This is a genomic window from Cellulosimicrobium sp. SH8 (assembly GCF_025818875.1).
Classification (GTDB): domain Bacteria; phylum Actinomycetota; class Actinomycetes; order Actinomycetales; family Cellulomonadaceae; genus Cellulosimicrobium; species Cellulosimicrobium cellulans_D.
Window position 1 is genome coordinate 515,451 of record NZ_JAMXMH010000001.1, and the last position, 57,671, is coordinate 573,121.

The 57,671-nt window shown below is 73.9% G+C and carries 48 protein-coding genes and 1 pseudogene (2 of these 49 cut by a window edge); 27 read left to right on the forward strand and 22 right to left on the reverse strand.

Features of this window, described 5'->3' with window-relative positions; translation table 11 throughout:
* A protein-coding gene (locus NF338_RS02230; protein ID WP_264029280.1) for a hypothetical protein crosses the window boundary here: on the reverse strand, positions 1–355 show its 5' portion. Its footprint begins 869 nt before the window's first position; the window shows 355 of its 1,224 coding nt (coding positions 1–355); its start codon is at positions 353–355; its stop codon lies off the left edge, out of view.
* 139 nt (positions 356–494) lie between these two features.
* Here NF338_RS02230 and NF338_RS02235 point away from each other — a divergent pair, with 139 nt between their 5' ends.
* The 6 genes from NF338_RS02235 to NF338_RS02260 all read left to right on the forward strand — a co-directional run bounded on the left by NF338_RS02235 (position 495) and on the right by NF338_RS02260 (position 11,739).
* Positions 495–1,142: an RNA polymerase sigma factor gene (locus NF338_RS02235; RefSeq protein ID WP_264029281.1), complete on the forward strand. Its 648-nt coding sequence runs from the start codon at positions 495–497 to the stop codon at positions 1,140–1,142.
* Entirely contained in the window at positions 1,139–2,254 is a 1,116-nt protein-coding gene (locus NF338_RS02240; RefSeq protein ID WP_264029282.1) for a hypothetical protein, read from the forward strand. Before NF338_RS02235 ends, NF338_RS02240 begins: the two co-directional genes overlap by 4 nt.
* A gap of 115 nt (positions 2,255–2,369) precedes the next feature.
* Positions 2,370–3,236 carry an alpha/beta fold hydrolase gene (locus NF338_RS02245; RefSeq protein WP_167551087.1) on the forward strand — a complete coding sequence of 289 codons (867 nt, stop codon included), beginning with the start codon at positions 2,370–2,372 and terminating at the stop codon, positions 3,234–3,236.
* 572 nt (positions 3,237–3,808) lie between these two features.
* Positions 3,809–4,975, forward strand: a complete 1,167-nt coding sequence (locus NF338_RS02250) for a multicopper oxidase domain-containing protein (RefSeq protein WP_264029283.1) — start codon at positions 3,809–3,811, stop codon at positions 4,973–4,975.
* Positions 4,976–5,171: 196 nt separating this feature from the next.
* Positions 5,172–9,104, forward strand: a complete 3,933-nt coding sequence (locus NF338_RS02255; protein WP_264029284.1) for a ThuA domain-containing protein — start codon at positions 5,172–5,174, stop codon at positions 9,102–9,104.
* A 169-nt stretch (positions 9,105–9,273) separates the two neighbouring features.
* Positions 9,274–11,739, forward strand: coding sequence for an OmpL47-type beta-barrel domain-containing protein (locus NF338_RS02260; RefSeq protein WP_264029285.1), 2,466 nt, complete (start codon positions 9,274–9,276; stop codon positions 11,737–11,739).
* A gap of 204 nt (positions 11,740–11,943) precedes the next feature.
* Here NF338_RS02260 and NF338_RS02265 read toward each other — a convergent pair whose 3' ends face one another.
* On the reverse strand, positions 11,944–12,573 hold the full coding sequence (locus NF338_RS02265; protein WP_264029286.1) for a glycosyltransferase: 630 nt from the start codon (positions 12,571–12,573) through the stop codon (positions 11,944–11,946).
* Between the two features lie 134 nt (positions 12,574–12,707).
* Between NF338_RS02265 and NF338_RS02270 the strand changes: the two genes are divergently transcribed.
* Entirely contained in the window at positions 12,708–13,229 is a 522-nt protein-coding gene (locus tag NF338_RS02270; RefSeq protein ID WP_264029385.1) for a hypothetical protein, read from the forward strand.
* Positions 13,230–13,404: 175 nt separating this feature from the next.
* Positions 13,405–13,668 (forward strand): annotated as a pseudogene (locus NF338_RS02275) (nuclease-related domain-containing protein); the annotation flags it as partial.
* Between the two features lie 285 nt (positions 13,669–13,953).
* On the opposite strand, the gene NF338_RS02280 reads toward NF338_RS02275, so the two are convergent.
* Entirely contained in the window at positions 13,954–14,676 is a 723-nt protein-coding gene (locus NF338_RS02280; protein WP_264029287.1) for a hypothetical protein, read from the reverse strand.
* Positions 14,677–14,782: 106 nt separating this feature from the next.
* On the opposite strand from NF338_RS02280, the gene NF338_RS02285 reads away from it, so the two are divergent.
* The gene (locus tag NF338_RS02285; RefSeq protein WP_264029288.1) at positions 14,783–15,073 is read left to right on the forward strand and encodes an ATP-binding domain-containing protein; all 291 of its coding nucleotides are present in this window, start codon (positions 14,783–14,785) and stop codon (positions 15,071–15,073) included.
* Here the strand turns inward: NF338_RS02285 and NF338_RS02290 are convergent.
* Positions 15,042–15,761, reverse strand: a complete 720-nt coding sequence (locus NF338_RS02290) for a DUF6308 family protein (protein ID WP_264029290.1) — start codon at positions 15,759–15,761, stop codon at positions 15,042–15,044. The genes NF338_RS02285 and NF338_RS02290 overlap by 32 nt on opposite strands.
* Before the next feature lie 114 nt (positions 15,762–15,875).
* Here NF338_RS02290 and NF338_RS02295 point away from each other — a divergent pair, with 114 nt between their 5' ends.
* Both NF338_RS02295 and NF338_RS02300 read left to right on the forward strand, forming a co-directional pair.
* A complete protein-coding gene (locus NF338_RS02295; protein ID WP_264029291.1) occupies positions 15,876–16,262 on the forward strand; it encodes a hypothetical protein in 387 nt (128 codons plus the stop codon).
* A 46-nt stretch (positions 16,263–16,308) separates the two neighbouring features.
* Positions 16,309–17,391 (forward strand): hypothetical protein, encoded by a 1,083-nt coding sequence (locus tag NF338_RS02300; RefSeq protein ID WP_264029292.1) that lies wholly within the window; start codon positions 16,309–16,311, stop codon positions 17,389–17,391.
* A gap of 46 nt (positions 17,392–17,437) precedes the next feature.
* On the opposite strand, the gene NF338_RS02305 is transcribed toward NF338_RS02300, so the two are convergent.
* The 5 genes from NF338_RS02305 to NF338_RS02325 all read right to left on the reverse strand — a co-directional run bounded on the left by NF338_RS02305 (position 17,438) and on the right by NF338_RS02325 (position 23,622).
* On the reverse strand, positions 17,438–17,971 hold the full coding sequence (locus tag NF338_RS02305) for a hypothetical protein (protein WP_264029293.1): 534 nt from the start codon (positions 17,969–17,971) through the stop codon (positions 17,438–17,440).
* Positions 17,972–18,173: 202 nt separating this feature from the next.
* Positions 18,174–19,874, reverse strand: coding sequence for a TMCO4 family protein (locus tag NF338_RS02310; RefSeq protein WP_264029294.1), 1,701 nt, complete (start codon positions 19,872–19,874; stop codon positions 18,174–18,176).
* A 158-nt stretch (positions 19,875–20,032) separates the two neighbouring features.
* On the reverse strand, positions 20,033–21,340 hold the full coding sequence (locus tag NF338_RS02315) for an FAD-dependent monooxygenase (protein ID WP_264029295.1): 1,308 nt from the start codon (positions 21,338–21,340) through the stop codon (positions 20,033–20,035).
* Between the two features lie 96 nt (positions 21,341–21,436).
* A complete protein-coding gene (locus tag NF338_RS02320; RefSeq protein WP_264029296.1) occupies positions 21,437–22,081 on the reverse strand; it encodes a response regulator transcription factor in 645 nt (214 codons plus the stop codon).
* A 53-nt stretch (positions 22,082–22,134) separates the two neighbouring features.
* On the reverse strand, positions 22,135–23,622 hold the full coding sequence (locus NF338_RS02325; RefSeq protein WP_264029297.1) for a sensor histidine kinase: 1,488 nt from the start codon (positions 23,620–23,622) through the stop codon (positions 22,135–22,137).
* A 191-nt stretch (positions 23,623–23,813) separates the two neighbouring features.
* On the opposite strand from NF338_RS02325, the gene NF338_RS02330 reads away from it, so the two are divergent.
* Positions 23,814–24,635 (forward strand): DUF4352 domain-containing protein, encoded by an 822-nt coding sequence (locus NF338_RS02330; protein WP_264029298.1) that lies wholly within the window; start codon positions 23,814–23,816, stop codon positions 24,633–24,635.
* A 319-nt stretch (positions 24,636–24,954) separates the two neighbouring features.
* On the forward strand, positions 24,955–27,132 hold the full coding sequence (locus NF338_RS02335) for a family 43 glycosylhydrolase (RefSeq protein WP_264029299.1): 2,178 nt from the start codon (positions 24,955–24,957) through the stop codon (positions 27,130–27,132).
* Between the two features lie 143 nt (positions 27,133–27,275).
* Here NF338_RS02335 and NF338_RS02340 read toward each other — a convergent pair whose 3' ends face one another.
* From NF338_RS02340 to NF338_RS02355, 4 genes are all read right to left on the reverse strand, one after another.
* A complete protein-coding gene (locus tag NF338_RS02340) occupies positions 27,276–28,361 on the reverse strand; it encodes a J domain-containing protein (protein ID WP_264029300.1) in 1,086 nt (361 codons plus the stop codon).
* Positions 28,358–29,194, reverse strand: a complete 837-nt coding sequence (locus NF338_RS02345) for a hypothetical protein (protein ID WP_264029301.1) — start codon at positions 29,192–29,194, stop codon at positions 28,358–28,360. Before NF338_RS02345 ends, NF338_RS02340 begins: the two co-directional genes overlap by 4 nt.
* Before the next feature lie 120 nt (positions 29,195–29,314).
* The gene (locus NF338_RS02350) at positions 29,315–30,193 is read right to left on the reverse strand and encodes a hypothetical protein (RefSeq protein ID WP_264029302.1); all 879 of its coding nucleotides are present in this window, start codon (positions 30,191–30,193) and stop codon (positions 29,315–29,317) included.
* On the reverse strand, positions 30,190–30,771 hold the full coding sequence (locus NF338_RS02355; protein WP_264029303.1) for a DUF6318 family protein: 582 nt from the start codon (positions 30,769–30,771) through the stop codon (positions 30,190–30,192). The genes NF338_RS02350 and NF338_RS02355 overlap by 4 nt, the downstream gene beginning before the upstream one ends.
* Before the next feature lie 383 nt (positions 30,772–31,154).
* Here NF338_RS02355 and NF338_RS02360 point away from each other — a divergent pair, with 383 nt between their 5' ends.
* The 4 genes from NF338_RS02360 to NF338_RS02375 all read left to right on the forward strand — a co-directional run bounded on the left by NF338_RS02360 (position 31,155) and on the right by NF338_RS02375 (position 35,381).
* Positions 31,155–32,147, forward strand: coding sequence for a carbohydrate ABC transporter permease (locus tag NF338_RS02360; protein WP_412845904.1), 993 nt, complete (start codon positions 31,155–31,157; stop codon positions 32,145–32,147).
* Entirely contained in the window at positions 32,144–33,052 is a 909-nt protein-coding gene (locus NF338_RS02365; RefSeq protein ID WP_264029304.1) for a carbohydrate ABC transporter permease, read from the forward strand. The genes NF338_RS02360 and NF338_RS02365 overlap by 4 nt, the downstream gene beginning before the upstream one ends.
* Before the next feature lie 155 nt (positions 33,053–33,207).
* Positions 33,208–34,599, forward strand: coding sequence for an ABC transporter substrate-binding protein (locus NF338_RS02370; RefSeq protein WP_264029305.1), 1,392 nt, complete (start codon positions 33,208–33,210; stop codon positions 34,597–34,599).
* Positions 34,596–35,381, forward strand: coding sequence for a glycerophosphodiester phosphodiesterase (locus NF338_RS02375; RefSeq protein ID WP_264029306.1), 786 nt, complete (start codon positions 34,596–34,598; stop codon positions 35,379–35,381). The genes NF338_RS02370 and NF338_RS02375 overlap by 4 nt, the downstream gene beginning before the upstream one ends.
* A gap of 68 nt (positions 35,382–35,449) precedes the next feature.
* On the opposite strand, the gene NF338_RS02380 is transcribed toward NF338_RS02375, so the two are convergent.
* Entirely contained in the window at positions 35,450–36,019 is a 570-nt protein-coding gene (locus tag NF338_RS02380; protein ID WP_264029307.1) for a dihydrofolate reductase family protein, read from the reverse strand.
* Positions 36,020–36,137: 118 nt separating this feature from the next.
* Positions 36,138–37,070: a ribonuclease Z gene (locus tag NF338_RS02385; RefSeq protein ID WP_264029308.1), complete on the reverse strand. Its 933-nt coding sequence runs from the start codon at positions 37,068–37,070 to the stop codon at positions 36,138–36,140.
* A gap of 90 nt (positions 37,071–37,160) precedes the next feature.
* On the opposite strand from NF338_RS02385, the gene NF338_RS02390 reads away from it, so the two are divergent.
* The 7 genes from NF338_RS02390 (at position 37,161) to NF338_RS02420 (ending at position 46,415) form a co-directional block, all read left to right on the forward strand.
* Positions 37,161–37,850, forward strand: coding sequence for a histidine phosphatase family protein (locus tag NF338_RS02390; protein WP_264029309.1), 690 nt, complete (start codon positions 37,161–37,163; stop codon positions 37,848–37,850).
* A 64-nt stretch (positions 37,851–37,914) separates the two neighbouring features.
* A complete protein-coding gene (gene kynA, locus NF338_RS02395) occupies positions 37,915–38,784 on the forward strand; it encodes a tryptophan 2,3-dioxygenase (RefSeq protein ID WP_264029310.1) in 870 nt (289 codons plus the stop codon).
* The gene (locus NF338_RS02400) at positions 38,781–39,929 is read left to right on the forward strand and encodes an amidohydrolase (protein ID WP_264029312.1); all 1,149 of its coding nucleotides are present in this window, start codon (positions 38,781–38,783) and stop codon (positions 39,927–39,929) included. The genes kynA and NF338_RS02400 overlap by 4 nt, the downstream gene beginning before the upstream one ends.
* A complete protein-coding gene (locus tag NF338_RS02405) occupies positions 39,926–41,170 on the forward strand; it encodes a kynureninase (RefSeq protein WP_264029313.1) in 1,245 nt (414 codons plus the stop codon). The genes NF338_RS02400 and NF338_RS02405 overlap by 4 nt, the downstream gene beginning before the upstream one ends.
* Entirely contained in the window at positions 41,167–42,054 is an 888-nt protein-coding gene (locus NF338_RS02410) for a PaaX family transcriptional regulator C-terminal domain-containing protein (RefSeq protein ID WP_264029314.1), read from the forward strand. The genes NF338_RS02405 and NF338_RS02410 overlap by 4 nt, the downstream gene beginning before the upstream one ends.
* A gap of 285 nt (positions 42,055–42,339) precedes the next feature.
* On the forward strand, positions 42,340–44,016 hold the full coding sequence (locus tag NF338_RS02415) for a collagen-binding domain-containing protein (protein ID WP_264029315.1): 1,677 nt from the start codon (positions 42,340–42,342) through the stop codon (positions 44,014–44,016).
* A 236-nt stretch (positions 44,017–44,252) separates the two neighbouring features.
* On the forward strand, positions 44,253–46,415 hold the full coding sequence (locus NF338_RS02420; RefSeq protein WP_264029316.1) for a fibronectin type III domain-containing protein: 2,163 nt from the start codon (positions 44,253–44,255) through the stop codon (positions 46,413–46,415).
* A gap of 70 nt (positions 46,416–46,485) precedes the next feature.
* Here the strand turns inward: NF338_RS02420 and NF338_RS02425 are convergent, their stop codons facing one another.
* Positions 46,486–47,862 (reverse strand): ADP-ribosylglycohydrolase family protein, encoded by a 1,377-nt coding sequence (locus NF338_RS02425; protein ID WP_264029317.1) that lies wholly within the window; start codon positions 47,860–47,862, stop codon positions 46,486–46,488.
* Positions 47,863–47,888: 26 nt separating this feature from the next.
* Here NF338_RS02425 and NF338_RS02430 point away from each other — a divergent pair, with 26 nt between their 5' ends.
* The gene (locus NF338_RS02430; protein WP_264029318.1) at positions 47,889–48,377 is read left to right on the forward strand and encodes a heme-degrading domain-containing protein; all 489 of its coding nucleotides are present in this window, start codon (positions 47,889–47,891) and stop codon (positions 48,375–48,377) included.
* Positions 48,378–48,380: 3 nt separating this feature from the next.
* Here NF338_RS02430 and NF338_RS02435 read toward each other — a convergent pair whose 3' ends face one another.
* From NF338_RS02435 to NF338_RS02460, 6 genes are all read right to left on the reverse strand, one after another.
* Complete coding sequence (locus NF338_RS02435) at positions 48,381–49,526, reverse strand: OmpA family protein (protein ID WP_264029319.1); 1,146 nt, start codon at positions 49,524–49,526, stop codon at positions 48,381–48,383.
* A 5-nt stretch (positions 49,527–49,531) separates the two neighbouring features.
* Positions 49,532–50,119, reverse strand: coding sequence for a hypothetical protein (locus NF338_RS02440; RefSeq protein WP_264029320.1), 588 nt, complete (start codon positions 50,117–50,119; stop codon positions 49,532–49,534).
* 188 nt (positions 50,120–50,307) lie between these two features.
* Positions 50,308–50,832 carry an Hsp20/alpha crystallin family protein gene (locus NF338_RS02445; RefSeq protein ID WP_264029321.1) on the reverse strand — a complete coding sequence of 175 codons (525 nt, stop codon included), beginning with the start codon at positions 50,830–50,832 and terminating at the stop codon, positions 50,308–50,310.
* 152 nt (positions 50,833–50,984) lie between these two features.
* Entirely contained in the window at positions 50,985–52,319 is a 1,335-nt protein-coding gene (locus NF338_RS02450) for a right-handed parallel beta-helix repeat-containing protein (protein ID WP_264029322.1), read from the reverse strand.
* Positions 52,320–52,469: 150 nt separating this feature from the next.
* Positions 52,470–53,471 carry a hypothetical protein gene (locus NF338_RS02455; protein ID WP_264029323.1) on the reverse strand — a complete coding sequence of 334 codons (1,002 nt, stop codon included), beginning with the start codon at positions 53,469–53,471 and terminating at the stop codon, positions 52,470–52,472.
* 131 nt (positions 53,472–53,602) lie between these two features.
* The gene (locus tag NF338_RS02460; protein WP_264029324.1) at positions 53,603–54,904 is read right to left on the reverse strand and encodes an exonuclease domain-containing protein; all 1,302 of its coding nucleotides are present in this window, start codon (positions 54,902–54,904) and stop codon (positions 53,603–53,605) included.
* Positions 54,905–55,112: 208 nt separating this feature from the next.
* Here NF338_RS02460 and NF338_RS02465 point away from each other — a divergent pair, with 208 nt between their 5' ends.
* Positions 55,113–56,894 carry a M20/M25/M40 family metallo-hydrolase gene (locus NF338_RS02465; protein ID WP_264029326.1) on the forward strand — a complete coding sequence of 594 codons (1,782 nt, stop codon included), beginning with the start codon at positions 55,113–55,115 and terminating at the stop codon, positions 56,892–56,894.
* Positions 56,895–57,077: 183 nt separating this feature from the next.
* A protein-coding gene (locus NF338_RS02470; protein ID WP_264029327.1) for a hypothetical protein crosses the window boundary here: on the forward strand, positions 57,078–57,671 show its 5' portion. It continues 588 nt past the right edge of the window; the window shows 594 of its 1,182 coding nt (coding positions 1–594); its start codon is at positions 57,078–57,080; the stop codon falls past the right edge of the window.

The window sequence follows — 57,671 nt, forward strand, 5'->3', positions numbered from 1 at the left end:
GCGTGACCCCGGCGAACCAGGCGGCCGTCGCGGCGAGCGCCGACGCGGCGACGACGGCGAACCAGACGCCGAGGAACGTCGCCCAGCGGCCCGTGCCCGACGGCAGGCGCCGCAGCACGAGCTGGGTGCCGGCGGCGACGAGCGCCCCCGCCAGCGCCGCCGTGAGGAGCGTGCTCCCGGAGACGGGCCCACCCCCCGCACCGGTCGGGTGCGGGAGCAGCGCGCGGAGGAGGGTGCCGGGCACGGCGAGCGACGTCCCGGACAACCAGTCCGCGAGGCGTCCCGTGACCACCCAGAGGACCGCGGTGAGCGTTCCGGCGACGACGACGGCGGGGACGGTCCTCGATGACGGCATCCTGCGAGGGTAGTGGCACGGCGCGCCTGGCCGCACCGACCGGTTCGTCCCGGGCTGTCATCCTGGGCGGCCTGCCGGACATCCCCTTCCGGAGCGTCGCGAGGTGCGGCGTCGAGGACGACGACAGGAGCGAGGACTGATGTCCCCACCCCCCGACGAGGCGGAGGCGCGGGCGCGTCTCGACCGCCTCTACCGCGACCATGCGCGGTCCGTGTACCGGTGCGCGGCGACGCGGCTGTCCCCGCAGGACGCGGAGGACGTCGTGTGCGAGGTGTTCGTGGTGGCCTGGCGCCGGATCACGGAGGTGCCGCCGTACGAGCTCGCGTGGCTCCTGCGGGTCACGCGCAACGTCATGGCGAACCACCTGCGCGCGGGCTCGCGCCGGGCGGCGCTCGTGCGCCGCGTCACGGGCGTCGCCGCGCCGAGCGTGCCCGACCACGCGGGGGACGTCGTCGGGCAGGACGCCGCCGAGCGGCTGCTCGCCCTCCTGCCCGCGCGCGACCAGGAGGTCCTCCGGCTCCTCGTGCTCGAGGACCTGTCGGTCCCCGAGCTCGCCGAGGCCCTCGGGTGCCGCCCCAACACCGCGTCCGTGCGCGTGCGGCGCGCCAAGGAGCGCCTCGCGCGCCTGTACGCCGAGCTCGACCGGTCCGCGGCCGCGCCGAGCCGGACCCCGGGCCGGTCCGCGCCGCGGCCCCTGGCCGCGCCGTCGTACGCCGCCGCGACGGCGGCCACGGCGGCCGCCACCGCCACCGCCGTTGACTCACCCCGAGAAGGGACGACCCCGTGAACGACCCGATCCACCGCCTGCGTACCGAGAGCACCCGCCCGGACGCGGACGTCCCGCTCGACGCCGTCCTCGCCACGATCCACGCCCGGACGGCGGGCGAGCGACCCGGGGCGCTGAGCCGGCGGCGCCGGACCGTGCGCACGGCGGCGGTCGGTGTCGTGGGCGCCGGCGTCGTCGTCGCGGGCGCGCTCGCCCTGCCCGGCCTCGTCCCGGGGTCCGGACCCGACGCCGTGCCCGAGCCCGTGGCCGCGCCGTCGCCGACCACGGAGGTGCGCGACGGCGTCGTCGGCGAGGACCCGGACACCGACGGCACCGTGGTGGCCGCCGTCGCGTACGTCGAGCGGGCGCGCACGGCCGTCCAGGACGTCGACCTCTCGACCCTGGTGCTCGAGGTCGGGTCGACGTTCGGCGTCCAGCACCCGGGCGAGCCCGCGCTCGACACGTCCGCGACGCGGGAGTTCACGGCCGGCGACGGGAGCGCGACCCGCTGGCTCTCCGAGCAGGACTTCGTCGCGTCGGTCGGCACCAGCACGGTGGGCGTCGAGGAGGTCAAGCACGCCGACCCGGCCGGCCTGGAGGGGCAGATGACCTACTGGTGGGTGAGCCCCGCGGCCGGTGTCTACACGCGGTTCACGCTGCCGGTCGAGAACTGGGACGACATCCAGGAGGGCACCATCCGGGAACAGCTCACCACGCAGATGACGGACCTCGCCGCGCAGATGGACGCGATCCAGGCGCTCGCCGAGCAGCCGGACGTCGTCACGGGCGGCCCTGAGGGACGGACGGTCGGCGGTCGTCCGGCGACGTGCTTCGAGCTCTCCGGTCCCGGGTCCGCGGCACCGGCGAGCGAGACGTCGATGTGGGTCGGGGGCGAGCCGGGCACCGTCGACTGGACGCGGGCCGCGTGCTTCGACGACGAGACGCACCTGCCGCTGTCGGACGAGCGGACCGAGCACTACTACGTCGACGGCGCCACCGAGACCAGCCTCCTGGTCACGACGTCGGAGTACACCTGGCACCCGCGGGACGCCGCGTCGCTCGCACTGCTCGAGCCGTCGGTCGCGGGCCTGCGCGAGGTGTCGAAGGACGAGTACGTGCGCCTGACGAGCTGACGTGCGACGGCCGGCCCGGGCGGCCGGCCGTCGCCGATGAGTTCCGGTCGCCGTCGTCGTCTGAACGCTCGGGACCCGCGGTGCACGGCCGCGGGCGGACGACATGGAGGACGCCATGAGCGAGCGCAAGACCTACACCCTGGACGTGCCCGGTGCCGTCGTGGCGTACGACGTCTGGACGCCGGAGACGGCGGGCGACCGGCGGCCCGTCGTCGTCATGGGCTCGCCCATGGCGGCGTCCGGGTTCGAGCAGCTCGCCGGGCTGCTCGACGACCGGGTGGTCGTCACGTACGACCCGCGCGGCACCGAGCGCAGCACGCTCGCGCCGGACGGCGAGGTCTCGGTCGAGGCGCACGCCGACGACCTGCACGCGGTCGTGACGGCGGTCGGGCTGGGGCCGGTGGACGTGTTCGGGTCGAGCGGGGGAGGTGTGGTCGGGCTGTCGTGGGTCGAGCGGTACCCGGGGGACGTGCGGACGTTCGTCTCGCACGAGCCGCCGATCACGCCGCTGCTCGAGGACGCCGCGCTCGCGACCACGGTCCAGGCGGACATCGTCGAGACGTACGGCCGGGAGGGGTTCGGCCCGGCGATGGCGAAGTTCGTCGCGCTCGTGAGCCACGTGGGCCCGCTGCCGGCCGACTACCTCGGCCGGCCGGCGCCCGACCCGGCGATGTTCGGCTTCCCCACGGCCGACGACGGGTCGCGCGACGACCTGCTCCTCGGCAAGAACCTCGCGACGATGCCGTCCTGGGCTCCCGACGGCGCGGTGCTGCGAGCGTCGGGGACGCGGGTCGTGCCCGCCGTGAGCGCGCAGGGCGAGGGCACGCTGGCGTGGCGCGGCGGCGCCGCCCTGGCCGCGCTGCTCGGGGTGGACGCGGTGACGTTCCCCGGGGACCACGGCGGCTTCATGGTCAGCGAGTGGTCGCCGCACAACGACCCGGCGGCGTTCGCCGCCGCGCTGCGCGAGGTGCTCGACGCCTGACCTGCGCGCGTCGCGCACGCGCTGAGCGACCCCCGAGCACGGGGTGGTCGACCGCCTCTCCGAGACCCGGTCGCCCGCCCCGTGCTCGGCGATTCTCCGGCCGACGCCGCGGACAAGTGTCGACTGACCGGGGACTTTTGCTTGTTGTCGACACAACTTTCGCCTACCTGTTGACATCGGCCCCTGACTGCGGTGTCATAAACCTCGTTGCCCCTGGAACCGACCAGGGGACCGGACGTCGGGCAGGGGAGCGCGGCGTCCGGACCGACAGCCGACGGCGCGCACCGACGCGTGCCCCGGCGGGACCATGGCGGTCCCGGACCTCGCCCCACGGTCGGTCTCCCACCGGTCGCAGGTCGAGCCCCGCACGACCGAGCACCTGACTCGACCCTCTGCGACGCGGGACACCCCCGCACGACCCAGTCCTGCCCACAGTGCACCCCCCACAGCACCACCCGGGGAACCTCCGCGCGCCCACGTGGCGCCGGTCAGCGTGACGGCGAGCGCCGGCACGCCGGTCCGGCGCGCCCGCGAGCCGCCCGGACGACCCCGTACGCCCGGAAGGAGTCCCCATGCCCGACCCGACGACCGAGACCGAGACGCCCGCGAGGCCGCTCTCGCGACGGGCGCTTCTCGCGGGGGCAGGCGTCGTCGCCGCGAGCCCCGCGGCCGCCCTGCTGCTGGGCGCCGGAGGCAGCGTCGCCGCAGCACCCCCGGCCGCCGCCGCGACGACGAGCGGAACGGCGGCCGCCGGGGCGGTCGTCGCCGCCGCCGGAGACGTCCGCAAGATCACGATGTACGCCGAGCGGATCTCCGACACGCTCGTCGGCTACGGCCTCGAGCGCGGCAAGGCCACGGTGCCCGGCCCGATCCTCGAGATGTGGGAGGGCGAGACCCTCGAGATCACGCTCGTCAACACGACGGACAAGCGCCTGTCGATCCACCCGCACGGCGTGAACTACGACGTCAACAGCGACGGCAGCGCCTTCAACAACTCGTTCAACGAGCCGGGCGAGACGCGGACCTACACCTGGTCGACCGTCAAGATGGCGCGCGACCGCGGCATCTGGATGCCGGGCAGCGCGGGCTACTGGCACTACCACGACCACGCGTGGGGCGACCACGGCACGCAGGGCCTCGCCGCCGGGCTCTACGGTGCGCTCGTCGTGCGCCGGGTCGGGGACGTGCTGCCGCAGAAGCAGTTCACGATGGTCTTCAACGACATGACGATCAACAACAAGGTCGCCCCCGCCACCCCGATGTTCGAGGCGAAGCTCGGCGAGCGCGTCGAGTTCATCTGCATCGGGCACGGGAACCAGCTCCACACCTTCCACCTGCACGCGCACCGCTGGGCGAACAACCGGACCGGCCTGCTCGCGGACCAGTACGACCCGAGCCAGGTCGTGGACAACCGGGACCTCAACCCGGGCGACGCGTTCGGCTTCCAGGTCGTCGCCGGTCTGGGCGTCGGCCCGGGTGCGTGGATGTACCACTGCCACGTCCAGTTCCACTCCGACGGCGGGATGGCCGGCATCTTCCTCGTGCGCAACGCCGACGGCTCCATGCCGCCGGGGGCGCAGGACTCCATCGACCGCTTCCAGGGTCACGGCAGCCACACCATGTCGGCGCCGTCCGGAGGGAGCGCCACGACCGACGGCGCGGCGGCCACCACCGGTGGTGCCGCGGCCGGAGGGACCGGGCCGGCCGTCGTCGACCTCACGGGCCACGCCGGCCACTGACCGGCCACCGAGCTGTCGGCTGATCCAGCACCGACGGGCCGCGGGCTCGCCCCGCACCAGCACCACCTCGCACCAGCACGACCCGCTCCCGGCCCGGCCGGGAGCGCCGCACCGATGACGAAGGAGTTGGAGAGTGCTGTCCAGACGATCGACATCCCCCACGAGGGGACGCTCCCGACCAGGAGCACTACTGGCCATGACCGTGGGCCTCACGAGCGTGGCGCTCGTCGCGAGCGCCGCCGTGATCCCGGCGTCCGCCCAGCCCGTCGCCACGGCGCCGAGCAGCGCCGTCGCCTCGAGCGGGGCGCTCGCCACGGCTCCGGTCGCGACCGCCGCGGCCACGACCGCCGTGCGCGTGCTCGTGTTCCACGGCGCGCCCGACGAGCAGACCGACCCGGTCGTCGCCGCGACCGCGGCGCTGACCGAGCTGGGTGCCGCGAACGGGTTCGACGTCGAGGCGACGTCCGACCCCGCGATGCTCAGCGAGGCGACGCTCGGCGAGTACCGCGGCGTCGTCATGCTCTCCTCGGAGGGCATCGAGCTGAGCGGCGAGCAGGAGGCCGCGCTCCAGGCGTACATCAACAAGGGCGGCGGCTTCCTCGGCGTGCGTGACGCCGCGCGCGCCCAGTCCGCGTCGAAGTGGTTCGAGGGCCTCGTCGGCGCCCGGATCCAGGGCGCGACGATGGTGTCGGAGAAGGTCGCCGAGGCGACCGGCACCGGCCGCAGCCCGGCCGCCGAGACGCCGGCCAAGGCCGTCGACGGCGACCCCAACACCAAGTGGCTGACGTTCGCGCGCACGGGCCAGCTCACGCTGCGCATGGAGCAGCCCGTCGCGCTCGTGAAGTACGGCATCACGTCGGCGAACGACTCCGCGGGCCGCGACCCGAAGAACTGGAAGCTCCAGGGCTCGACCGACGGTCAGACCTGGGTCGACCTCGACACGCGCACCGACGAGGACTTCCCGCAGCGCTTCCAGCCGCGCACGTTCGACGTCGGGAGCGAGACCGAGTACGGCTGGTACCGGCTGGACGTCACCGCGAACTCGGGCGACGCCGAGATCCAGCTCGCGGAGCTCTCCATCTTCGGCCCCGACTCCGTCGAGCAGCCCGACCCGGAGATCCCGCTCGAGGAGCGCACGGTCGACCTGGTCGACCGCCAGCACCCCGCGACGGCGGACCTCCCGCTCACGTGGGACCGCGAGGACCGGTGGCTCGACTGGGCCGACGACCCGACCGGTGACGTGCACACGGTCGCGACGCTCGAGCCCGGCCCCGAGGCCGGCCCGACGACCAACCCGTTCCAGCCCCTCTCCTGGTGCCGCGACTACGACGGCGGCCGCTCGTTCTTCACCGGCATGGGCGGCACGCCCGAGAGCTGGCAGGACGCGACGTTCCGCGAGCACCTGCTCGGTGCGCTCCAGTGGACGACGGGCGTCGTGCGCGGCGACTGCCAGGCCACGATCGCGTCGAACTACAAGGCCGAGCGCCTGTCGAAGGTGAACACCGCGGGCACGCTCGACCAGAACGGCGAGCAGCACGGCCTGACGATCGCGCCCGACGGCACGGTCTTCTACATCGGCCGCGGCGCCTGCACCACCGGCCCGATCGCGTCGTGGAGCGACCCGAACGTGGGCCTCGGCTGCGGCACGATCCACCAGTGGGACCCGGAGACCGGCACCGCGAAGCTGCTCACGACGCTCGACGTCATGGGCAACCGCGGCAGCGGCGACGAGCTCGTGAAGAACGAGGAGGGGCTGCTCGGCATCGTGCCGGACCCCGACTTCGCGACGAACCACTGGCTGTACGTGTACTGGATGCCGCACGACAACATCGACCGTGAGCGGCGCGTGGGCTACCGCACGGTCTCGCGGTTCACCTACGACCCCGCGACCCCGACGATCGACCAGAGCACGCGGGTCGACCTGCTCGAGTGGGAGACGCAGATCCACAGCTGCTGCCACGCGGGCGGCGGCATGGCGTTCGACAACGAGGGCAACCTCTACGTCGGCTCGGGCGACAACAACTCGTCCGGCGGCTCGAGCGGGTACTCCGGCAACAACTGGACGCAGGAGTACGCGGGCCTGAGCTTCCAGGACGCACGCCGCACGGCGGGCAACACGAACGACCTCAACGGCAAGATCCTGCGGATCCACCCTGAGGACGACGGCACGTACACGATCCCGGACGACAACCTGTTCCCGGTGGGCGAGTACCCCGCGGACAAGACGCGCCCCGAGATCTACGTCATGGGCGTGCGCAACATCTCGCGCCTGCAGATCGACCCCGACACGAACTGGTTGACCGCGGCCTGGGTGGGCCCGGACGCCGGCAGCCCGAGCCCCGAGCTCGGCCCGGCCAAGTACGAGACCGCGACGATCATCACGTCCGCGGGCAACCAGGGCTGGCCGTACTGCATGGGCAACAAGCAGCCGTACCGCGACCGGAGCAACGAGGACGCGAGCGTCCTCGCCGGCTGGTACGACTGCGACAACCTGAAGAACACGTCGCCGCGCAACACGGGTCTCGTCGACCTGCCGCCGGTGCGCGACAACATGATCTGGTACTCGCCCTCGGGCGGCGGACCGGTGTTCCCGGACCGCGGCAACGGCCTCCCGTCGTACGTGGACAGCGAGGCGACCTACACGATCCCGTGGCTGCGGGGTGGCGGCCAGGCCGTCATGTCCGGTCCGACCTACCGCCAGTCGCAGGTCGACCCCGACTCGGACGTCGCGTGGCCGTCGTACTGGGAGGGCAAGTGGTTCATCGGCGACCAGTCGAACGCGAACAACCGCGTCGCGGTGACGGTCGACCCGGAGAACCTGGAGTCCCCCGTGTTCATGGAGGACCTCCGCCAGATCATCCCGGGCGGTCGCGGTGACGGCCTGCTGCAGAGCTGGATGGACGCGAAGTTCGGTCCGGACGGCGCGCTGTACCTGGTCGACTACGCGGGCGGCTTCTTCAGCCTCGACCCGAACCAGAAGCTCATGCGGATCACGTACCAGGGCGGGGCTCCGACCCCGGCTCCGGCGGCCTCCGCGACGAGCATCCAGGGCGACCCGCTGACCGTGCAGTTCACCGGTGCGCGTTCCGGTGGCGTCTCCTACCTCTGGGAGTTCGGCGACGGCTCGACCTCGCGTCAGGCCAACCCGAAGCACAAGTACCCGCGCGTCAAGAACTACGAGGCCAAGCTCACCGTCACGTACGCCGACGGCTCGACGGCCACGGTCACGACCGACGGCTCGCCGTCGTGCACCCTGCCCGACGAGCGCGAGACCGTGTTCTTCGGCGACGTGGACTCCACGGTCGAGAACCGCGACCTGGGCGCGTGCAACATCGCCGACCTGTTCCAGGACGAGAAGGAGTGGCGCACCCACGCCCGGTTCCTGGCGCACGTCGAGTCGGTTGCCAAGGGCCTGTACGACGACAGCCGCATCAGCGACCGCGAGCGTGCTCGCCTCGTCGACGCGGCGGCCCGGTCCCAGATCGGCGCGTACCCCGGCGGGTACCGCACGATCTTCGACGGCACCGAGGCGTCGCTGTACGACTGGTTCCAGGCTCCGGGCGGCAAGTTCACGCTCGAGCCGGGCGGCTCGCTCAAGTCGAGCGGCGGCCTGGGCATGCTCTGGTACGCGGGCGAGGAGCTCGGGGACTTCTCTGTGAAGCTCCTGTACCGCGACGTCTCGGCGGGCGACCACTACGCGAACAGCGGCGTGTTCACCCGGTTCCCGAACCCGAACGACCCGGGTGACGCGCAGTGCGCGAACAACCAGTCACCCGCGTGGGTCGCGATCTCCTGCGGTCACGAGATCCAGATCTACGACGGTCCGACGGGCGAGCCCCAGAAGACCGGCTCGGTCTACAACTTCGACCCGCTCGGCCTGAACACCGGTGGCGAGAAGCCCAAGGGCGAGTGGAACGAGTACGAGATCCGGGTCGTCGGGCAGCACTACACGATGATCCGCAACGGTGTCGTCATCAACGAGTTCGAGAACTCACCGGGACAGCAGTCGTCCCGGGCCGGCGACCCGCCCACGGACCTGCGCCAGTTCGACAGCGGGTTCATCGGGCTGCAGAACCACGGCAACTCGGACCTCATCGAGTTCCGTGACATCCGGGTGGCGGACCTGTAGCACCGCCCGGCGGGGACGGCCCAGCCGGCCGTCCCCGTCGACCCCGGGGCCGCCGTCGTGCCGCACGGCGGCGGCCCCCGGGGCGGGCCGCGCTGCCCGCCCCGACCCGCGCCCGACCAGCCCGACCCGCCCGACAGAACCCCAGACACCCCCGGAGGAGTGCACCCTCATGGAACGACGTACCAGTCCCGGCGGCTCCCGCCGCCGCGGCCCGCGGCGGCTCCTCGCCGCCACGGTCGCCGGACTCACCGCGACGACGGTCCTCACCGTCGCCCCGGCCTCGGCCGCCCCCACGGCGACGGCTCCGTCCGCCGTCTCGTCCGTCGCGAGCAGCACCGTCGCCGCCGCGCAGGTCCTCACCTGGACCGCGGACAACAGCGTGACCGACTACAAGTCCTTCCCGGCCACGGCCGAGGCCGGCCCGGCCACGATCGTGTTCGAGAACAGCATCGCGACCGGAAGCACGTTCGGCATGAGCCACACGCTCACGTTCGACACGTCGACCGCCGGCTTCAACCACGACCTCGACGTGAACATCCTCGCCAGCCCGTTCGACGCGAACGGCGGGCGGCACGAGAAGGACGTGACCCTCACGTCCGGCGCCTACCGCTACTTCTGCGCGATCCCCGGCCACGGCGAGATGTGGGGCGAGCTCGTCGTCACCGACGGCGGCGGGGGCGACGACACGACGGCGCCCGCGGTCTCGGCGCTCCTCACGGGCGAGCAGGACGGCGACGGCGCGTACGTCGGCGGCGCGACGGTCACGCTCGACGCGACCGACGACCAGTCCGGCGTGGCCGGGGTCGAGTACGACCTCGACGGCGCGGGCTGGCAGGCGTACACCGAGCCGTTCCTCGTCGACGCCGTCGGTGCGCACACCCTGCAGTTCCGTGCGACCGACACGGCGGGCAACACGTCCGAGGCCCAGACCGCGGAGTTCACCGTCGTCGAGGGTGACGTCGAGGAGGACACGACCGCGCCGACCGTCGAGCCCATGGTCATGGGGCAGCAGGACGAGAACGGTGCCTACATCGGTACCGCCGCGTTCATGCTCCACGCCTCGGACGAGGGGTCGGGCGTCGCGTCGGTCGAGTACCAGGTCGACGGCGGCGCGTGGCTGCCCTACACGACGACGGTGCCGTTCACCGACCTCGGCGAGCACACCGTCTCCTTCCGCGCGACCGACGTCGCGGGCAACGTGTCCGAGGTCGGCTCGGTGACGTTCACCGTCGTCGAGGACGGCGAGCAGGACACGACCGCCCCGACCGTCACCGCCGAGGTGACGGGCACGCAGGACGACAACGGCGCGTTCGTCGGGTCTGCCACGGCGACCCTCACCGCGACGGACGACGCGTCCGGCGTGGAGAGCGTCGAGTACGACCTCGACGGCGCCGGCTGGGCCCCGTACACCGAGCCGCTCGTCGTCGACGAGCCCGGTGAGCACACGCTCGTCTACCGGGCCACCGACGCCGCCGGCAACGTGTCGGAGGAGACCGTCACGGAGTTCGTCGTCGTCGCCGACGCCGGCGAGGACACGACGGCCCCGGTCGTCGAGACCCAGCTCAGCGGCACGCAGGACGAGGACGGCGCCTACGTCGGCTCCGCGTCCGTGCAGCTCACCGCGACCGACGACGGCTCCGGCGTCGCGTCCGTCGAGTACGACCTCGACGGCGCGGGCTGGACCGAGTACACCGAGGCCGTCGTCGTCGACGAGCCCGGTCGGCACACGCTCGCCTACCGCGCGACCGACGTGGCGGGCAACGTCACCGAGCCTGCCAGCGTCACGTTCGACGTCGTCGCCGGCCAGGGCGGCGACACGGTCGCCCCCACGGTGAACCACCGCGTCATGGGTGGCGAGAAGAACGAGGCCGGCGAGTACCTCTCGACCGTCTTCCTCCGCCTGCTCGCGACGGACGCCGACTCCGGCGTCGCCTCGGTCGAGTACCAGGTCGACGGCGGCGAGTGGCTCCCGTACGCGAAGCAGATCTCCGTGCGGACCCCGGGCGCGCACACCGTCACGTATCGCGCGACGGACGTCGCGGGCAACGTCTCCGCCCTCCAGACGGCGACGTTCGTCATCGCCGGGGGCGAGGAGCCGGGTGACACCGACGGGCCCGTCGTCACGGCGGGCGTCAGCGGCAGCCGCACCCGCGACGGCGACTTCGTCGCCAGCGCCCGCGTCACGCTGACCGCGGTGGACGAGGAGTCGGGCGTCGACCGCATCGAGTTCCAGGCCGACGGCGGCGCGTGGCAGCGCTACGCGGCCCCGGTCGCGTTCGCGGCCGACGGCCAGCACGTGGTCCGCTACCGCGCGGTCGACGGCGTCGGCAACGTCACGACCGGCGAGGTGACCTTCACGGTCCTGCAGCTCGTCCGCGACCGCTGCGTGGGCTCGGACGTGCGTCCGACCGTCGTCATCGACGGCCACGACAGCACCGTCCAGAACTACGACGACGGCACGGGCTGCACCGTGAACGACTACGTCGCCGAGACCGACGAGTACTCGACGCACCGCGAGTTCGTCGACCACGTGAGCCTCGTGACCGAGGACCTCGTCCTCGACGGCGTCCTGGACGACGCCGAGCGCGAGCTCGTCATCGCCGCGGCCGAGCTGTCCGACATCGGCCGCCGCTGACAACCGAGAACCAGTCCGATCGACGACGGCCCGGACCCGCACCCACCAGGTGCGGGCCCGGGCCGTCGTCGTGCCCCCACCCCCCCCGCCCCCCCGCCGCCGAACACGGGGTTGCTGTCGTTCTGGGCGCGATCACGACAGCAGGGTCGTTCTCGACCGCGTGCAGGGTCGTTCTCGGCGGGTGGGCCGACGTCGGCGCCCGGGTCAGGCGGGCGGGTCGCCGTAGACCGGGCGCGCGAACGCGAGGACGATGCCCACGCCGCCGCGCTGCGCGAGGCGCGCGCGGTCCTCGGGGTGGTCCAGCAGGTGCCGCAGGACGCGGGCGACCGCCTCGGCGTCCGCGACGTCCACGGTGTCCGGGTCCGGCCCGTTCGCCGGGCGGACCTGGAGCAGGTCCTCTCCCTCGGCGTGCCGGGCCCGCGCGCCGTCGCGCAGCTCGACCCGCAGCGTCGGGCGTCGCTCGCCTTCCAGCACCCGCACGCCCGCGACGTCGTCCCACCGCACGACGACGCGTGTCGGCTCCGGCCCCACGGGCAGCTCGATCTCGTGCGGGCGCAGGACGACCGACTGCTTCGACGGCCCGCGCACGTACATCACCAGCCCGGTGCCGAAGCCGAGGACCATGAAGCAGGAGACCGCCGCCGCGACCCCTTCCTCCTGGAGCAGCAGCCACACGACGAACCACACCGACCCGCCGAACAGCACGAGCAGGATGGCCAGGACGGCGAGGTAGTCGACGACCGGGGCCAGGCGCTCGCGCCCCCGCACCCCGCCGCGCACCGCGGTCCACACCATGCTGGCCCGGTGCGGGGGACGGGGTCGGCGGTTGCTCACGGGCACAGTCTGCCGGTCACCGGGACCGGCGCCGAACACGACGTTGCTGTCGTTCTCGGGCTCAGAACGACACGGATGTCGTGCCCGACGGCGCACAGCGTCGTGCTCGCGCGCGGCCGTGGCAGGGTGGCGGCATGACGACGCTCGCCCAGGTCCGCGCGGCCGCGCTCGCCCTGCCCGAGGCGGCGGAGGACGTGGCCGCCGGGACGGTGTCCTTCGTGGTGCGCGGGCGACGGTTCGCGGTGGTGACGCGGGACGACGTCGTGCAGCTCCGCGTGGGGGACGACGACGTCGCGCGCCTGCTCGCCGAGCAGCCGACCGCGCGCAGGTGGACCCGGGGCGACCATCTGCTCGGCGCGGGCGTTCCCCTCGCCGACCTCGACGGCCAGCGGGCCAACCAGTGGGTGCGCCGCGCGTGGCTCGCCCGCGCGCCGCGACGGCTCGCGGACACCCTCGTCGCGGCCGACACCGCCGAGCCAGGCTGCGTCGGCGACCTCCCCGCCGCGATCGGTCGCCCCGCGACGCGCGCGCTCGCCGGTGCCGGCATCGTCACGCTGTCCGACGTCGCGCGGCTCGCCGACGCGGACCTTCTCGCCCTGCACGGGGTCGGGCCCCGGGCGGTGCGGCTCCTGCGCGAGGTGCTCGCGGCACGCTGACGCCCGGCTGTGTCGGGCGCTCGCGGCGCCGGTGGTGCCGGGTCACGCAGCAAGGGTGGCCCGTGCCTCCCGCGAGCGCGGTCGCGTCGGCAGGCGCGGGTGAAATGCGATGACCCCGGCGACCAGTTCCGCCGAGCCGGGTGACGTCGTCGGGCCCGTACGGTACGAACGGGTCATGCCGCACGCGTACCCGCCCGACCCGCCGTTCCCCGACGACGGCGGTGCCGAGCGTGCCGTCTGGGAGGCGCTCGTCGCGCAACTGCCGGACGACGCGGTCGTCGTCCACGGCCTGCACCTCCAGGAGGCCGAGCACGAGTACGAGATCGACGTTCTCGTCGCGTGGCCGGGAGTCGGGATCGCGGCGATCGAGGTCAAGGGCGGGTACGTCGACCGGCACGAGGGTGCGTGGTATCAGGGCAACGGCGACCGCAGGCACCGCATCGAGCCGGTCCGTCAGGTGCAGGGCGCCCGGCACGCGCTCCAGGCGCTGCTGCGTCGTCGCGGCCTCTGGGCCAGCGAGGCGCGCACCGCGCACCTCGTCGCCCTGCCGCACCGGTACGTGCCGGCCGACTGGTCGTCGCTCGACCTGCCGCGAGACATGCTCGTCGACCGCACGGACCTGGAGCGGCCGCTCGGCGTGGCCGAGCGCGTCAAGCACGCGATCGAGCGCCACGGCCAGGGGCACGCGCCGCTCGCCCTCGACGACGTCCCCGACCTCGTCGAGTCACTCACCGGGGGATTCCCCAGCCAGGCGGAGCACCTGGCGCTCGCGGCGCAGCACGACACGCGGCTCGAGCAGATGACCCGCGACCAGTCCCGCACGCTCGACGCGCTCTCGGGAGTGCGCCGGATGCGCGTCGTGGGCGGCGCGGGCTCCGGCAAGACGTGGCTCGCGCTCGAGCAGGCGCGACGGCGCGCGCGGGCCGGTGAGCGGGTCGCGCTCCTGTGCTACTCGCGTGGCCTCGGGAGGTACTTCGAGCGGGTCGTCGAGCAGTGGCCGGCGCGCGACCGACCTGCCTACGTGGGTCTCTTCCACGACCTGCCGCTGGCCTGGGGTGCGGAACCCGGTGCCGACGACGACCCGGACTACTGGGAGCGGCGGCTGCCCCTCGCGCTCGGGACGCTCGCGGGCGCGCGCCGTGCCGACGACCTCTTCGACGCGGTCGTGGTCGACGAGGCGCAGGACTTCGGCGATCTGTGGTGGCCGTCGCTGCTGCGCTGCCTGCGCGACCAGGACTCCGGCGGCCTGTACGTCTTCATGGACGACGCGCAGCGCGTCTTTCCCCGAGAAGGCCGCGTCCCGCTGGAGCTCGTGCCCGTGACGCTGCACGAGAACCTGCGGTCGACGAAGCAGATCGCCCAGGTGTTCGGAGCCCTCTCGCCCGAGCGGATCACGCCCCGCGGGATGGAGGGGCCGCCCGTCCGGGTCGTCGACGTCCCCCCCCACCGACGCCGTCGGGGCAGCGGACGACGCGGTCGAGGCCCTGCTCGACGAGGGCTGGGAGAGCGGGCAGCTCGCGCTGCTCGCGACCGGACGGCGGCACCCGCAGCAGGTGAACGAGGTCGAGGCGGGCGGCCACGCCGCCTACTGGGACGCGTTCTTCGCCGAGGACGACGTGTTCTACGGCCACGTGCTCGGGTTCAAGGGCCTCGAGCGTCCGGTCGTCGTGCTGGCCGTCAACGGCGTCCGCGACGTCGCGCGGGCGCGCGAGATGCTCTACACCGGGCTCTCCCGGGCGCGGTCGCTCCTGGTCGTCGTGGGCGACCGCTCCTGGATCGAGGACGTCGGGGGAGAAGCGGTCCGCCGTCGGCTCACGCGGGCGCAGGAGTGGACGCCGGCCTGAGCCCCGCCGTGGTCGCCCCGTGCGGACGCCCCGTGCGCCCTGCGTGGTCAGCGGTGGGTTCGAGGTAGCGGTGGTGCATCCACACCACGACGTCGAAGACCCGTAGCGCCGAGATGTCGTCGCCGATCCCGGCCTCGTCGCGCAGGGAGAGGAGGTGTCGGTGCAGTGCGCCATCGTCTGCTCGCAGTGCTGCATGGAGAGCGTCCCAGAACGAGGCGGTGGGCTTGACCGCCGCCCGGACGACGGTGTCGTAGACCGGGATGAGCCGCGGCCGCTTGCGTGCCACGAGCTTGCCCGCGGTGACCCAGCCGATGCCGTGGATGTCGCGCAGCGCCTCCCAGAGGCGGTGCGGAGCCCAGCCGTCGGGGAGCGACTCGACGTCCACGAGGTCGAGGTCGTGAGGGATCTCGGCGAGCAGCTCTCCGAACTCGTCCGCGCGAGTCTCGAGGAGCTGGATCGCCCCGTGCGGCGGGACGTTCACCGACAGGAGCGAGACTGCGACGAGGTCGTCAGCCGTGAACCGGTCAGCCGTCTCCGGTCGATCACCTCCGCCGGCCAGCCGCTCGAAGCGCGAACCCGCCCAGCCCGTCGTCCCGCCGACGGGCGCGAAGTAGCGACGAAGATGATCGACCGCTTCGTCACGGAGGGAAGGAGTGAGGACGTCGGGGACGATCAGCGTCGATGTCACAGCGTCAGGGTAGGGCGCTCGGCCTCGCGCACACCGCCGCACCCGGCCGACGTCCGGGTGGAACCGGTGAGCAGGTCTTGCGCATGTGCAGTTATTGCACATTGGGTCCTTGGCATGACCACGGACTCGTCGCGACACCTCCGACCTCGGCTCGACGCCGCACTCGCGGCGCTCGGCGAGGCGAATGCCGCGCCGCCCGGTGAGGCGGTGGAGCCGCTCTCACGGGCGCGTGCGCTGCTCGACGTCGCGCTCGACGAGGCGATGGCGGAGGCGCTGCTCGCCGGGTCGTCGATGCGGTCCGTCGCCGAAGCGGCGGGCGTCGCGCCGAACACCGTGCCTCCGCGCCTTGCGCGGACCCCGGCGCTCGCGGGCTACTCCGGTCCCGACGGTCGCGTCTCCGCGGAAGGCGTCACGCGCGCCCGCTACGACCGCGAGCGCGGGACCCCGCCGCCCGAGCCGACGACCGCCGTCGAACCACTGAGGTTCCGTCGCCGCACCTGACCACCCGCCACGCCGCCCGTCCAGCAGCACGACGAAGGGAACCGCCATGCCTGACCAGACCCTCACCCACCTCGCCATGCTGCTCGACCGGTCCGGCTCGATGCAGACGATCAAGCAGGCCACCGAGCAGGGCTTCGACCTGTTCCTCGCCGAGCAGCGCGAGGCGCCCGGCCGTTGCACGGTCACGCTCGCGCAGTTCGACAACGAGTACGAGGAGGTCTACACCGACCTCGACGTGCGCGAGGTCCCGCCGCTCGACCTGCGGCCGCGCGGCATGACCGCGCTGCTCGACTCCATCGGGCGCCTCGTCCAGACGACCGCGCTCCGCATCGCGCAGCTCCCCGAGGACCAGCGGCCCGGCGCCGTGATCGTCGGGATCATGACCGACGGCCTCGAGAACGCCTCGAAGGAGTACACGCACGCCGCGATCAAGGCGCTCGTCACCGAGCGCGAGGAGCAGTTCGGCTGGACGTTCCTCTACATGGGTGCCAACCAAGACGCCATCGAGGTCGGTGCGTCGCTCGGCGTGAAGCGCGAACGGTCGCTCACCTACGACACGGCGAACGTCGACCAGGCCTACGCCGCGACGTCGCGCAGCATGGCCGGCATGCGGACGGCCATGGCCGCGGGTGCACCGCCCGCCGTGGCGCGCGACCAGCACGCGGTGTACACGGAGGCAGACCGGGCTGCGGCCAGTGGGCCCGTACCGGGTAGCACGAGCTCCCCGGCCGGTCGTCGCAGCGCCGCGCCCGCATCGGTGCCCGCTCCGCAGGGGACGAAGGAGGACCCGTTCGACGAGCAGCACCTGCTGGACCACGTGCGGTCGGTGCTCGCGTCGGGCGCGCCGACGCTCGCCGACGTGGGCACGTTCGGCGGACGCGCGGTCGTCTGGGCGACCGTGCGCGGCGTGCCGGTGTTCCTCAACGCGGACTCGTCGCGCACCGCGCTCCAGCAGCTCGTCGACGCGTCTGCGCGCGGGCCGCTCCCGTGGACCGTCATCGCGAGCCAGAGCGGTCAGCTCAACAAGGTGACGTACCGGACCGGTGAGCGGGTGCCGGGGTTCTACTGCTACACGAGCGAACTTCAGCCCGTGGCCGGTCCGCTGGGCGGTGTCGTGGTCGCGCGATGAGCGTGGCCGGGCCGCTCACACGGGGCAAGCGCCTACGGTCAGCGTTTCAGTAGGCGAACACATGGGCGCTGAGCACGTCGATCTCTCGTCGGGGCGAGCCAAAGAATGCGCCCAGACGGCGGGAGACGACCTGGAATGGTCGCTCGCGTGGCGTCCCGTCGGCCTTCCAGTTGTTCGTCGGCACGATCAGGAACAGGTGGTGCGCGTCGGGTGCGACGTGCGCTTTCCAGAGGTCCTTCAGATCGTGATTGTTCGTGATGGTGCCACCGCGCTCGACCTCGGCGATGATCCCCCGGTGCGGCGCCAGCGGGTAGAAGAAGTCGGGTCGCGCATGAGTGACGAACCCGGTCTGGGGCGTCAGCACGACTTCCTCGCCGAAGCCGAGCTGTACTCGAAGCAGGGCGGCGATGTGCTCTTGGATCGCTTTGCTCTGCGCGCCGTGGACGTGGATCGTCGCGATCATCTCGCGCGTCAACGCGATATGTTCGACGAGCTGGAGCGCAAGCCCGTCAACTGTCTGCAGCTCGGCGGCGTACTCAGACGGGATGACCGCCTTCACGTGCCGCGCGTAGCCTTCCACGCCGTGAGCTTCGCAGCTCGCGGCGCAAGAAGCTATTCCGTGTGGACCAGACTCCGCGAAGCCTGAACCTCAGGGGATGCGAACGGGTCAACGACCGTAGGCTGCGGTGGCGTGTCCGCGCCGACTTCGGCGACCGTCATCCATGCCTCGCGAGTTCCATGACGTTCACCAGTGCTGTCCGCGCCCGGCGTTCCACGGCTCGTCACACGAGCTGAACGTTGCCCTGGTACTCGAAGTGCGTGCTCACCCGATCGGAGACGTCGACGTTCACGAGCTTGTGTGAGGCGGGGGTGAACCCGCCGAGCCCGGCAGCGCTTTGACCCGCCTGCGCAACCTTGTACACGTACTTCAGCACGGCGTCGTTGGTGGAGTGGTACCCGTACACGGCCTCTTCGACGGCCGCGGTGAGCGGGCCCCAGTTGCTCTTCGCGCCGATGGCGGCGCCGAGCAGGTGGGCGGCCTGGATGCGCGGCGGCCCGGAGCGGGTGCCGAGGGTCTCGGTGGCGACTGCCATGACACGGGCTCCGAGGCTGTGCCCGATGAGCACGTAGGAGTCCGCGTCGGTGCGAGCGAGCAGGTCGGCGACGATGACGCCGGTCTTGTCCGCGCGGCTCTTCGCGACGTGCCAGGGGTTCTTCGCGAGGTCCGACGCGATGAAGGCGGGCGCGAACGTGCTGCCGAAGAGCTTGGCACCTGCCTTGTTGGCGACCGTGGCAGCGCCCTTCACCGCGGCGGAGGCGCTGGTCCTGGCCGCGAGCCCTGCGCCCATCACGCCGAAGTCCTTCAGCTCCTTGGCGCCCCAGCGCACCCGGTACACGGGAGAGTCGGGGTACCGCGCGTCGACGATCTTCCGCCAGCCGCCCCACTTCTCCTGATCGCCCTCGGTGAGGAACCCGTTGGCGACGACGACGGGAACGCCTCCCTTGCCGGGGCGCAGCAGCTCGATCCGGAACGACTTGTCCTCCCGTACGTAGGCGTTCGACACGGAGGCGCCGAGCGTGCCGCCCACGGCCGCGCCGACGACGGTGACGACGGCGGTCCCACCGGCCATCCCGAAGCCGCCCGCCGCGAGGGTCCCTCCGCCGAGCAGGGCGAGCCCGTGTGACGACGCCGCAGCGCCCGTGAGGCCACCGAACATGCCGAGCGAGCCGATCGCGCCGCCGATCGCCGGCGCCGCGACGAAAGCGATCGGACCTGCTGCGGCAACACCGATGACGCCGACCGCCGCGAGCTTCGACACCTTGCTCAGGTTGGGCTTCTCGTACGCGAGGAAGTCCTCGTAGTCGTGCAGCTCACCGAAGCTGCGCTGCGCCGCCTTCTCGAACCCGGGGATGTCGTGCCGGTGCTCGGCGCAGTACTGGGGGACACGAAGCGCGCCGCGCTCCCGCACGGCCATGTTCTCGCAGCCGGGGGCGACGCACGGGAAGGTCGGACCTCCGCACCCCTGGCAGACGAACACGGGGAGCTGGCCGGAGGGCCGGTTCGACTTGCGGTGCTCCGTCTTGGCGAAGCACGACGAGCACCAGCCGTTCTTCGGCTCGTACGGGGACACGTCGTCTGCGACGTCGGCGATCCACTGCGCCATCTTCGCGTAGGCGTCGGCACGCTTCTGTGCGGACTTCTTGTTCTCCTCGGCCAGCTTGAGGGCGGCCTTCTGACTCTCCGGGTCGGACGCCCCGAGAGCATCGGTGTACGACGTCGTGCGGGCCTCGTACCAGGACTTGGCGAAGGCCCACATGTTGCTCAGCAGCGCGGGGTTGTCCGCGAGGACGTCGCCGCTCTCGACCGTCGGCTCCACGTCGGTGAGGTCGCCGACGAGCGAGAGCTTCGCGCCCTGGTCCGACACCACCTCGACCTTGAGACGGTTTCCCTCAGCGACGTGAGCGTGAATCGATCCAGGCATGGCCGGATGATGTCACGGTCGAGACCGCTGTATGGGCCTCGATCGGGTGAAAAATGCCGACTCTGAGGGCCATTGGGCTGGACGGACGTCCAGCCGGTCCGAAGAGCGCGATCGGAGAGCCGGATCGCGTTCTGGTTCGCGTGCCCGAGCGAAGGCCGTCATGCCTCGGGTGGCCGCCAGCCGAGCACACTGCGCAATGCCAACGCACCCAGCGCCGCGCTCCACGGTGCGGCGAGGCGAGCCCCGAGGTCGCGGGCCGCCGTCGCGACCGGGGAGACGACGCGCGACATCCCGGCCATCTGCGCCGACGTCCGCATGACCTTCCGGACACGCGGCCGCCGCTCGTCCGACCACCGACGCAGCAGCTCCGGCACGGCAGTGACGTTCGCACGGCCGCCCATGCGCACCCCGAGCACGACCGCGTCCTCGAGCGCCTGGCACCCGCCCTGGCCGACGTTCGGCAGCATCGCGTGCGCCGCGTCCCCGACGAGCGCGATGCGTCCTGTCGCGAGCGACGCCGGGGGAGCCGGGAGCTGCCGCAGCTCGTGGCACAGCACGTGGGCGGGGTCGACGGTCGCGAGCAGGTCGGGGATCGGCGCGTGCCAGTCGGCGAGCCGTTCGCGCAGCTCGTGGAACGTCGCGGGCACGCCGGCGACGTCGGCGACGGACACGTAGGAGTACACGCGGCCGTCGGCGAGCGGCACGATCCCGACGACGATCCCGCGGCCCCAGGTCTCGCTCCCGACGGGACCGCCGGGCTCGCCGGGGGGCGCGTTCGCGACGAGCCTCCACGCGGTCGAACCGCCCGAGACGGGCGCGGGCGCGTCCGGCCACCAGCAGCGCCGGGTGGTCGAGTCGATGCCGTCCGCCGCGACGACGAGCGCTGCCTCGATCTCGTCGTCGCGTCCGGACGCGCCGCCCGGCGCGCCCACTCCAGCGGGCGGACGGTCGCCGTCGGAGGTTTTCGCGGCGTCCGCTCCTGACCCGGGAACGGGCGCTCGGGCGCGCGACCCGCCGGCCGCCGGCCCGATGCCGGTGCGCATCCGCACGCGCGCGGGCCGCCCCGCGTCGCCGAGGTCCACGACGGCGGCGTCGACCCCGAGCCGGAGCGCGCCGTCGGGCAGGGCGTCGGCGAGCATGTCGACGAGCTGGGCCCGGTGGAGCACGAGCGTCTGGTCGCCGAACCGCTCGCTCGCGGCGTTCGCGTTCCCGCGGACGAGCCAGCGGCCGTCGGGGCGGCGCAGGCCGACCTCGCCCTGGAGCGCCGAGAGGTCGCGGAGCCGGTCGCCGAGGCCGAGCGCGCCGAGCGCGCGCACGGCGTTGGGGGCGACGGCGATCCCCGCGCCGACGGGTTCGAGCGACGGTGCACGCTCCAGCACCGTGACGTTCCATCCGGTCCGAGCGAGCGCGACTCCGGACGCGAGCCCTCCGATCCCGCCGCCTACGACGACGGCCCGCGCGCTCACCGGCTGTCCTTGTCACAGAGGTTCACGGTCGCGACGCTACTGGCAGCAGGTCCAGGAGCACGTCCCCCGGGCGGGGGAGGGTCGCCGCGGACCGCGCTACCCCGCGGCCTGGGCGACGACGATCGCGAGCTGGGTGCGGTTCGCGACGCCGGCCTTGGCGCAGGCGCTGGAGAGGTGCGTCTTGACCGTCGCCTCGCCGAGGTACAGGCGCCCCGCGATCTCGCCGTTGGACAAACCCTCGACGAGGAGGCGCGCGACGTCCAGCTCGCGCTCGGTGAGGGAGGCGAGCCGCGCCGCGGCCTCGCGTCGGGTGGCTGCTCCGGGATCGGCGCCGACCTGGGCGATGAGGGTCTTGGCCGCGCGTGGCGAGAGCGCACCTGCTCCGGCGGCGACGTCGCGGACGGCGGTGACGATCTCGGTCGGCTCGGCGTCCTTGGCGAGAAACCCGGAGGCGCCTGCACGGAGGGCGTCGAGGATGACCTGCTCCGTGTCGAACGACGTCATGGCGATGACACCGGGTGGGTCGGGGAGCGTCGTGACGGCGCGGGTCGCGCCGATCCCGTCGAGGCGCGGCATCCGCAGGTCCATGAGCACGACGTCCGGGTGGTGTGCCTGGACGCCGGTGACGACCTCGTCGCCGTCGGTCGCCTCGGCGACGACGTCGACGCCGCCTGCCTGGAGGATGGTCCGCAGCAGTCGCCGGACCATCGCGTCGTCGTCGACGACCATCACCCTGATCACGCGGCGAGCCTAGCGGCGACCACCGACGTGGCTCGTGGGTGCACCGGGACGCGCTACGCCGTCGGGCGCGCCCAGGGCAGGTGGGCCCGCACGACGAACCGTCCGTCGTCGACGCCGGCGTCGAACGTGCCGCCGACGGCCGCGCACCGTTCGCGCATCCCGATGATCCCGGCTCCGCTGCCGGGAACCCCGCTCAGGCCGAGCGTGGCGGCCGGGGCACCGAACGGAGGAGCGGTGTCGGTGGCGAGGTCGCGGGTGAGCGCGTTGCGCACCGTGACGTCGACGCCGTCGCCGGGGCGGGCCCGGACGTCGACCTCGGCGCGTGCGCCGGGCGCGTGCTTCATGACGTTCGTCAGCGACTCCTGCACCACCCGGTAGACGGCGCGTGTGAGTGCGGGCGGGGCGGTGTCGGCGTCGGCCACGAACACGGTCGCGGCGAGGTCGACGCCGGCGGCGCGTGCCTCGTCGAGCAGGCCGGCGAGGTCACCGAGCGCGGGCGCGGACCCGGTGTACTGCTCGGCCCCGGACCGTAGGGAGGTGATGAGCGCGCGCATCTCGTCGAGCGCGCGGTGGGCGTTGGAGCGCATGCTGCGGGCGGCGTCGACCACCTCGGGGTCGCCCTGCGAGACCTCCAGCGCCGACGCGTGCAAGGACACCATGGAGAGGTTGTGCGCGACGGTGTCGTGCATCTCGCGGGCGATGAGCTCGCGCTCGTCCTGGCGCGACAGCTCGGTCCGGAGCTCGGCCGCCTGCGTGCTGAGGACCTGCGCCCGCCGGTTCTCGGCGGCGGCGACCTCCTGGGCGGCGTCGGCGCGCCCGATCGCGAGACGGAGGAGGCCTGCGCCGATCGACAGGCCGAGGCAGAGCATTCCGAGGACGACGTATCCGACGGGCAGGAGGTAGGAGATCTCGAGGGAGTCCGGGCTCCTGATCGAGAAGATCACAGCCTCTCCCTCGCGCGCGGCGTCCCGCCAGAACGACGCCCCGACGGCGAGCGTCGTCGCCGCGGTGCAGGCGGCGACGACCTTCCTGCGCCCGTCACGGGCGATGACGAACGGCAGGGCGAGGAGCGGCGCGAGGGCGCCCACCGGGGTGAGGATCCCCGCGGCCGCGGAGATCGCGCACACCACGACGGCGTGCCGGTCCCGCCACACGACGAGCGTCGCCAGCCCGGCTGCGAGCAGCCACCACAGCAACGTCAGGCCGACCTGCCATCCCGCCGGCTCCGACCCGATGCCGAGGTTGTCGTAGGTGGAGCTGACGATCCCGACGGCGAGGGTCGCGGCTGCCGCGGCGACGGTGCCCAGGATGGACCCGGCGCGGAACAGCGGGGAGGGCCCGGGGTCGGGCTTCGGGTGCGGGCCGGGGTGGTACGGCGGCGGGTAGGCGTGCGCCGTGGATCGCGGGCCTGGCGTCGCCCACGGACGCCCCGGGGCCGCCCCGCCGTGCGGCCCCGGCACCGGGCGACCCGGCGGCAGGCCGGGAGCACCGTACCGGCCCGCCGGGGGAGGCGGGCCGTACGGCGGCTGCGGCGGGTGCATGGCGCGAGCATACGGGCGGGTGCCGACGCCGTGCGTCCGCCGGACGGGCGCCGCCGGATCCGCCGTTCGGTGGACCAGGTCGAGCCGTTCGGGGGGTCCGCCGACCCGTGCGCCCCCGGCACGCTCGACCCCGTCAGACCGCGTACCGGGGGCCGACCCGGTGCCGTCGATCGAGCACCCAGGAGGCCACCATGTCCGCATCCACGCCGCACCCCCAGCAGCCCGGCGGTCCGTCGTCGTTCGGGCCGCCGCATCAGGGCCACCCGGGTCACCCCGGGCAGCCCGCGCAGCCCGGCCCGCCGCCCTACGCCGCGCACGGGGCACCGCAGGTCTACCCGACCGCCGGTCACCCGGCGCCGAGCGCGCAGCCGGGCGTGCCCCCGGCGCCCCGGAAGTCGTGGTTCGCCCGCCACAAGATCCTCACCGGGGTGGGCGTCGTCGTGCTGCTCGCGATCATCGGCTCGGCGCTGGGTGGCGGGGGTGAGGACGAGCCGACGCCGCCGGCCGCAGTGGCAGACGTGCCCGCGCAGGAGCCTGTGCCTGACGCGGTGGCCGAGGACCCGGCGGACTCCGCCCCCGAGGAGCCGGCCGCGGAGCCCGCCCCCGAGGCCCCGGCGGCTGCAGGGATCGGGGTCCCCGTGCGGGACGGCAAGTTCGAGTTCACCGTGACGTTGGTGGAGCCGGGCGTGCCGAGCGTCGGTGACCAGTACCTGAGCCAGGAGGCGCAGGGGCAGTACGTGCTCGTGCGGATGACCGTGAAGAACATCGGCGACCAGGCGCAGATGTTCACCGGAGGCAACCAGCAGCTCACCGACACCGAGGGCCGTACGCACGAGAGCGACACCACCGCCGCGATCTATCTCGGCGACGCGAACAGCTTCCTCACCGACATCAACCCGGGCAACGCCGTCGAGGGTGTCGTCGTGTTCGACATCCCCGCCGACGCCGTCCCCGCGACGCTCTCCCTGCACGACTCGATGTTCTCGGGCGGGGTCGACGTCTCGCTCGGCTGAGACCGGCATGCCGTACGGGTGAGTCGGGGAGGGCTCCGGTCACGGGAGTGTCACAGGCCGTTCCGCGTGGCGCTCCCGACCGGGCTGCAGGGCGGCCCTGTCCTTGGGCCTGAACGGGGAGGAAGGACGAGCGGGCGGCGGCGTGCTGGGTCACCCGCGGTCGCGCGCGACCTGGGGTGAGCCGCCCCCGCGGCCGCAGCACCCAGATGTTGAGTATTGCGGGAAGTTGTTGACTTGTGTGGATCGGCCCGGGAGACTGGGAACCCCGAGGTCGCCGCCGTCCCGGGTTCTTGCCCCCTCACCGTCGAGAGGACACCCCATGAAGCTCTCCTTGTCCCGCGCGCGCTCGCGTGCCACCGCTGTCACCAGTGCGCTGGTCGCGCTCGGGCTGGCGGTCTCGGGCGCGGCCGCCGCCACGGCGGCGCCCCCGGCGACTGTGCCCACCGCGGCCGCGGCGGCCACCGCCGAGCCGACGATCTCCCCGGTCGTCGACGCGAACTTCGCCGACCCCGACATCCTGCTCGTCGACGGCGTCTACCACGCCTACGCGACCAACAACCAGGGTCAGAACGTGCAGCACCGCACGTCGACGGACCTCGTCACGTGGAGCGCGCCGTCCGACGTCGCGCCCGACCTGGGCTCGTGGGTCAGCGAGTCGTGCACGTTCTCCCCGGGCGGCGCGACCGACCGCTGCGTCTGGGCCCCGGAGGTGTCCGCGGTCGAGGGTGGCTACGCCCTCTACTACACGGCGCGCGACGCGACGTCGCCGCGCCAGTGCCTCGGCGTCGCGCTGTCCGACACCCCGGACGGACCGTTCGTCCCCGTCGGCGACGACCCGATCGTGTGCCCCAACGGCGAGGCCGGCACGGAGGACCTCGGCGGCGCGATCGACGCCGCGACGTTCGTCGACGGCGACCAGCTCTACCTGCTGTGGAAGGCCGACGGGAACTGCTGCACGGGCAAGACGGCGATCATCTTCGCCCAGCCGCTGTCGCCCGACGGCGCGACCCTCACCGGCCCGCCCGTCGAGCTCATCCGCGTGGACAAGGCCTACGAGGGCCGCGTCGTCGAGGGCCCGACGCTCCTGGAGCGCGACGGCACGTACTACCTCTTCTACTCCGCGAACGACTTCTACGGCGGCGCGTACCGCACGTCGTACGCGACGGCGTCGAGCCTCGCCGGCCCGTGGACCAAGGCCACGACCGAGCTTCTCACGAGCGACCGGTTCCAGGGCGACGTGCGCGGACCGGGCGGGCAGGACGTCGTCACCGCGCCCGACGGCTCGGACGCGCTCGTCTTCCACGGCTGGAACGAGGCGTTCACGTACCGCGCGATGTACGTCGCGGACCTCGAGTGGACGGCGGACGGCGTCCCGTTCGTCCCGCAGGCGTCTGACCGCTACCAGGCGGAGGACGGCGTGGTCACGAACGCGCGCGTCGTGGCCGACGGCGGGGCGTCGGGCGGGGCGAAGGTCGGCGGCCTGGACTTCGCGGACTCGTCCGTGACGGTCGAGGTGCACGCCGACGAGGCAGGCCCGGCCCTGCTGGGCATCCGGTTCGCCAACGGCTCCTTCGACGGCTCGACGCGCGTGCCGTCCACGGGCACGCTCGCGGTCAACGGCGCGGTCGCGGAGACCGTCGTCTTCCCGCACACCACGTGGGGCAACTGGCAGACGTCCGAGCACCTCGTGGACCTCGTCGCCGGCACCAACACGATCACCCTGACCCGCGCGACGTTCTACACGGAGCTCGACGCGTTCGACGTCTTCCCGGCGACCCGCGACCCGCGCCCGTCCGCCCCGCCGGTCATCCCGTCCGACGCGACGCGGTACGAGTTCGAGGACGGCGTCATCACGCGCGGCTCGGTGGGGAGCGCGTCGGGCGCGTCGGGCGGGCAGAAGGTCGGCGGGCTCGACTTCCTCGACAGCTCCGTCGCGCTCCAGGTCCACGCCGACGAGGCCGGGGCGTACACGCTCGGTGTCCGGTTCGCGAACGGCTCCGAGCGGGGCGGCTACACGCTCGCCTCGTCGAGCACCGTCACGGTGAACGGCACCGACGCGGGCGTCGTCACCTTCCCGCACACCACGTGGGGCAACTGGCAGTCGGTCACGCACGAGGTCGAGCTGCAGCAGGGCTGGAACACCGTCGCCCTGACCAAGCTCACCTGGTACACCGAGCTCGACGCGCTCGACGTCTTCCCGGCCGACGTGCCGCCGGCCGACCCGGAGGTCACCGTCACCGCGCAGCCGCGCTGCCTCGGCGGCACGCCGTACCTCGCCGTCCGCGCGACCAACGACGGCGACGAGACCGTCGCGATCGCCCTGCGGACGGCGCACGGCGAGCGGTCCTTCGCCCAGGTCGACCCGGGCACGAACGCCTACCAGTCGTTCAAGGCCCGCGGCGCTCTCGACGCGGGAGAGGCGCTCGTCGTCGTCACCGACGTCTCGGGCACGACGACGGAGGTGACGGCCGCGTACGACGCGCTCACCTGCGCGTAGCGCACCGCCAGCCACGCCCGCGGTGCCGCTCGGCCGATGAGCGGCACCGCGGGCGTCGTCGTGCTCCGAGACCGACCCGTGCGTCGCGAGATCGCCCCACGGAGGGTCGATCTCGACCGCTCGGGTCGATCTCGGGACGGGGATCAGCCGGCCCGGCTCGTCGGACCGACCTGGACCCACGCGAGGCGCGCCTCGTCCGTCGCCCAGTACACGACCTCGTCGGTCCGGGTGTCGACGAGGACCCAGATCCCCGATCGCCATGCGCCCCAGAGCCACCGCTTCGCGCGGGCGTACGTGCGCGTGTCCTCGAGCAGGGCGTAGGTGCGTCCAGCGCTCACGCTCGCGTGGACGACCCAGCGGAGCTGCACGCCCGGTTCTCGGGCCTGGACGAGCATCCGGTGCCAGAACACGGCGAGGTCCCGGACCCGTTCGGCATGCTCGCGCGTCCGCCGGGCGAGGAACGCGGCCGCCTCGCGCGCGGCCCGGTCGCGGCGCCAGAGCTCGGCCATCACGATCGTGAGCGCGACGACCACGAGGGCGGCCCACCCGAACTTCACCCCGACGGCGGCGGGTGCTGCTGCCGTCGTCGTCGACAGGAACCACGGAGCGACGAAGACCAGCGCGATGATCGACCAGGCGCCCGCACGGCGACCGAACGCGCGTCGTGCACAGGTGGCCACGAACACCGCCGTCGCGACGACCACCCACGGGGCCGCAGGCCCGCCGGAGACCAGCGCGACGCTCGCGAGGACGAGCACCGCGGCGACCGCGCCGGACGCGACCCCGAGGAGCCACCGCCGCCGTCGCGCCAACGTCCCGTGCTCGGGCAGCGGGGGAGGGGTCCAGGTGAGCGGGACGGTCCCGCCGTCGTCGCCCCACGACGGTGCTGATCCGGAGCCGGGCCGCGCCGGACCGGTCGCGGGCGTCTCGTCCACGATCGGTGACTCGGTGCCCCACGCCGGCTCGGGTGGTGTCGACGGTGCGGCCGCCGCGTCGCCGCCGACGTCGGCGGGCGTCCCGGTCCCGAAGGAGCCTGCCAGCTCGTCGTCGTACGCCTTGCGCCTGCTCGCGTCGCGCAGGGTCGAGTACGCCGCCTCGAGCTCCTGGAACTGCGCCGTGCTCCCGCCGCGGTCCGGGTGCCGTGACCGGGAGAGACGCCGGAAGGCGCCCTCGACGTCCTGCCGGGTCGCGTCGCGGGAGATCTCGAGGACGGAGTAGTGGTCGGTCACGGGTGCCTTTCGATCGAGCGGTCCCGAGCCGTGCTCGACGGCAACGCGGCCGACGCCGGCCTGAGCGCGTACGTCATCTGGGTGACGCTCCACGGTCGGGCGGAGAGCACCTCGTCGGCGGTCGCGGGGTCGGGGTACCCGCCGGTCGGCGGGAGGCCTCGTTCCGCGACGACGACCACGGCATGCGCGTCGTCGGCCCGCAGGACGGTGATCCGGTGGCGCACGGGGTACCCGTCCTCGGAGAACCGGACGATCTCGCCACGCCACGTGTGGGGAACGGGCACGGCGTCGACCATCCCCTGCCGCACCGCGGCCGGGAGATAGCTGCTCGCCTCCTGGCCCTTCGCCTGGTCGCGTGGCAGGCGCGGGGCGGGGTGCGCCGTCGCCGTGCCGCCCGACGTCGGGGCACCGGCCGGCACGACGCCCTCCCTGCGGCGCGGGACGCCCTGGGCGACGTGGTGGGCCACGTCGTGGTGGCGCCAGTCGCCCGACGGCGACAACCGGCCGTCGGGACGCGCCCGCAGCGGGCGCACCGCCGTCGCGACCACGACACGGTCCACGTGTGCTCGCCACGCCACCATGCGCTGGTGCGGGACCCCACCCAGGACGGTCGCGGTCGACGAGACGCGGTCCACGTGCTCGGCGACGACGTCGGTCCGCCAGAGCGCCGCCTCGCGGCTCTCCCGCGGCATGTCGTCCCAGCCGAGGACCGTGCCCTCGAAGGCCGTGCCCTGCGTGCTCGCGGCGCCCGCTTCCGTGGAGCGGGTGGTGCGTCCTGCCGGGCTCGGGCGGTCCACGCCACCCGCCGTGTGCCGGACGATGCCGTTGCTCATGGTGCTCCCCTGTCGTCGTGGTCGATCTCGTGGTGGGCGTACTGCTCGTGCGCGGCGCTGGGCGCCGGTCGGCGAAGACTCTCGACGGAGCGCCCTCGGCGTCGCCCGCCGAGAAGCGGGTCAGTCGTCGAGGTCGTCGGTGACGAGGCGGGAACGGGCTTCGTAGACGCGCAGGGGGTCGGCGGTGCTGGTGGTGGTGGCGGTGCCGGTGACGTCGGTCCAGGTGGTGGTGCCGGTGAGGCGGAACTGCCCGGACCAGGTCGTGGTGAGCGTGATCTGGACCTGCTCGGCGGGTTGGTCGTAGGTGTGCGCGACGGTGTGGTGGGGGTAGGCGGCACCGGGGTCGGTCGTGGACAGCGGGGCGGTGCCGTCGCCGTAGTCCCACGCGTACGTGCGTGGGGTGGCGCGGATCTGCACGGGGATGCCGAGCAGGGTCGTGTCCAGGGTCTGCTCGCCGGGCTGGGTGTAGGTGATGGTGGGAACGTTGACCAGGGTCCAACCGTCCGGGGGCTGCACGATCACCGGGGACGGCGCGATGGTCAGGGTGCGGAACGCGGCCTCGGCCTCGCCGGCCAGGTCGGCCGCGCCCACGCAGGACGCGTCGGCGACGAGCTCCCAGGCCGAGACCGCGGTGCGGGTGCCCTCGTCGGTGTTGGTCCAGGTCTGGCGGAACAACGGTTCCATCGCGACCTGGTCCGGGGTGCACCCGGGGTCGAACCCCGCCGCGTTCTGCCCGTCCGGACACGCCGCGACGAGGCCCGGGAACGTCGTGGCGTGGTCACCGTCGTAGCACCGGTACGCCGGCACCCGCCGGTACGCCTCCGACGCCGGACCGCCGTCCGCCGCTGCGGGCACGTACTCGGCCCCACCGTTCGGGACCTCTGTCTCGTAGCGAACGACGACCCGGTCCTCGTCCGCGATGTCGGACCAGCCGGTCGTCACCGGGGAAGCGAAGAGCGCGGCGCTCGCGCCCGCGAGGATCGCCGCCGCCCGCATCATGACTCTCCCTTCACGGAGACAGCCAGGACCCTCCAGCCTGTCTGGTCGTGAAGGAGGCCGAGTTCCATGACGCCCTCGAAGCCGTCAATCTCCCTCAAGACGGTTCCGCCAGCGTCAATAACCTGCCCTTCCTGCATCGTCGCGTTGAGGTCTACCGGGTATCCCCCGATGAGCTCATCCAAGGGCCACGACTTCTCAAGTTCCGCGGTCACCGCGCCGCCGGCGAACGTGTGCCCGTCCTGGCTGATTGAGCGTGCATCCTCGCTCACGCTGGAGCAGAACCCACAGGTGTCTGCCCACGTCATGGCGTCCCACTCGGCCGTGTCGCCCGTCGCCATGACGTACGGGTAGAGCTCGAGGAAGTACTCCGCCGCCGCGGCGGCACCCTCGGCGTCGTCGCGGTCCATCGTCGCGGGACGTTCCGGCTTCACCGGGCCGGTCTCGGTCGGCGACGGCTCGGGCGACTCCGACTCCGACGGCGACGGCACGACCGGCTCGTCGACCGACGGCGAGGGACCGGGGTCGTCGCCACCGGTGCACCCGGCGACCACCCACCCGACCGCGACGACGACGCCCACGGCGAGCGACCGCCGTCGGGCACGGGACAGCACACGAGAACGACGCACGAGACCCCCTGCAGATCGATGCGAACGACACCGCGCGTCACGACCGACGGGACGCACGGGCTGCCCAGCAACCTAGCGAAACTGCGCGTGGGGCGGAACTGCTCGTCCCGCCCTGTGGACGACGGCGCGGCAGGTGTCCACGACGTTGCCGCTCCACAGGCTCAGGTGGCACCCCGGGCACGGGGCGGTGAACGTTGCCCGAAGCCTCCTCGCGCACTCGGACATTCCAGGATCAAACGGGCGTGACGGCTTCCTATGCTCGCCGTGGCCGCCCGCCCGTGGAACGGGTGCTGCGCCGGCCGTGACCACGTCCCTCGTCCGAGCGGATCCTTGCTGTGACCACCGTCCTCACCCCGGACTCCCCGGGTTCTTTCGTCGCACCTTCCGGCCTCCCGCCGTCCGACCCCGCCGATCGCGAGGTCCAGACGCTGCACCGCAGCCGCCTGGGCGCGCGCCGCCGGCGGCGGAACCTGCTGTGGGCGCTCCTGCTCGCGGGCCCGAACGTCCTGCTGCTGCTGGTGTTCGTCTACCGACCGCTGCTGCAGAGCTTCTACCTCTCGACGCTGCAGTGGAACCTCGGGTCGCCGGTCGCGCGGCCGGTCGGGCTGGGCAACTACGTCGAGTGGTTCACCGCGCCGACGACGGGCCGCATCGTCACGACGACGCTCGTCTTCACGCTCGCGACGGTCGGCGGCGCGATGGTCCTCGGGCTGGGCCTGGCGCTGCTGCTGAACCGCCGCCTCCGCGGCCGCGGCGTCGCCCGGACGGTCGCGTTCGCGCCGTACGTGCTGTCGGGCTTCGCGGTCGGGATCCTGTGGCTGTTCATGTTCGACCCGCGCTACGGGCTGGTCCAGGAGCTGCTCGGGTGGGTCGGCGTCGCGTCTCCGCAGTGGTACACGCAGCGACCGTGGCCGCTCGTGATGATCGTCGTGGTCTACCTGTGGAAGAACCTCGGGTACGTCGCCCTCATCTACCTGGCGGGGCTGCAGTCCGTCCCGCAGGACCTGAAGGACGCGGCCGCGCTCGACGGCGCGTCGCCGGTGCGGACGCTGCGGTCGGTCGTGCTGCCGCTGCTCACCCCGACGACGTTCTTCCTCGTCGTGACGATGCTCCTCGCGTCGCTCCAGTCGTTCGACATCATCAAGGCGATGACGCAGGGCGGCCCGCTCGGCTCGACGACGACGCTCATGTACTCGATCTACGAGGAGAGCTTCGTCAACGGTCGCGCCGGGTACGCGTCGGCGGTCGCCACGGTCCTCTTCCTCGTGCTGCTCGCGGTGACCGCGGTGCAGATGCGGTTCGTCCAGCGGAAGGTCCACTACGCATGAGCGCCGTCGCGCCCAGCCGCCCCGAGACGGCGCCGACCACGCCGGCCGCGCTCGCGCCACGTGCTCCTCGCACCCCGAGGGCCCGACGCCGCAGCCCCCAGCCCGGCGGCTACCTCGCCCTGGTCCTCGCGACCGTCGTGCTCGGCGCGCCGCTGGTGTGGATGGTGCTCGCGAGCATGAAGACGCCCGCGGAGCTGTACACCGTCCCGCTGCAGTGGCTCCCGGGCAGCGTGAACCTCGACAACTACGCGCAGGCCGCGGACTCGATCCCGCTCGGGCGCCTGCTGGCCAACAGCGTCGGCATCACGGTCGTGGGTGCGGGCCTCAAGGTCGCGCTGGGCCTCACGTGCGCGTACGCGCTGGTGTTCCTCGACTTCCCGTTCAAGAAGGTCGTGTTCGGGCTCGTCATCGCGACGCTCATGATCCCGCCGCAGATCACGATCATCCCCAACTACTCGCTCGTCGCGAGCCTCGGGTGGCTCAACACCTACCAGGGCATCCTCGTGCCGGGCCTGGCGAGCGCGTTCGGGACGTTCCTGTTCCGCCAGCACTTCCTCACCCTGCCGCGCTCGATCCTCGAAGCGGCCGAGCTCGACGGCGCCGGGCACTGGCGCAAGCTCTGGCGGTTCGTCGTGCCGATGAGCACGCCGACGCTCGCCGCGGTCGCGCTCGTGTCCGTCGTGACGGAGTGGAACGACTACCTGTGGCCCTTCCTCGTCATCGACCGCCCGGACAAGATGACGCTCCCCGTGGGCCTCACGCTGCTGCAGAACACCGACGGCATGACGAACTGGGGCGTGCTGCTCGCCGCGACCGTCGTCGTGACGCTGCCGATCCTGCTCGTCTTCCTCGTCCTGCAGCGCCGCCTCGTCGCGGGCCTCACGGCCGGCGCGGTCACGGGCTGACCCACCCCGCGCCGTCGTGCCCGACGACGGCGCTCACCCCGGGCGGGCCGCGCACCCGCGTGCCTGCCCACCACCACCGACTCCCCGGTCCGCCCGCAGCGGCCCGGGTTCCCCGAAGCGCACCGAGACCCGGTGCACGACCTGAAGGAGCACCTGTGTCCCACCGCACCGCACCCGTCGGCCGGCCCGCGCGCCGCCGTCGGGCCCGCACGGCCGCCACCGCCCTCACGGCGGTCACCGCCCTCGCGCTCACCGCGTGCGCCGGCCCGAGCGTGGCCGGGGCCGACGGCGCCGGCACCGCGGGCGACGAGGCGACGGCCGAGGCCGTCGACTGGTCCGCCGTCGAGCCGGCGTCCGAGATCACGTGGTGGAGCAACCACCCCGGCACGTCGCAGGAGATCGAGCAGGAGCTCATCGACCGGTTCGAGGAGGAGTCCGGCATCACGGTCAACCTCGTGACCGCGGGCGCCAACTACGACGAGGTCGCCCAGCGCTTCCAGGCCGCGTCGCAGACGGACGAGCTGCCCGACCTCGTCATCGCGTCCGACGTGTGGTGGTTCCGCTACCACCTCAACGACCAGATCCTGCCGCTCGACGACGTGCTCGAGTTCGTCGAGGCCGACGCCGCCGACTTCCAGCCCGCGCTCTACGCGGACTACGAGTACGACGACCAGCACTGGGCCGTGCCCTACGCGCGGTCGACGCCGCTCTTCTACTACAACAAGGACCTGTGGGCGGCGGCCGGCCTGCCCGACCGCGGCCCCGAGACGTGGGCCGAGCTCGAGGAGTGGGACGCGTCGCTCAAGCCGCTCGTCCCGGCCGGCGGCTCGACGCTCGGCCTGTCCACCGGGCCGTCGTGGGGCGCGTGGTGGTTCGAGAACATGATCTGGGGCCAGGGCGGCGCGTACTCCGACGGGTTCGACCTCACGCTCGACTCGGAGGAGTCGGTCGCGGGCGGCCAGTTCCTGCACGAGCTGTTCCACGAGAAGGGCGTCGCGACGCTCTCCGCGGACGACGCGATGGTCGACTTCTCGTCCGGACTCATCGCCTCGACCATCGGCTCGACGGGCTCGCTCAAGGGCGCGCTCGACGCGGCGTCGTTCGAGGTCGGCACGGCCTACCTGCCCGACGGCCCGGCTGGCGGCGGCACCCCCACCGGCGGCACCGGTCTCGCGATCCCGTCGTCGAGGTCGCCCGAGCAGCAGCTCGCCGCGGCGATGTTCCTCGCGTTCCTCACGAACACCGAGAACACCGCGTACTTCTCGCAGAACACGGGCTACATGCCGGTGCGCACGTCGGCCGTCGAGTCGGACACCATGAAGGCCATCTACGAGGCGACCCCGCAGTTCCGCACGGCCGTCGACCAGCTCGCCGACCGCGCCCGCATCCAGGACGACGTCCGCGTGTTCGTCCCCGGCGCCGACGCGCTGCTCAACGAGGCGATCGAGCAGATCGTCATCGAGGGCGTCGACCCGGCGACCGCGTTCGAGTCCGTGACGCCGCGCATCGAGACGGCGTACACCGAGAACGTGGAGCCGTACCTGTGACGGCGACCGCGCTCGCGCCCACGGGCGCCGGGTCGGAGCGGTCCGCGCGCCCGCGCGTGATCGCGCACCGCGGCAACAGCTCGGTCGCGCCGCAGAACACGCTCGCCGCGTTCGAGGCGGCGTGGCGGGCGGGTGCGCACAGCATCGAGATCGACGTGCAGCTCACGGCCGACGGCGAGCCCGTCGTCATCCACGACGACACCGTGGACGCGACGACGTCCGGCAGCGGCACGGTCGCGCGGCTCGACCGCGCGGCGATCCGGGCGCTCGACGCCGGGTCGTGGTTCTCCCCGGCGTTCGGCGGCCAGCGCGTGCCGACGTTCGCCGAGGTGGTCGACCTCCTCGTGCGTCGGCCGGGCACCGACCTGCTGCTCGAGCTCAAGGGCTCGTGGACGCCGGAGCAGGTGCGGCGCGTCACCGGGCCGATCCGGTTCGCGGGCATCGCGGACCGGGTCGTCGCGCAGAGCTTCTGGCCCGAGACCGTCGCGGCGCTGCGCGAGGCCGACCCCGGCCTGCGCCGCGGGCTGCTCGTCGCGTCGATCGACGACGACGTGCTCGCGCGGTGCGCCGAGCTCGACGTCGTCACGTGCAACCCGATGGGCCTGCTCCTCCTCGAGGACCCGGGGCTCGTGCAGCGCCTGCACGACGCCGGCCTCGAGGTCGCGGTGTGGACGCTCAACGACCCGGAGCACTGGGCCGCCGCCGTCGAGCTCGGCGTGGACGCGATCATCACCGACCGTCCCGACCGCCTCGCGGGCTGGCTCGCGGCCCGGGTCGTCTAGGACGTCGCGGGCGGAGCCACGGGTGCTGGTGGGGCGGGGCCTGACGGCCTCGCCTCACCGCCCCGGTCTCACTGCTCCAGGGCCGCGGGCCGGTAGCGCATCGCGACGGCCCCCGAGCGGAACTCGCGGCGGTCCACGAGCTCGAGCCGGATGCGCTCACGCAGCCCGGCGAGCAAGGTCGGCCCGTGCCCGGCGAGGACCGGCTGCACGACGAACTCGTACTCGTCGATCAGCCCCAGGTCCGCCAGCGCCAGGGGGAGCGTCACGCCCCCCACCCACAGGCCCTCGCCCGGCTCCTGCTTGAGCCGCTCGACCGCGGGCCCCAGGTCGCCACGCACCAGCTCGGCGTTCCAGTCGGGGCTGCTCAGGGTGCTCGACACGACGTGCTTGCGCGCCCCGTCGATGGCCTCGGCGAACGGGATCTCCCACTCGTCCATCCAGTCGGGCCACGTGCCCGTGGCCGGCCGCCGCCAGGCCGACTCCATCATCTCGTAGGTCACCCGGCCGAACAGGAGGGCGTCGGCGCGCTCCATCTCGGCGGTCCAGTGGCGCATCGACTCCTCGTCCGGCGGCAGCCCCGCCTCGTGGTGGCAGCAGCCGTCGAGCGTGACGTTGATCGAGTAGCGCAGCGGTCTCATCTCGGTCCTCTCCCGTGGTGCGCCCCGGGGCGCCCCGTGTTCACCCGTCCGTGGTGAGACGGCGGCCCGCACCGTTTCTCATCGGCGACCGCACCGGCGTCACTGTCCGTCAGCCGGGTCAGCGGCGGTGGGGGACGCGCACGCGGTCGAGGTCCTGCGCGACCGTGAGCTCGCCGTCGAACACCTCGCGCGCCTCGCGCCAGAACTCCGTCGGGTCGGGGTAGCGCTGCGAGAAGTGCGTGAGCACGAGCGAGCGCACGCCCGCTTCGGCCGCGACGGTCGCCGCCTGCCGCGCGGTGAGGTGGCCCCAGCGCTCGGCCTGGTCGCGGTCGCGGTCGAGGAACGTCGACTCGATGACGAGCAGGTCGACGCCGTCCGCGAGCCGGTGCACGGCGTCGCACAGGCGCGTGTCCATGACGAACGCGAACGACTGCCCCGGGCGCGGGGCGCTCACCTCGTCGAGGGTGACGGTCCGGCCGTCGGGCGCGGTGACGACCCCGGTCCGTCGCAGCTCGCCGACCGCCGGTCCGGCCAGGCCGCGGGCCGCGAGCAGCGCGGGGTCGAGCGACCGGCTGTCGGGCTCGTCGAGGCGGTAGCCCATCGCCTCCAGGGTGTGGTCCAGCCGCTCGGCGCGCAGCGTGAACCCGGGCGCGGGGCGGCCGGGCACGGGCGGGACGACGCCGTCCGTCGTCAGCGGCTGCAGCTCCAGGTGGCCGCGGCGGAAGTGGGCGCTCGCGTCGAGCAGGTGGTCCACCCACCGCTGGCCCGACGCCGGGTAGGTCACCCCGATCGTGTGCCGCACGCCGTCGCCGCTGATGCGCTGGGAGACGCCCGCCAGGCCGAGGCTGTGGTCGCCGTGCAGGTGCGTGATCGCGATGCGCGTGAGGTCGGTCGCGGACACGCCTGCGAACGACATCTGCCGCTGCGTGCCCTCGCCGGGGTCGAAGAGGATCGCCTCGTCGTCCCAGAACAGGACGTAGCCGTTGTGGTTGCGCGTGCGGGTCGGGACCATGCTGGCCGTCCCGAGGACGACGAGCTCACGGCGGGACATGGCCCCAGCCTGCCACGGCGCCCTCGCGCATCGGGTGGCTCGTAGGGTGGCAGGAGACCGCTGGAGAGAACTCGGAGAACTCGGAGAACCATGCGCCTGCTCCTCGTCCGTCACGGACAGACCCCGTCCAACGTCGCGGGCCTGCTCGACACCGCCCTGCCCGGCCCGGGCCTCACCGCGCTCGGCGCGCGCCAGGCGGCGGCCATCCCGGACGCGCTCGCGGACCGCGTGGTCGAGGGCGTCGCGGTCTCGACGCTCGTCCGGACGCACCTCACCGCCGCGCCCCTGGCCGAGCGGCACCGGTACGACCTGCTCGAGCTCGACGGGTTCCGCGAGGTCGACGCGGGCGACCTGGAGATGTCGGCCGCGCACGACGACCACGCGACCTACCTCGAGACCGTGTTCGCCTGGGGCCGCGGCGAGCCCGGCCGGCGCATGCCCGGCGGCCCCGACGGCGCCGAGTTCCTCGCCCGCTACGACGACGCCGTCGCGGGCGTCGCGCGCACGGGGTGGCGGACCGCCGTCGTCGTGTCGCACGGTGCGGCGATCCGCGCGTGGGCGTGCGCGCGCGTGGACGGCGTCGACCTCGACCTGCTCGCCCGGACCCCGCTCGCGAACACCGGGCTCGTCGAGGTGGAGGGCGACCCGTCGTCGGGCTGGCGGCTCGTGGGCCTGAGCGACGGCCCGCTGGGCGGCGCCGCGCTGGCCGACCTCGCGGCAGAGGACCCGACGGGGGAGTCCGTCGCCGAGGAGGAGCGTCGCGCCGCGGCGGACGACTGACCTCGACCGACCGTGGCATCGCATGGATCTAGCGGTCGTCACGTTCGTGACATACGCTCGACGGATGGCCGACGCACCGCTGCCCGCGCCCAACGAGCGCGCGCTCGAGTCCGAGATCGTCACGGACCTGCGCGAGCAGATGACGTACGGGTCGTACCTGCACCTCGACACGCTGCTCGGGGCGCAGGAGCCGGTGAGCGACCCCGAGCACCACGACGAGATGCTGTTCATCGTCCAGCACCAGACGACCGAGCTCTGGCTCAAGCTCGTGCTCCACGAGCTGCGGTCCGCGCGCGACCTCCTCGCGGCCGACGAGCTCGGGGCCGCGCTCAAGCGCATCGCGCGCGTCAAGCACGTGCAGCGCACGCTCACCGAGCAGTGGTCCGTCCTCGCGACGCTCACACCCAGCGAGTACGCGCAGTTCCGCGGGTTCCTCGGGCACGCGTCGGGCTTCCAGTCGTGGCAGTACCGCGCGGTCGAGTTCCTGCTCGGCAACAAGAACGCGCGCATGCTCGCGGTGTTCGACGCCGAGCCCGAGGCCCGCGCCGAGCTCGCCCGGCTGCTCACCGAGCCGAGCGTCTACGACGAGTTCCTGCGCCACCTCGCCCGCCACGGGCACGACGTCCCGCAGCGCGTCCTGGACCGCGACCTCACCGTCGCGCACACGCTCGACGACGACCTCGTCGAGGTCTTCCGCCGCATCTACGACGACCCCGAGGCGCACTGGTCCGCGTACGAGACGTGCGAGGAGCTCGTCGACCTCGAGGACAACTTCCAGCTCTGGCGGTTCCGCCACATGAAGACGGTGCTGCGCATCATCGGCACCAAGCGCGGGACGGGCGGGTCCAGCGGCGTCGGGTTCCTCCAGAAGGCGCTCGACCTCACGTTCTTCCCCGAGCTGTTCGCGGTGCGCACGGAGATCGGGCGGGCGTGAGCGGCAGGTCCCTCGGCCGGCCCGGCGACGGCGGCACCTGGCTCCCGCCGCTCGTCGACGCGCACGTGCACCTCGGCCTGGTCGACCCCGTCGCGGTGCGGCGCGGCGGGATCGCCGTCGTGCACGACCTGGGGTGGGTGCCCGACGTCGCGCGCACCTGGCCCGGCACGCCGGGCTTCCCCGAGGTCGCGTACGCGGGCGCGTTCCTCACCGCGCCCGGCGGCTACCCGTCCGACCGGTCGTGGGCGCCGCGCGGTGCCGTCGAGGGGGTCGCGAGCCCCGACGAGGCCGACGCCGCCGTCGACCGCCAGGTCGCCGCGGGCGCGTCGTTCGTCAAGGTCGCCCTGCACTCCGAGGCCGGCCCGGTGCCCGACGACGTCACGCTCGCCGCGCTCGTCGGCCACGCCCACGCGCGGGGTCGGGACGTCGTCGCGCACGTGGAGGGGCGGGGCATGGCGGCCCGCGCGTTCGAGGCGGGCGTCGACCGCTTCGCGCACGCCCCGTTCACGGAGCGCCTGCCCGACGACCTCCTCGCTGCGATGGTCCGCCCTCGCGACGGCCACCCTGGCCCCCACCGGTCGGCCGACGACAGGCTCGCCGCCGAGCACGACTCTGCTCCCGGTCGAGCACGTGGTTGGCGTCGGTATGAGCTCGATAGCGACACGAACGTCGTGTTCGGCGGCCCGGGGATGTCGTGGGTGAGCACGCTCGACGTGCACGGGTGGGGGAGGCCGACCGCCCCGCAGGACGTCGCCATCGACAACGTGCGGCGCTTCGTCGCGCTCGGCGGGACGGTCGTCTACGGCACCGACCTGGGCAACGGGCCGCTGCCGCCCGGCGTCAACGCGCGCGAGCTGCGGGCGCTCGCGGCGGCAGGCCTCGACGCGCACGCGCTCGTCGCCGCCCTCACGCACGACGCCGCGGCCGAGCGCTGCGTTCCCGGCCGAGCGCTGCGTCCCGGGACGCAGCAGTCGAGCGCGAACGCATCACTCGCGACCTGGGTCCCCGGCGACATGCCCGACCTCGACGACCCCGACGCCGTCGCCGCGTGGCTCGCGCGCGCCGTCGTCGTCGAGCGCGACACCGTGCTCGACCCGGCGCGCGACCCTGCCCGAGACTCCGCTCCACCGGAAGGACGACCATGACCGAGGACCACGCCGCGCGCTCCGCCGCGCTCGACGCCGCCGACCCGCTCGCGCCGTTCCGCGACGCGTTCGTCGACTCCGACGAGGTCACCGCCTACCTGGACGGGAACTCGCTCGGCCGGCCGACGCGCGCGTCCGCCGAGCGTCTGGCGCGCTTCGCGACCGAGCGCTGGGGCGCGCGGCTCATCCGCGGCTGGGACGAGGAGTGGTACGACCTGCCGCTCACGCTCGGCGACCGGATCGGCGCGGTCACGCTCGGCGCGGCGCCCGGCCAGACGTTCGTGGGGGACTCGACGACGGTCATCCTCTACAAGCTCGTCCGGGCCGCGCTCTCGGCGCCGCAGGTCACGGGGCGCGACGAGGTCGTGCTCGACGCCGGGAACTTCCCGACCGACCGCTACGTGCTGGAGGGCGTCGCGCGCGAGCACGGCGCGACGCTGCGGTGGATCACGCCCGAGCACGACGCCGGGGTCACGCCCGAGCAGGTCGCCGCGGTGCTCTCCGACCGCACCGCGCTCGTGCTGCTCAGCCACGTCGCGTACCGCTCGGGGTACGTGAGCGACGCCGCGGCCATCACCACGCTCGCGCACGACGCCGGGGCGCTCGTCCTGTGGGACCTGTGCCACTCGGTCGGCGCGCTGCCGGTCGAGCTCGACGCCTGGGGTGTCGACCTCGCGGCCGGCTGCACGTACAAGTACCTGAACGGCGGCCCGGGCGCGCCCGCGTTCGGCTACGTCCGCACCGACCTCCAGGGCGCCCTGACCCAGCCGATCCAGGGGTGGATGGGTAGCGCCGCGCCGTTCGAGATGGGCCCGGCGTACGCCCCGCACGACGGCGTCCGGCGCTTCCTCTCGGGGACGCCCGCGATCGTCGGGATGCTCGCGATGCAGGACATGCTCGACCTCCTGGACACGGCGGGGATCGCGGCGGTGCGGGCGAAGTCGGTCGCGCTCACGGAGCACGCGACGGCCCTCGGGGATGACCTGCTGCTCCCGCTCGGCGCGCGCTACGCGTCGCCGCGCGACCCGGCCCGCCGCGGGAGCCACGTCACCGTCGACCACGACGCGTTCGAGGCGACGCTCCCGCGGCTGTGGGAGCGCGGCGTCATCCCCGACTTCCGTCGTCCGGACGGCCTGCGCCTCGGCCTGTCGCCGCTCTCGACGAGCTTCGACGAGGTGCGCGTCGGTGTCGAGGCCGTGCGCGACGCGCTGCTGGAGGTCGTCGCGGACGGGGCCGCGTGATCCTCGACGACCTCGACTCCCGCCCGGGGAGCACGACGTCGCTCCTGCGCACCGTCGTCGGGCTGTACCTGCGCGACCTCGGCGGCGTGGTCGCGGTGGCCGACCTCGTCGAGCTGCTGGAGGCGCTCGACGTCCCGTCCGTCGGGGCGCGCGGAGCGATATCGCGCGTCAAGGCCAAGGGGCTGCTGGTCCCCGAGACGGTCGGCGGACGCGCGGCGTACCGGCTCGCCCCTGAGGCGGGGCGGATGCTCGAGCGCGGCGACCGGCGGATCTTCGCCTACCGGCAGCAGGGTGACGACGACGCGTGGTGCCTCGTGTCGTACTCGCTGCCGGAGGAGCAGCGTGCCGTGCGCCACCAGCTCCGGCGACACCTCGCGTGGATCGGTGCCGGCACCGTCGCGGACGGCCTGTGGATCGCGCCGGGGCACCTCGTGGACGAGGTCGAGGAGATCCTCGTCGGCCTGGGCGTGCGCGAGGCCGCGACGGTCTTCGTGGCCGGGCCGCCCCGCGTCGCCGGGTCGTTCGCCGACGCCGCCGCGCGGTGGTGGGACCTCGACCGGGTCGCCGCGCTGCACCGCGACTTCCTCGCGCGGCACGGCGGCTCGCGGCCCGAGGTCGGCTGGGCCGAGGGCGCCCGGCCTGAGAGCGCCCGGCCCGACGACGCCCGGCCGGATGACGAGGCGGCCTCGCCCCGTGCCGCGTTCGCCCGGTGGGTGCGTGCGGTCGACGACTGGCGGCCCGTCCCGTACGTCGACCCGGGCCTGCCGCTCTCCGCGCTGCCCCCGGGCTGGCCCGGCGCGGCGAGCGTCGCCCTGTTCGACGGCCTCCGCGCGGACCTCGCCGACGCGGCGGCGGACCACGTCCGGGTCGTCGTCGGGCGGTGACCGGGGCGCATCGGGAGGCACACCCCCCCGGTGCCCGACGTCCGACGTCCCGTCGCGTCCTGGGCGACGGCCTGATCGGGCGCCTCGGCGTCTCCTGAGGTCGCAGGGACGACAGACCGGACATCCGGGATAGATGCGGAGGCAACGCCGGGGCGCCTCGGTGGGGTTGCTCACACCGGTGCGACTTCACCCGGCCGCGCACCTGGACGCTCGTCCAGGTCTGCTTACGGTGGTCGGGACGGGTCGTCCGACCCCGTCGCCCGCGACACCGAGACCCAGGTAGTGATGACCCGCCCGACCTTGACACCTCAACAGCAGTCCCACGAGACCTCCCGCCGGCAACGTCGACGGCCGGCTGCCGCGCTTCTCGCCGTCGGCCTCCTCGCCGGCGCCGGGCTCGTCGTCCCCGCGACGAGCGCCGCCGCCGCCGACGCGGTCAACCCGTTCGACCTGGCCGGCGGGTTCAGCGTCTACGCCCGCGAGGACGCCCGCCTCGACAACCACGAGACCGAAGGGTCGATCGCCGTGGGCGGCGAGCTGACCGTCCGGGCCGACGGCGGCACGTATGCGATCGTCCACCAGGTGGCGGGGACCGCGGACTACACCATCCCGACCGTCGACGGCGACCCGACCCGTCTGCTCGTCGGCTCGTACGCTCCGTCCTCCGGGCTGGCGCAGATCACGAACGCGGGCGTGCCGCAGGGCAGCGGCGCTGAGCTCCAGGGCTACCTCAAGGTCGTGGGCGACGACCCGGCGTTCGACACCTATCAGCGGGGTGACTGGGTGCGGTACCGCACGACGGTCGACGACGCGCCGGCGATCGACGCGACCAACCAGAAGTGGCCCGCCGGTGCCGCGACCGTGGCGACCGAGCGTGACGCCGTCGCGGCGTACGTCGAGAGCGGAGCCAGGGAGCCCGCCGACGTGCGCCAGTGCCTCGCGAACCTCGTGCCGAGCGGTGCGGCGCACGTGCTCACCGTCGCCGAGGATGCCGGCGACCGGGTCGTGCTCTCGGCGCTCGAGCCCGGACGCCCGAACGTCGTCGACTACGCCGCGATCGCGGACGCGTACACGGTGCAGTTCGCCGACGGCGTGCTCCCGTCCGCGGACGCCCCGCTGATCGTCTCCGTCCCCGCCGGGACGACCGAGCTCCGCGGCTCCGTGTTCGGCGGAGCCGGCGCGGCGGCCTCCTTCGTGATGTGGGACCTGTCGCAGCTCGACGGCGCGGTCACCCTCGGTGCGGGCGGGACACGCCTCGACGGCTCGGTCTACGCCCCGACGGCGGACCTCACGGTCGAGGCCGCCCCGCTCGACGGCCAGGTCGTCGCGCGGAACCTCACGCTGCTCGGCGGCGAGGCGCACGCGTACCTCTTCGCCGGCGCCGTCCCGTGCTCGACCGATCCGGTCGTGGAGACCGGCGGCCTGACGCTCACCAAGGAGGTCGTGGGTGACGCGGCTTCGGCCGTGCCGGCGGGCACGACGTTCACCGTCGTGTACGACGCCGACGGGACGACGGGCGAGCTCACCGTGCCCGTCGGTGGCTCCGCGACCCTGGACGACCTTCCGCTGGGCACCGAGGTCGTGCTGTGGGAGCCCAGCTTCCCCGACGTGGACGGGGTCGTGTGGGGCGAGCCGGCGTGGCACGTGGACGGCGCAGCCGTCGAGCCGGGCGACGACGGGACAGTGCGCGTCGAGATCGGCACGACAGCGGACGTCGCCGTCGTGCTCACCAACACGGCGGACGAGCCCGCACCGCCGACCCCGACGGATCCCGCGACCCCGACGGAACCCACGACGCCGACGACCCCGGTCGTGCCCACCACCCCGGCGCACCCGGCCGACGACGGCTCCGACGGTCTGGCGACGACCGGCGCACAGGCCGGGGGCGTCGCTCTCGCGGCGCTCGTGCTGGTCGCGCTGGGCGCCACGGTCCTCGTCCTGCGGCGACGTCAGGGCGCCTGACCCGGCGTCCCGCCCGTCGGTCCCGACGCCGCGTCCCCCGATCCCGGGGGCGCGGCGTCGCGCGTTCCGGGACTTCGTCCGCGACGGCCACCTGCCCGCCCACGGGAGTTCACCGGGACGACGGGTGCCCGCCACCCCGGCTCCGTACGGTGACAGCGCTTCCCACCACGGGTCCGGCGCCGCCACGGTGGTCCGACGGCCGTCGCCGCGCGGACCCCTGACCTGCGAAGGAACCCATGATCCCGCACGCCTCCCGGCTGCCCGGCGCGCTGACGCGCGCGGCGGCGTCGGCGCTCGCCGTCTCCCTGGTGGGGACGGTGCTCGTCGCCGCGACCGCCACCTCGACGGCCGCCGCCGACGAGTCCCTGCTCTCGACGTCCGGCACGACCTGGCGCTACCTCGACGACAACACGAACCCGGCCGGTACCTCGACCAGCACCGCGGCGGACCAGCGCGTATGGACGACCACCGCGTTCGACGACTCCGCGTGGAAGTCCGCGACCGGCACGTTCGGCGCCAAGCGCGGCGCCGCGACGGGCATCGGGGACGCGTTCCCGATCACGACGCTGCTGACCCAGTACATCCCCGGCACGACGACGGACGTCCCCACGTTCTTCTTCCGCACCGACGTGGAGCTCACCGCGGCGGACCTCGACGGCGTCCCGGCGTTCGAGGGTGAGATCGTCTACGACGACGCCGTCATCGTCTACGTGAACGGCGAGGAGGTCGTGCGCCTGGGCGACGACGGCCGCGAGATCACGGAGAACCTCCAGTACCACGGCAACGGCCGCACGGACCCGGTGACGGGCACGTTCGTCGTCCCGGCCGACGCGTTCGAGCCCGGCGAGAACACGATCTCGGTCGCGCTCTACCAGGATGCGCCGACGAGCTCGGACATCTACCTCGACGTCCGTTCGCTCGTCCCGACGCACGGCGAGGTGCGCGACGTCGCCCTCAACGTCGGCGCGGACGAGACGCAGGCGAACGTCGCCTGGTTCTCGACCCTGCCCGGCGCGGGCGAGGTGCAGTGGGCCCGCGTCGACGAGGCGGGCGGCGAGGTCGACTGGCAGGCCGCGGCGACGTCGTCGTCCCGGGATGGTGCGGCCGCGGACGGCTCGACCTACCACCACGCCACGATCACCGGCCTCGAGGAGGACTCGGCGTACGCGTACCGGGTGGGCAGCGCGGCCACCGGCTGGTCCGCGCCGACGACCTTCACCACGGGCACGTTCGACGACGAGTTCAGCGCGCTCTTCATCGGCGACGCGCAGATCGGCGCGAGCGGCAACGCGACGAACGACGCCGCTCGGTGGGCCGCGAACCTCGACACGATGACCGCGCGGCACCCGGACACCGCGTTCCTCATCTCCGCGGGCGACCAGGTGGAGAACGCGGGGAGCACCGCGCAGTACACCGGGTTCCTCGCGCCGCGCCAGATGCGTGAGGTGCGCTTCGCCGTCCAGGACGGCAACCACGACACCGCGTCCGCGCTGTACGACCAGCACTACGCGATGCCGAACCTCTCGACCGAGCAGCGCCGCGACTACTGGTACTCCTACAACAACGTGCTCGTCGTCGCGATCGACTCGAACGACTCCGACCCGGCCGAGATCGCCGGCCACGAGGCCTTCCTGCGCGACGTGCTCGGGACGCACGGCGACGCGTACGACTGGGTCGTCGTGACGTTCCACCACTCGCTGTACAGCCAGGCGTTCCACTCGCGCGACACCGACGTGGTGCGCATGCGCGAGGCCCTGTCGCCCGTCTTCAGCGACCTCGGCGTCGACCTCGTCCTCGCGGGCCACGACCACATCTACACGCGCTCGTACCTCATGGAGGGTGCGACGCCGGTCGTCCCGGCGGAGGCGCCCGCCGAGGGCGACGTCCTGACCCCGGACGAGGACCAGGTCCTCTACCTCACGGGCAACTCGTCGTCGGGCTCCAAGTTCTACGACTTCGACGGCGCCAAGCCGTGGACGGCCCGCTGGGAGCAGTCCCGCGAGGCGAGCTACTCCGACCTCGACGTCACCCCGACGTCCCTCACGGTCACCACGTATACGACCGGGTCGCAGCGCGTAGTCGACCGGGTGACGCTGCGGCGCGAGGACGCGGCGGGCCCGGTGCTCGACGTCGAGACCAGCGCGCGCTGCCTCGCCGGCACGGCGTACGTCGCGGTCCGCGCGACGAACACGGGGGACGTTCCTGCCGACGTCACGCTCGCGACGCCGTTCGGCACGCGGACGTTCGCGGCGGTCGCGCCGGGCAAGGCCGCGTACCAGTCGTTCTCGTCGCGGTCGGTCGCGGCCGAGGCGGGCTCCGTCACGGTGGCAGGAACCGTCTCCGACGGCGACGCCACCTCCTCGCAGGACGCCACCTACCCGGCGGTCTCCTGCGGCTGAGACCGCCGCCGAACCCGGGGTCGTTCCCCAGCGCACGCTCGCGCTGGGGAACGACCCCGGGTTCGGCGCGTCAGGGGGACGGCTCGTCGAGGGGCTCGACGACGATGCCGCCGAAGCGGGCGTCGCGCGCCTGGTGCTCGATGCCGCCGATCCAGACGCGCCCGCTCCGCACCGCGTCGGACGCGGGGGAGCGGTCGAGGTAGTGCGCCTGGTAGCCGCCGCCGAAGTCCACGTTGGACAGCGAGACCGCGCGCCCGGCCTCGTCGGTGACGTCGGCCTGGCACCACGCGCACACGTGCCGCGGGTAGCGGGGGTTCCAGCCGACGAGCGTCCCGCACAGCGGGCAGAACTGCGTGCGCACCGGCTCGGCGTCGGCCGGCGCGAGCGCGCCCGCGCGGACGAGGCCGCCCTGTGCGGTGTGCCGGGCGAGCGCGGTGAGCTGGCGCCGCGCGATCCCGGGCCAGCCGTGGACGGCCCGCGCCCACTCGTGCGGCACGGCCCGGGCTCCGTAGCACGCACCGAGCAGGGCGCCGGCGATGGCGGCGACCGTATCGGTGTCGCCACCGATCGAGACGGCGGCCTGGAGCGCCGCCGCGAGGTGGTCGCGGTGGGCGAACGTCGAGCCCTGCGGCGCGGACGTGGTCACGATGGCGTGCCACGCCGCCTGGAGCGCGGTGACGGTGAAGCCGTTCTGCCGCAGGTCGGCCGTGGGCCGCGCGCGCTCGGCGTCCGCGATCCACGCCGACCAGCGCGCCGCGGCGTCCGGGTCGAGGAGGTCCAGCCCCGCGCGCACGTCCAGCCGCTGCTCGGTCACCGCGACCCGCACCGCCTCCGACCAGAGCACGCACGACTCGGCGGCGAGCGGGTCGGTGTGCGTGATCTCCGCGACGGCCCGGGCCGCGCGGGCGGTCGCGGCCCGGTCGCCGAGGGCCACCAGCCCGACGACGCCCGTGCGCATGAGCGCGCCGTTCCCGGCCGTGCGCCCGGTCGCCGCGTGCAGCGCGGCGGACGCCTCGCGCAGGCGCGTCGCCGCGGGTCCGCGCCGGGCGGCGGCGTCGCGCAGCACGGCGGCCGTCTGCGCCCCGACGTCGGTCGCGCCCCCGGTGCGCCACGCCTCGAACGCGGCGGCGACCTCGTCGAGCGGGGTCGCGCCGAACGCCTCCGGGACGGGGGAGAGCACGTCGTGGGCGGCCGTGACCCGCGCGACGCACACCGACATCTGCGTGTCGTCGCTCCACTCGCCGGGCGCGTACGGGCCGAGGCCGCCGCCACGCATGACCGCCACCGCCTCCGGCTGCCCCGGGCCGGGCGGCTCCGCGAACTCGTACGGCACCCCGAGGGCGTCGCCCGCCGCCTGGGCGAGCAGCACGCCCGACGCGCGGTCGAGGAGGGAGAAGGCGAGCGCGTCGAGAGGTTCGCGGGCGGGCGGGGGCGGCGTCGTCGTCACGGCGTGATCGTGCCACGATGAGCGGCATGACGACGACGCCCGACGACCTCGCCGCCCTCATCGCCTCCGTGGAGGCGGACGAGCGTGACCTGGTGCTCCGCGCCTTCACGCACGACGACGCGTGGCGGCTCGGCTGCCTGCTCGTGGAGCTCGCCGACGAGCGCGACCTGCCCGTGACGATCGACGTCCGCAAGGGCCCCCAGCAGGTGTTCCACGCCGCGCGCGAGGGCACGACCCCGGACAACGACTCCTGGGTCGAGCGCAAGGTGCGGGTCGTCGAGCGGTTCGGGGCGTCGTCGTACCTCGTGGGCCTGCGCGCCCGCGCCAAGGGGACGACGTTCGCCGACCAGCACCAGCTCCCGCTGCAGGAGTTCGCCGCCCACGGCGGAGCCTTCCCGGTGCGCGTCGAGGGCGTCGGGATCGTCGGCGTCGTGACCGTGTCGGGGCTCGCCCAGGGCGACGACCACGCGCTGGCCACCGAGGCCCTGCGGTCCTTCCTGGGTCGCGGCGCGTAGCGGTCAGTCCCCGACCAGCGGGACGTCCTCGAACGTCGGCCACGTCGGCGCGACGTTCACGTAGAGCGACGACAGCGAGTCGTCGAGCGGCCGCGGCAGGTACACCTCGTACCGCGCGGTCTGCCCGACCGCGGTCCGCACGAAGATCGGGTCGCTCTCCAGCTCGCGCGCGCCGCTGCCGCGCACGGGCTCGTAGGAGACGAGCGCGTACGGGTCGACGGCGGACGGGTGCAGCTCGCCCCGGCCCGTGAGGTCGTACACGGAGATCCGGTCCGTCTCCCCGTCGACCGGGTCGAGCGGCGTGAGCTGGACGCGGAGCCGCATCACCGGGCCGCGTACGACGATCGGCTCGATCGCGACGCGCACGCGCTCCTCGCGGCCCTCGTCGTTCGGCACGACGACGGTCTTCTCCACGACCGTCTCGCCGTCCTCGACGAGGTCGATCCGGGGCCCGTCGGCCGGGACGTGGTCGGCGTCGACGGGGGTGAGCTCGTGTTCCTCGATCTCGATCCCGCCCTCGCCGGGTGTGGTGCCCGAGTAGCGCAGCTCGACGCGCCGGTTCTGGGCGCGGTCGTCGGCCAGGTCGTCGCCGCCCTCCTCGACCTTGAGCTGCGACTCCCCGTGGCCCACCGCGTCGAACGCGACGTCGGGGCGCACCGCTGCGGCGGCCGCGGCGACCGCCTGCGCCCGGCGCTGCGACAGGTCGAGGTTGTCCGCCTCCTCGCCGACGGAGTCGGTGTGGCCCGCGACGCTCGCGGTCACGCCGTCGGGCAGGTCGGCGGCGACCTCCTGGACGCGCTGCACCGCAGCGTCGGACAGCTCCGCCGAGCCGACGTCGAACAGCACGTCCGTCTCGAGCGTGACGACGACCTCGTCCTCCTCGACCTCGACGTACTCGAAGGACGTGACGGCGCCCGCGGTCTCGAACGTCGTGGCGACGCCGGGGTCGAAGTGCCGCACGGCCTTGTCGAGCGACTCACGGCTGGGAGGCCCGCCGAGGTCGTCGAGGGTGAGCGCGTCGATCCCGGGGACGTCGGGCGTCGGGTCGGTGCCGGGATCGTCCTCCGCGGACGCCGGGGTTGCGGCGGCCGCGAGCAGGGTCGTCGTCACGACGACCGCGGCCAGCGACGCGACGGCGGCGCGGCGCACGCCGCTCACTCCTCGACCTCGTACGTCACCGGGACGTCCTCGAACGGGGGCCACGACTCGTGGAGCCGCACGTCGACGGCGACCGGGTCGCCCGCGGGGCGCGGGAACCAGGCCTGGTACAGGAGCGGGCGCCCGTTCACGGTCTTCGCCGCGACCACGTCGGTCGCGAGGTCGGTCCCGCCGGAGGAGATGAGGTCGTACTCGGTGAGCGCGTCCACGTCGACGATCGTCGGGTTGTGGTCGTGCCCGAGCATGTCGTACGCCGAGTGCTCCTCGGGCTTCTCCGCGTCAGGGTCGGCGAAGCGCGGCGTCATGAGGACGCGCAGCTCGACCGTGGAACCCTCGGCGACGAGCGAGACCAGCCCGAGCGAGACCTCGTCCTCGGCGGACCCGGGGACGGGGAGCCGCGCCTCGAGGACCGGCCGGTACTCCTCCGCCCCGACGGCGACCGGCGTCGGCCCGTCCCCACCCGTGTCGCCGGAGCACGCGGCGAGCGCGAGCGCGAGGGCCACCGCGGTGGCGGCGCTCCGGAGCGCACGGGGGCCGGAGGCGGGCGGGGGCACGGGCTGGCCCAGAGGCGTGATGCTCGGCATGGCGGGAAGGCTAGCGGACCGATACGCCCCTGATTCGGCCTATCCGTGGGGAGATGTCCCCATGGGGGCAGACGGACGGGGCCGGCACCGTCGGGTGCCGGCCCCGTCCGTGGCCCGGTCGCGCAGGGGCGGGCGCGACCGGGGTCAGGGTGCCGGCGCGACGTCGTGCGTCGCGCCGGCGGTGCGCGTCACGCCGCGCGCGTGACCTCGATGCGCTGGGGAGCGCGGCCGGCGAACACGCCGGCGACGGTCACGGTGAGCACGCCCGCGTCGTAGGACGCGCGGACGGCGTCGGCGTCCGCCGACTTCGGCAGGGTGACGGTGCGGCGGAACTCGCCGAACCGCACCTCGCGGACGCGCCGCCCGGCCGGGGCAGCCTCGGCCTCCACGTCGGTGCTCGCCCCGTCCGTACCCGCCTCGGGCTGCTCGCCCTCGGACGTCTCGGCCGCGGGGGCCTCGACGACGCGCTGGTCGCGACGCTCGCCGCGGACGACCAGACGGCGACCTTCGAGCTCGACGGTCACGTCGCGCTCCGGGTCGACGCCCGGCAGGTCGAAGCGGGCGACGAGGTCGTCGTCCTCGCGGTAGACGTCCGCGGCGGGCGCGTACCCCGTCCGCGCGGCGGGCGTGCCGGTCGGCCGTGTCCAGAGCTGGCGCACGACGCGCTCGGTGGGCAGCGGGCGGAACGGTGCCACGGTGTAGGTGCTGATCATGGTGGTCCTCCAGGTCTTCGTGCCACGGTCGGCCCGTGGCGTCCTGACCTGTCCAACCTTGAGCGTCCCCGGCTCAGTCCCGCGTTCGCGGACGACGAACGACGCGGCGCCTGACCCGCTCCGCCCGACCCGCTCCGCCCGACCCGCGGGCGTCAGCAGAGCGCGACGTGCTGCCACGGCCCCCACGCCGCGGACGACGGCGCCTCGCCCCGCGTCCACCAGCGCGCCTGCCACAGGCTCCCGCCGTGCAGCACCCGGTCGCCCCCGACGTAGACGGCCGACGCTGACCACGCGGTGAGCGACGCGTCGTCGCACTCCGCGGGATGCTCGGGCTCCGGCGTCGGGGTGTCCGTCGGGTCGGGGTCCGGCTCGTCGGTCGGGTCGGGCGTGGGCTGCTCCGTCGGCTCGGGCGTCGGGGTGGCGCCGCCCGTGGCCGTCACGGGGACGCCGGAGTTCACGAGCCCGTCGCCGCCGACGACCGTGTTGTCGTCCGTCACCGTGACCGGGCAGGTCACGGGGTCGTGCACCGTCACCTCGATCGCGTACCGGCCGCTGCCCGTCGCGCCGGTGAGGTCGGCGTGGTTGCCGCGGAAGACGGTCCCGCAGCCCCAGCCGGGAGACTGCTGGTGGGTCTGGAATCCGGACTTCGTCGTGGCCGTCCCCACGTTGTCCTCGACGACGTAGTCGTTGCCCTTCACGTCGACCCACGAGTCGTCGTAGTTCGCCCCCGTGAGCCCGTCGCCGACGAACGTGTTGCCGGCGATCCGGCCACCCGTCGTCCCCTCCTTGACGTCGACGTTCTCCCCGCGCACGAGCGGACCGATGGTGTTGTCGAGGATCTGCACGTGGTCCGACCGGTCGGAGTAGTCGTTCGCCGAGCCGACGTACACGCCCTCGCCCATGCCGCGCAGGTTCTGGCCGGTGTCGTGGATCGTCGAGCCGCGCACGACCCCGTACGAGCTCGACGACCGGAAGTGGATGCCCTCCATGTCGAGGTCGTGCACCGTGACGGCGTCGATCGTCACGTGGTCGGACGAGTCGACCATGATGCCCTTCTGCGCGTGCTGGAGCGTGATCCCCTGCACCGTCCAGTGGTCGGCGTCGGTCAGGTGCAGGACGTTCCCGCCGCCGCTCGACGTGCGCAGCACGGCCGCGGCGCTCCCGCGCAGCACGACGGGGGCGCTCGCCGTCCCGGCCCGTCCCGTGACCTTGAAGTTGCCGACGTACGTCCCGTCGGCCAGCTCGATCGTCTGGCCCGGCGCGGCGGCGGCCAGCGCCGTGCGCAGCTCGTTCGCGGTGGTGACGTGCACGACGGCGTCGCCCGCCGCCGCGCTCGCGGCGCCGGCGGACGTCCCCGCCAGCCCGGCGGCGGTCACGACGACCATCCCGACGAGCACGGCGAGGCGGCGGCGACGGGGCCGGGGTGAGGCCGAGGGCGGGGCCGGGACCGAGCGGGCGGCGTCGTCGCCGCGTGCGGTGGTGGGCATGGGCCGACGGTGCCGCCGCACCCGTCGCAGGTCAACGGTCGGCGGCCGATCGTGTGGTTCTCCCGCACCGGCGTACGGGGATTCCCTACCGCTCCCAGCGCGCCGGTCCGCGCGGCACGGACGCGGCGGACGCCGGGACGGCCGGGCGGCTCAACCGCGGCGTGCGGTGCGCCGGGCCTTGCGGGCTGCCGCGGCGCGTCCCTCCGCCTCGTCGAGCCGCGCGTCGGCGCCGTCGAGCGACTCCTGGGCCGCGGCCGCGGCGTCGCGCGCCTCGGCGAGCCGCGCGCGCAGGTCCTCGCGCTCGTCGGCGAGCCGGGCCAGCTCGTCCTCGACGCGCCCGAGCTCGTCCTCCACCTGCCCGACGGCGTCGCTCGCCGCGCGCCCGCGCGCGTCCGCCTCGTCGCGCTCGGCCTCGAGGCGGTCGACCTCGGCCGCCGTCTCCTCGACCTCCCGCTCGGCGGCCGCCACGGCGTCCTCCTCGGGAGGCTCGCCGTCGGCCGGGCCGGAGTCCCGCGCGGACCGGGCACCGCGCCCGCCGTGCGTCGTGCTCGCCTCCGGGTCCGCTGCACCGGGCCCGCCTGTGCCCGTGGCCGCACCGCCGGTCCGCGCCCGGAGCTCGACGACGTCGGCGGGCTCGCCGCCCTCGTCGACGATCCCGAACCCGACGTGCTGGAGGGCCTGCGACAGCCGACCGGCGCGGACGAGCGCGCCCGCGTCCGGGTCCATGACCGCGGCGGTGAGCGTCTCGGCGAGCCGGTCGAGCGCCGTCGCGGACACCGCCCGGCCCGCGACCTCGCCCGCGTCGCGCAGCTCGCCCACGACGCGCTCCACGCGCTCGCGCCGCAGCCGGTCGAGGGTGCGGATGCGCGTGCGGTCGCGGTCCGTCGTCGCGTCGCGCAGCTCGTCGCCCAGGCTGACGAGCGCCGCGACGTCGTCGGGCCGCTCGCGCGCGACCTGGTTGACGACCCACGCCGCCACGGTCGGCTTGGCGAGCCGTGCCACGCGCTCAGCGCCGACGGCGTCCCCCGACGCCTTGAGCTCCTTCGCCGCCGCGGTACGGGCGACGACGAACTGCTCGAGCGGCAGCGCGAAGAGCCCGTCGACGAGTGCGTCGGTGTCGGGTGCCGTGCCGAGCGTGCCGCCTGTGCTCATGCTGTCCAGCCTCGCACCTGTGCCGTGCTCGTGCCCGACCTTCCGTGCGGGTGCACGCCCGACTTTCACCCGACGTCCGCCGTGCCCTGCAGGAGGTATCGGCCCGGGCCTCGCGCACTCGGGGCCCGACGTCACGCAGCCTGAGAAGAACGGGCGGCGAGCAGCGCCGCGAAGGCCGCCTCGGTGACGACGGGGATGCCGTACCGGCGGGCTGTGCGGGCCTTCGTCGAGAGCGAGTCCGGGTCGGCGGCGACGACGAGCCGGCTCCGGCGCGTCACGTAGGGCCAGGGGCAGAGGCCGGCGGCGCGCACGTCGCGCTCCCAGGCCTCGCGCGTGCGCGACATCGACCCGGTGAGCACGACCTCGTCGCCGTCCGCGAGCACGAACGCCGGGCGCGGTGCGACGGCCAGCTCCGCGGCGAGCCGTGCTCCGAGCGCCGCCTCGACGGCTCCGGCGACGTCGTCGGCGTCGAGGCCGAGCTGGCCCGCGACCTCGTGCAGGGCGGGGTCGTCGCGGACGGAGCCGCCGTCGTCGCGGTCGCCCGCGGAGGTCGCGCCGTCGAGGGCGTCGAGCTCCGCCCGGGCGAGGGCGGTCAGGTAGTCGCGGTGCACGCTCTCTACCCTGGGCCGGTCGAGCCCGGCCCGCCGCGCCTCGGCGAGGAGCGCCGCACGCTCCGAGTGCGAGACGTAGCGGTCGAGGAGCGCGGCGTCGAGCAGGCGCAGGTAGGTCCCGGTGTCGGCGTCCGGGCGCTCGGTCCGTGCGTGCGGGGCACCCGTGCGGGCGCCCGGCGCCTCGTCGAGCCCGGCGAGCCAGTGCCCGTGGGCGCGGCTGGCGCCCCGCAGGACCGGCTCCACGCCGGGGAGCGCGGCCGGCAGCGACCACCGCACCCCGTCGGCCGCGGCGCGCGCCGCGTCCCAGCACTCGTCGTCGGCCGCCACGTCGAGGTAGTACCCGAGCAGCCCTGCGGTGGCGCGCGCGTCGCCCAGGGCCGAGTGGACGTCGTCGTGCACGACGCCCACCGCCGCGCAGCACGCGGCGAGCGCGCGCGAGCCCGTGAGGTAGCGGCTCGCGAGCTGCTGCGTGCACAGGCACGCGACGGGGTCGATCGCGGCCGCGATGCCCGCGCGCCCGATCTCCGCGCGCAGGAACCGCGTGTCGAAGGCCGCGTTGTGCGCCACGAGGACGCGACCGGAGAGCAGGCGCAGGAGCGCGGGGGCCACGCGGTCGAACGTCGGGGCGAGCGCGACGTCGGCCGCCGCGATGCCGTGCACGTGCTGGGGCCCGAGGTCGCGCTCGGGGTTGACCAGGGTGGACCACTCGTCCTCGACCCGGCCCGCGTCGTCGACCAGGACCACCGCGACCTCGGCCACCCGGTCGCCGAGGCGAGGGGAGAACCCCGTGGTCTCGAGGTCGACGACGGCGAATCCGGGCACCGGCACAGTCTGCCCGACGCCGCCCACGCCTCGTCACCACCCAGGCGGCCCCGCGGCGACCCGTGCACGCGCAGGGGTTTCGCGCCGGGCCCCGTGGGCCTACGCTCGCGAGCACACGAGCCTTCGCAGCGTCGCGTCTCGTGTGCGACTCGGCCGGACCCCGACACGACCGGGGTCGGTCGGCGGGGGCCACTGTCGAGGAGGATGCGTGAGACCACGAACGATCGTCCCGTCTGCCGCCGCCGCGAGCCTCGTGCTCGCGGCACTGACCGCTGTACCCGTCGGCGCCCAGCCGCTCGACGCCGCACCCGCAGGCGGCCTGCGTGCCGCCGACGCACCGCCCCCGCTCGAGGACCTCGTCACCGGCGACGCGGTCATGCAGCGGCTCCAGGACTTCCAGGACATCGCGGACGCCAACGGCGGCAACCGCGCGATGGAGACGCCCGGCTACGAGGCGAGCGCCGTCTACGTCGAGGACGCCCTGCGGGCCGCGGGCTACGAGCCCGAGCGCCAGTACTTCACGTTCGAGGACCTGGTCACCGACGACCTGTCCCTCACCGCGGCCGGCGTCGCGGTGACGTCGGACGTGTACCCCGCCGAGTTCGCGCCCGACACCCCGGACGACGGCGTTACGGGCCCGATCGTCCAGCCCGCCGACGCGCTGGTCCAGGGCTGCACCGCCGACACCTGGGACGGGGTCGCTGTGGAGGGCGCCGTCGCGCTGATCAGCCGCGGCTCGTGCCCGTTCGCGGACAAGGCGCTGCACGCCGCGCAGGCCGGCGCCGCCGCCGTGATCCTGTACAACAACACCGACGGGGCACTGAACCCGACCCTCGGCGCGGCGAGCGACGAGTGGGCCCCGACCGTCGGCATCACGCAGGCGGCCGGGCAGGAGATCCTCGCGGCGATCGCGGGCGGTGCCGAGCCGGTCGCGACCTACGACCTGCAGACGCACGTCGAGGAGTTCGAGACGTTCAACGTGCTCGCGCAGACCCCGGGCGGTCGTGACCACAACGTCGTCATGGTCGGCGCGCACCTCGACGGCGTCGAGGACGGGCCGGGCATCAACGACAACGGTTCCGGGTCGGCCGCGATCCTCGAGGTCGCGGTCCAGCTCGCCGCCGCGACCGACGGTGGCCAGGACGTCCAGAACGCCGTGCGGTTCGCGTGGTGGGGCGCGGAGGAGGTCGGGCTGCGCGGCTCGACCCACTACGTGAGCGACCTCGTCGAGAACGACCCCGCGGCGCTCGACGACATCGCGACCTACCTCAACTTCGACATGGTCGGCTCGCCGAACTACATCATCGGCGTGTACGACGCGAACGAGTCGACGTACCCCGCGCCCGTCGAGGTGCCGCCGGGCTCGGCCGAGACCGAGGCGGTGTTCACCGACTACTTCGACGGCATCGACCAGGCGTGGGTCGACACCGAGTTCTCGGGTCGCTCCGACTACCAGGCGTTCATCGAGAACGGGATCCCGGCGTCGGGCCTGTTCACCGGGGCGGACGGCTCGAAGACGGCCGAGGAGGTCGCGCTGTTCGGCGGCACCGAGGGCATCTTCTACGACCCGAACTACCACTCGCCGGCCGACACGATCGACAACGTCGACGCGACCGCGCTCGACATCATGTCGCGCGCGATCGGCCACGCGGTGGCGGCTCTGTCCGAGGACACGTTCGCGATCAACGGCGTGGGCAACCCGCGCGTCGACGCGATCGAGGCGGAGGCGCGGTGCCTGAACGGCAAGGCGTACGTCGCCGTCCGCGCGACCAACGGCGAGGACGAGCCCGTCTCGCTGCGCCTCGTCACGCCGTTCGGTCAGCGGGCGTTCGGCCAGGTGGCTCCCGACGCGAACGCGTACCAGTCGTTCTCCACCCGGTCGGCGTCGGTCGACGCCGGCACCGTGAGCGTCGTCGCGCGTCTCGCGGGCGGCGGCGAGAACCATTCGCAGACGTACGACGTCGCGTACGACGCGATCGCCTGCGGCTGACGCAGCGCGCGTCGCACGACGGCGGGGCCGTCCTCCACGGGAGGGCGGCCCCGTCCGCGTCCGCGTCCGCGTCCGCGTCCGCGGTCGCGCGGCGTGCGCCGCGACGCGTCGGCGGGGTGGGTCCCGCCGGGGCTACGCTGGCCCGCGGCGCGCCGTCGGGAGGCGCGACGGACAGGGGGTCACGTGGCGAAGGAACCGTTCCTCTCGACGACGGACGACGAGCCGGGCGACGGGCCCGACCTGCCGGGCATGACGTCGGGCGACGAGCGCAGCACGCTCGCGCGGCTGCTCGGCGAGAAGCGCCTCCTGCGCGTGCCCAGCCTCCCCGCGGTGCCGCGACCCACGCTTCCGCGGCCGTCGTTCTCGCTGCCCGTCTCGCTCCCCGGCCGTCGTGCGCGGCGCGACGACGCCGACCCGGCGTCCGAGGCGGCTCCCGAACCTGACCTCGACACCGCGCTGGAGGACGCGCTCGTCGAGGCGCTCGCGGGCGACGGTGTCGTGGTCGACGCCGCGGACGGCGGTCCGCTCGACGACGCTGCGGACGGTGGTGCGTTCGACGAGGTCGTCGCGGAGTGGGTGCGGCGCGCGATCGCCGCCTATCCCCGGCCGTCGTACCCGCTCGAGCGGGAGTGGGACGTGTCGGTCCAGGGGGTCGTGCGGCTCGTCCCGTACGTGCCGCGGTTCGCGACGGCGCCGCTCGCGCTGCTCGACCGGTTCGGCGCCGTGACGATCGGGCCCCGGCGGGTGGGGCTCGACGGCAAGGACGTGGACTGGGAG

Excerpts from the sequence above, each read along its gene's own strand:
- NF338_RS02330 (WP_264029298.1), top strand. The coding sequence starts at position 23,814 with ATGTCCGCATCCACGCCGCACCCCCAGCAGCCCGGCGGTCCGTCGTCG.
- NF338_RS02445 (WP_264029321.1), bottom strand. The coding sequence starts at position 50,832 with ATGATCAGCACCTACACCGTGGCACCGTTCCGCCCGCTGCCCACCGAG.
- NF338_RS02345 (WP_264029301.1), bottom strand. The coding sequence starts at position 29,194 with ATGAGCAACGGCATCGTCCGGCACACGGCGGGTGGCGTGGACCGCCCG.
- NF338_RS02335 (WP_264029299.1), top strand. The coding sequence starts at position 24,955 with ATGAAGCTCTCCTTGTCCCGCGCGCGCTCGCGTGCCACCGCTGTCACC.
- NF338_RS02250 (WP_264029283.1), top strand. The coding sequence starts at position 3,809 with ATGCCCGACCCGACGACCGAGACCGAGACGCCCGCGAGGCCGCTCTCG.
- NF338_RS02270 (WP_264029385.1), top strand. The coding sequence starts at position 12,708 with ATGACGACGCTCGCCCAGGTCCGCGCGGCCGCGCTCGCCCTGCCCGAG.
- NF338_RS02450 (WP_264029322.1), bottom strand. The coding sequence starts at position 52,319 with ATGCCCACCACCGCACGCGGCGACGACGCCGCCCGCTCGGTCCCGGCC.
- NF338_RS02390 (WP_264029309.1), top strand. The coding sequence starts at position 37,161 with ATGCGCCTGCTCCTCGTCCGTCACGGACAGACCCCGTCCAACGTCGCG.
- NF338_RS02415 (WP_264029315.1), top strand. The coding sequence starts at position 42,340 with ATGACCCGCCCGACCTTGACACCTCAACAGCAGTCCCACGAGACCTCC.
- NF338_RS02440 (WP_264029320.1), bottom strand. The coding sequence starts at position 50,119 with ATGCCGAGCATCACGCCTCTGGGCCAGCCCGTGCCCCCGCCCGCCTCC.
- NF338_RS02310 (WP_264029294.1), bottom strand. The coding sequence starts at position 19,874 with ATGCCTGGATCGATTCACGCTCACGTCGCTGAGGGAAACCGTCTCAAG.
- NF338_RS02420 (WP_264029316.1), top strand. The coding sequence starts at position 44,253 with ATGATCCCGCACGCCTCCCGGCTGCCCGGCGCGCTGACGCGCGCGGCG.
- NF338_RS02365 (WP_264029304.1), top strand. The coding sequence starts at position 32,144 with ATGAGCGCCGTCGCGCCCAGCCGCCCCGAGACGGCGCCGACCACGCCG.
- NF338_RS02255 (WP_264029284.1), top strand. The coding sequence starts at position 5,172 with ATGACCGTGGGCCTCACGAGCGTGGCGCTCGTCGCGAGCGCCGCCGTG.
- NF338_RS02325 (WP_264029297.1), bottom strand. The coding sequence starts at position 23,622 with ATGCACCCGCCGCAGCCGCCGTACGGCCCGCCTCCCCCGGCGGGCCGG.
- NF338_RS02405 (WP_264029313.1), top strand. The coding sequence starts at position 39,926 with ATGACCGAGGACCACGCCGCGCGCTCCGCCGCGCTCGACGCCGCCGAC.
- NF338_RS02235 (WP_264029281.1), top strand. The coding sequence starts at position 495 with ATGTCCCCACCCCCCGACGAGGCGGAGGCGCGGGCGCGTCTCGACCGC.
- kynA (WP_264029310.1), top strand. The coding sequence starts at position 37,915 with ATGGCCGACGCACCGCTGCCCGCGCCCAACGAGCGCGCGCTCGAGTCC.
- NF338_RS02300 (WP_264029292.1), top strand. The coding sequence starts at position 16,309 with ATGCCTGACCAGACCCTCACCCACCTCGCCATGCTGCTCGACCGGTCC.
- NF338_RS02350 (WP_264029302.1), bottom strand. The coding sequence starts at position 30,193 with ATGATGCGGGCGGCGGCGATCCTCGCGGGCGCGAGCGCCGCGCTCTTC.
- NF338_RS02380 (WP_264029307.1), bottom strand. The coding sequence starts at position 36,019 with ATGAGACCGCTGCGCTACTCGATCAACGTCACGCTCGACGGCTGCTGC.
- NF338_RS02385 (WP_264029308.1), bottom strand. The coding sequence starts at position 37,070 with ATGTCCCGCCGTGAGCTCGTCGTCCTCGGGACGGCCAGCATGGTCCCG.
- NF338_RS02260 (WP_264029285.1), top strand. The coding sequence starts at position 9,274 with ATGGAACGACGTACCAGTCCCGGCGGCTCCCGCCGCCGCGGCCCGCGG.
- NF338_RS02430 (WP_264029318.1), top strand. The coding sequence starts at position 47,889 with ATGACGACGACGCCCGACGACCTCGCCGCCCTCATCGCCTCCGTGGAG.
- NF338_RS02455 (WP_264029323.1), bottom strand. The coding sequence starts at position 53,471 with ATGAGCACAGGCGGCACGCTCGGCACGGCACCCGACACCGACGCACTC.
- NF338_RS02245 (WP_167551087.1), top strand. The coding sequence starts at position 2,370 with ATGAGCGAGCGCAAGACCTACACCCTGGACGTGCCCGGTGCCGTCGTG.
- NF338_RS02295 (WP_264029291.1), top strand. The coding sequence starts at position 15,876 with ATGACCACGGACTCGTCGCGACACCTCCGACCTCGGCTCGACGCCGCA.